General features: G+C 48.3%; 43 protein-coding genes, 1 tRNA gene and 1 other annotated feature (1 of these 45 running past the window's edge). Of the genes, 6 read left to right on the top strand and 38 right to left on the bottom strand.

What is annotated here, in order from left to right; all coding sequences use genetic code 11:
* From recJ to ABD014_RS05460, 5 genes are all read right to left on the bottom strand, one after another.
* Nucleotides 1–2,134 carry the 5' portion of a single-stranded-DNA-specific exonuclease RecJ gene (recJ, locus tag ABD014_RS05480; RefSeq protein ID WP_343858483.1) on the bottom strand. The gene continues 272 nt to the left of window position 1, outside the view, so only the first 2,134 of its 2,406 coding nucleotides appear in the window; it begins with the start codon at nt 2,132–2,134; its stop codon lies off the left edge, out of view.
* A gap of 77 nt (nt 2,135–2,211) precedes the next feature.
* Nucleotides 2,212–3,180: a cation diffusion facilitator family transporter gene (locus ABD014_RS05475; RefSeq protein ID WP_343858480.1), complete on the bottom strand. Its 969-nt coding sequence runs from the start codon at nt 3,178–3,180 to the stop codon at nt 2,212–2,214.
* Nucleotides 3,181–3,284: 104 nt separating this feature from the next.
* The gene (secF, locus tag ABD014_RS05470; protein ID WP_343858477.1) at nt 3,285–4,196 is read right to left on the bottom strand and encodes a protein translocase subunit SecF; all 912 of its coding nucleotides are present in this window, start codon (nt 4,194–4,196) and stop codon (nt 3,285–3,287) included.
* Nucleotides 4,177–5,430, bottom strand: a complete 1,254-nt coding sequence (gene secD / locus ABD014_RS05465; RefSeq protein WP_343858474.1) for a protein translocase subunit SecD — start codon at nt 5,428–5,430, stop codon at nt 4,177–4,179. Before secD ends, secF begins: the two co-directional genes overlap by 20 nt.
* Nucleotides 5,431–5,587: 157 nt before the next feature.
* The gene (locus tag ABD014_RS05460; RefSeq protein ID WP_343858471.1) at nt 5,588–5,845 is read right to left on the bottom strand and encodes a post-transcriptional regulator; all 258 of its coding nucleotides are present in this window, start codon (nt 5,843–5,845) and stop codon (nt 5,588–5,590) included.
* 252 nt (nt 5,846–6,097) lie between these two features.
* Here ABD014_RS05460 and spoVB point away from each other — a divergent pair, with 252 nt between their 5' ends.
* Together spoVB and ABD014_RS05450 are read left to right on the top strand one after the other, a co-directional pair.
* Nucleotides 6,098–7,675, top strand: a complete 1,578-nt coding sequence (spoVB, locus tag ABD014_RS05455) for a stage V sporulation protein B (RefSeq protein WP_343858468.1) — start codon at nt 6,098–6,100, stop codon at nt 7,673–7,675.
* A 300-nt stretch (nt 7,676–7,975) separates the two neighbouring features.
* Complete coding sequence (locus ABD014_RS05450; RefSeq protein ID WP_343858465.1) at nt 7,976–8,368, top strand: TIGR04086 family membrane protein; 393 nt, start codon at nt 7,976–7,978, stop codon at nt 8,366–8,368.
* A gap of 60 nt (nt 8,369–8,428) precedes the next feature.
* On the opposite strand, the gene yajC is transcribed toward ABD014_RS05450, so the two are convergent.
* The 10 genes from yajC to ABD014_RS05400 all read right to left on the bottom strand — a co-directional run bounded on the left by yajC (nt 8,429) and on the right by ABD014_RS05400 (nt 18,804).
* Complete coding sequence (gene yajC, locus ABD014_RS05445; RefSeq protein WP_343858462.1) at nt 8,429–8,734, bottom strand: preprotein translocase subunit YajC; 306 nt, start codon at nt 8,732–8,734, stop codon at nt 8,429–8,431.
* A 35-nt stretch (nt 8,735–8,769) separates the two neighbouring features.
* Nucleotides 8,770–9,909, bottom strand: a complete 1,140-nt coding sequence (gene tgt / locus ABD014_RS05440; RefSeq protein WP_127002098.1) for a tRNA guanosine(34) transglycosylase Tgt — start codon at nt 9,907–9,909, stop codon at nt 8,770–8,772.
* A 22-nt stretch (nt 9,910–9,931) separates the two neighbouring features.
* Entirely contained in the window at nt 9,932–10,960 is a 1,029-nt protein-coding gene (gene queA / locus ABD014_RS05435) for a tRNA preQ1(34) S-adenosylmethionine ribosyltransferase-isomerase QueA (protein ID WP_343858456.1), read from the bottom strand.
* A gap of 7 nt (nt 10,961–10,967) precedes the next feature.
* Nucleotides 10,968–13,073: a SpoIID/LytB domain-containing protein gene (locus ABD014_RS05430; RefSeq protein WP_343858454.1), complete on the bottom strand. Its 2,106-nt coding sequence runs from the start codon at nt 13,071–13,073 to the stop codon at nt 10,968–10,970.
* A 281-nt stretch (nt 13,074–13,354) separates the two neighbouring features.
* Nucleotides 13,355–14,362, bottom strand: coding sequence for a Holliday junction branch migration DNA helicase RuvB (ruvB, locus tag ABD014_RS05425; RefSeq protein ID WP_343858451.1), 1,008 nt, complete (start codon nt 14,360–14,362; stop codon nt 13,355–13,357).
* Between the two features lie 33 nt (nt 14,363–14,395).
* Complete coding sequence (gene ruvA, locus ABD014_RS05420) at nt 14,396–15,019, bottom strand: Holliday junction branch migration protein RuvA (RefSeq protein ID WP_127002104.1); 624 nt, start codon at nt 15,017–15,019, stop codon at nt 14,396–14,398.
* Entirely contained in the window at nt 15,016–15,519 is a 504-nt protein-coding gene (gene ruvC / locus ABD014_RS05415; RefSeq protein ID WP_127004907.1) for a crossover junction endodeoxyribonuclease RuvC, read from the bottom strand. Before ruvC ends, ruvA begins: the two co-directional genes overlap by 4 nt.
* 548 nt (nt 15,520–16,067) lie before the next feature.
* Nucleotides 16,068–16,760 (bottom strand): BofC C-terminal domain-containing protein, encoded by a 693-nt coding sequence (locus ABD014_RS05410; RefSeq protein WP_343858443.1) that lies wholly within the window; start codon nt 16,758–16,760, stop codon nt 16,068–16,070.
* Between the two features lie 137 nt (nt 16,761–16,897).
* Nucleotides 16,898–16,971: transfer RNA gene (locus tag ABD014_RS05405), tRNA-Pro, on the bottom strand.
* A gap of 93 nt (nt 16,972–17,064) precedes the next feature.
* Nucleotides 17,065–18,804, bottom strand: a complete 1,740-nt coding sequence (locus ABD014_RS05400; protein ID WP_343858441.1) for an ABC transporter ATP-binding protein — start codon at nt 18,802–18,804, stop codon at nt 17,065–17,067.
* A gap of 210 nt (nt 18,805–19,014) precedes the next feature.
* Here ABD014_RS05400 and ABD014_RS05395 point away from each other — a divergent pair, with 210 nt between their 5' ends.
* From ABD014_RS05395 to ABD014_RS05385, 3 genes are all read left to right on the top strand, one after another.
* On the top strand, nt 19,015–20,391 hold the full coding sequence (locus tag ABD014_RS05395; protein ID WP_343859683.1) for an ABC transporter permease: 1,377 nt from the start codon (nt 19,015–19,017) through the stop codon (nt 20,389–20,391).
* Nucleotides 20,392–20,404: 13 nt separating this feature from the next.
* Entirely contained in the window at nt 20,405–21,889 is a 1,485-nt protein-coding gene (locus ABD014_RS05390) for an ABC transporter permease (protein WP_343858437.1), read from the top strand.
* 136 nt (nt 21,890–22,025) lie between these two features.
* Nucleotides 22,026–23,849, top strand: coding sequence for an ABC transporter substrate-binding protein (locus tag ABD014_RS05385; RefSeq protein ID WP_343858434.1), 1,824 nt, complete (start codon nt 22,026–22,028; stop codon nt 23,847–23,849).
* Nucleotides 23,850–23,933: 84 nt separating this feature from the next.
* Here ABD014_RS05385 and ABD014_RS05380 read toward each other — a convergent pair whose 3' ends face one another.
* The 20 genes from ABD014_RS05380 to ABD014_RS05285 form a co-directional block, all read right to left on the bottom strand.
* A complete protein-coding gene (locus ABD014_RS05380) occupies nt 23,934–24,731 on the bottom strand; it encodes a Nif3-like dinuclear metal center hexameric protein (protein WP_343858431.1) in 798 nt (265 codons plus the stop codon).
* Nucleotides 24,732–25,054: 323 nt separating this feature from the next.
* Nucleotides 25,055–25,717 (bottom strand): beta-phosphoglucomutase, encoded by a 663-nt coding sequence (pgmB, locus tag ABD014_RS05375; protein WP_343858428.1) that lies wholly within the window; start codon nt 25,715–25,717, stop codon nt 25,055–25,057.
* A 44-nt stretch (nt 25,718–25,761) separates the two neighbouring features.
* On the bottom strand, nt 25,762–27,972 hold the full coding sequence (locus ABD014_RS05370) for an alpha-L-rhamnosidase-related protein (protein ID WP_343858425.1): 2,211 nt from the start codon (nt 27,970–27,972) through the stop codon (nt 25,762–25,764).
* 268 nt (nt 27,973–28,240) lie between these two features.
* Entirely contained in the window at nt 28,241–29,089 is an 849-nt protein-coding gene (locus ABD014_RS05365; protein WP_343858422.1) for a carbohydrate ABC transporter permease, read from the bottom strand.
* 20 nt (nt 29,090–29,109) lie between these two features.
* A complete protein-coding gene (locus tag ABD014_RS05360; protein ID WP_343858420.1) occupies nt 29,110–30,003 on the bottom strand; it encodes a carbohydrate ABC transporter permease in 894 nt (297 codons plus the stop codon).
* Between the two features lie 59 nt (nt 30,004–30,062).
* Entirely contained in the window at nt 30,063–31,373 is a 1,311-nt protein-coding gene (locus ABD014_RS05355) for an ABC transporter substrate-binding protein (RefSeq protein WP_343858417.1), read from the bottom strand.
* Between the two features lie 32 nt (nt 31,374–31,405).
* On the bottom strand, nt 31,406–33,733 hold the full coding sequence (locus ABD014_RS05350) for a glycoside hydrolase family 65 protein (protein WP_343858414.1): 2,328 nt from the start codon (nt 33,731–33,733) through the stop codon (nt 31,406–31,408).
* A gap of 181 nt (nt 33,734–33,914) precedes the next feature.
* On the bottom strand, nt 33,915–34,925 hold the full coding sequence (locus tag ABD014_RS05345) for a LacI family DNA-binding transcriptional regulator (protein ID WP_343858412.1): 1,011 nt from the start codon (nt 34,923–34,925) through the stop codon (nt 33,915–33,917).
* Nucleotides 34,926–35,049: 124 nt separating this feature from the next.
* Complete coding sequence (locus tag ABD014_RS05340; RefSeq protein WP_343858410.1) at nt 35,050–36,006, bottom strand: alpha/beta fold hydrolase; 957 nt, start codon at nt 36,004–36,006, stop codon at nt 35,050–35,052.
* 207 nt (nt 36,007–36,213) lie between these two features.
* The gene (locus tag ABD014_RS05335; protein WP_343858408.1) at nt 36,214–40,203 is read right to left on the bottom strand and encodes an OmpL47-type beta-barrel domain-containing protein; all 3,990 of its coding nucleotides are present in this window, start codon (nt 40,201–40,203) and stop codon (nt 36,214–36,216) included.
* Between the two features lie 34 nt (nt 40,204–40,237).
* A complete protein-coding gene (locus ABD014_RS05330) occupies nt 40,238–41,086 on the bottom strand; it encodes a carbohydrate ABC transporter permease (protein WP_343858405.1) in 849 nt (282 codons plus the stop codon).
* Between the two features lie 18 nt (nt 41,087–41,104).
* Nucleotides 41,105–41,974 (bottom strand): carbohydrate ABC transporter permease, encoded by an 870-nt coding sequence (locus ABD014_RS05325; RefSeq protein ID WP_343859681.1) that lies wholly within the window; start codon nt 41,972–41,974, stop codon nt 41,105–41,107.
* A 107-nt stretch (nt 41,975–42,081) separates the two neighbouring features.
* Entirely contained in the window at nt 42,082–43,419 is a 1,338-nt protein-coding gene (locus ABD014_RS05320) for an ABC transporter substrate-binding protein (protein WP_343858402.1), read from the bottom strand.
* 104 nt (nt 43,420–43,523) lie between these two features.
* Entirely contained in the window at nt 43,524–44,960 is a 1,437-nt protein-coding gene (locus ABD014_RS05315) for a response regulator (RefSeq protein ID WP_343858399.1), read from the bottom strand.
* Entirely contained in the window at nt 44,932–46,731 is a 1,800-nt protein-coding gene (locus tag ABD014_RS05310) for a sensor histidine kinase (RefSeq protein WP_343858396.1), read from the bottom strand. The genes ABD014_RS05315 and ABD014_RS05310 overlap by 29 nt, the downstream gene beginning before the upstream one ends.
* A 263-nt stretch (nt 46,732–46,994) precedes the next feature.
* Nucleotides 46,995–47,672 carry a CPBP family intramembrane glutamic endopeptidase gene (locus tag ABD014_RS05305; protein ID WP_343858393.1) on the bottom strand — a complete coding sequence of 226 codons (678 nt, stop codon included), beginning with the start codon at nt 47,670–47,672 and terminating at the stop codon, nt 46,995–46,997.
* Between the two features lie 135 nt (nt 47,673–47,807).
* Nucleotides 47,808–48,128, bottom strand: a complete 321-nt coding sequence (locus ABD014_RS05300; RefSeq protein WP_343858390.1) for a thioredoxin family protein — start codon at nt 48,126–48,128, stop codon at nt 47,808–47,810.
* Nucleotides 48,125–48,502, bottom strand: a complete 378-nt coding sequence (locus tag ABD014_RS05295) for a MerR family DNA-binding transcriptional regulator (protein ID WP_343858387.1) — start codon at nt 48,500–48,502, stop codon at nt 48,125–48,127. Before ABD014_RS05295 ends, ABD014_RS05300 begins: the two co-directional genes overlap by 4 nt.
* A gap of 107 nt (nt 48,503–48,609) precedes the next feature.
* A complete protein-coding gene (gene erm / locus ABD014_RS05290; protein WP_343858384.1) occupies nt 48,610–49,482 on the bottom strand; it encodes a 23S ribosomal RNA methyltransferase Erm in 873 nt (290 codons plus the stop codon).
* Between the two features lie 300 nt (nt 49,483–49,782).
* The gene (locus ABD014_RS05285; protein WP_343858382.1) at nt 49,783–52,032 is read right to left on the bottom strand and encodes an FAD-dependent oxidoreductase; all 2,250 of its coding nucleotides are present in this window, start codon (nt 52,030–52,032) and stop codon (nt 49,783–49,785) included.
* Between the two features lie 126 nt (nt 52,033–52,158).
* On the opposite strand from ABD014_RS05285, the gene ABD014_RS05280 reads away from it, so the two are divergent.
* Entirely contained in the window at nt 52,159–52,950 is a 792-nt protein-coding gene (locus tag ABD014_RS05280; protein WP_343858380.1) for a helix-turn-helix domain-containing protein, read from the top strand.
* Between the two features lie 85 nt (nt 52,951–53,035).
* Here the strand turns inward: ABD014_RS05280 and asd are convergent, their stop codons facing one another.
* From asd to ABD014_RS05265, 3 genes are all read right to left on the bottom strand, one after another.
* Nucleotides 53,036–54,121 (bottom strand): aspartate-semialdehyde dehydrogenase, encoded by a 1,086-nt coding sequence (gene asd / locus ABD014_RS05275; RefSeq protein ID WP_343858377.1) that lies wholly within the window; start codon nt 54,119–54,121, stop codon nt 53,036–53,038.
* 202 nt (nt 54,122–54,323) lie between these two features.
* Nucleotides 54,324–54,583 (bottom strand) — a binding site (T-box leader).
* 203 nt (nt 54,584–54,786) lie between these two features.
* Nucleotides 54,787–55,935: a response regulator gene (locus ABD014_RS05270; protein WP_343858375.1), complete on the bottom strand. Its 1,149-nt coding sequence runs from the start codon at nt 55,933–55,935 to the stop codon at nt 54,787–54,789.
* A gap of 121 nt (nt 55,936–56,056) precedes the next feature.
* A partial coding sequence (locus ABD014_RS05265) for an S-layer homology domain-containing protein (RefSeq protein WP_343858372.1) occupies nt 56,057–57,671 on the bottom strand: 1,615 nt, incomplete at its 5' end.

The raw sequence follows: 57,671 nt of genomic DNA, 5'->3' as shown, positions 1-57,671 counted from the left end.
GACATTCATCCTGACCAGCATATTTCCTGAGAAATACATAGACCTGTTTGAAACGCTCCCGCGAAGGGGCCTCGATCGTATCTACCGATAAGCGTGGATGAAGCAGAAATACCCGTTCCAGATTAATGAAACTAGTTAACATTTTATTCCAAATATCCGGCGACTCCGGCAATTCTATTACAAATAATGTTTTTACTGTAACCGCATCTCCATGATCCGATTCAGAACTGCCAGGGCTAATCCCCTGTTCCTGGTCATAGACCCAGACCGAAATTCCCTCCAAATGGCCAACAGCGAGCAAATCAGCTCTACGACTGGAGACCGCAGCCATCGATCCTGCGCTACAATATGAAGTCTTCAAGATACCCTGCTGTAATTCCTCGATTTTAATGCCAGGGTCCAGCGGATCGCGATAATCAAACACCTGCAGATGCGGAATCGAAATATCCTGAATGAACAGCTGCGGTTTACGCTGACCGTTCCATTCATTGATCCCGGCTTCTACAACTAGATCAACTCTCGCTTCCGGTGTTAAAAGATTGAATATTTCCCCTTTTCCAAAAGCAACGGCCTCTATCATACTTCCATCCTGACGGATCGTCAACTTCAAATGCTTGCCATCCTTGCCCATCTGTCTATAATCTACAAGTTCGGCGCCATGAACGAGCAAGCGCGGGGATGGATTCCCCATTCCGAACGGCGCCAATTGGGCCAATTGTTCAATCACTGGCAGCGTGATCTCCCGCAATCTGCATTCGAGATCTGCCTGCAGGGAAGGAATGAAATGCTCTGGCTTAAGTATTTTCCGAGCAAACTCATTCAGCCTCTGTTCGAACTCTTCCAGACGATCCCTATGCAATGACATACCTGCTGCGGAAGGATGGCCACCATAATGGTCAAGCAGCGCATCGCAATACGTTAAGGCTTCATAGACATCAAAGCCCGGGATGGAACGCGCCGATCCCTTGCACTCCCCGGTGGCAGCATTAATGCCCAGCACCAGAGTCGGGCGGTAGTATCGTTCCAGTATTTTAGAAGCTACAATGCCGACTACTCCGACATTCCAGCCCTCTCCGGCAACAACGAGCACATCCGGTAGCGTCCCAGCAGCTTTTTCTGCCTCAATTCGTTCGAACGCTTCACCTGCGATATCATCAACAAGCTGCTGTCGCTCTCTATTGAGCAAATCCAGCTTCTCTGCCGAGTCCTCTGCCGCTTCCATGCTCGTTGCGGTTAGTACATCGAGCGCGCTGAATGCATGGCTCATTCGCCCTGCCGCATTGATACGTGGTGCTAGACCGAAGGCAACATTCGTAGAGGTCACTTCTCCCTGATTCCACCCGGCAGTATGAAGTAAGGCTGAGATGCCTGGGAAGGAAGAAGCTGACATCTGCTCCAGCCCCATGCGAACAAGCACTCTGTTCTCATCCGTCAACGGCATCAGGTCCGCTATGGTTCCTAAGGCTACCAACTCAAGCCATGCAGCGGGAGTGTCCTTCCCTAGCAGAGCATAGGCTAGCTTGTATGCAACACCAACGCCAGCCAATCCTTTGAACGGATATGGACAATAGGAAAGCTTCGGATTGATCAGCGTATAAGCTTCTGGCAGCTTTGCCGGTGGCTCATGATGGTCGGTAACAATCACATCAATGCCTAGTTCAGCAGCATAAGCGATTTGTTCCACTGCACTTATTCCGGTATCTACCGTAACGATCAGGCTGACTCCATTGTCATGAGCCTGTTTGAGAACATGATTATGTAATCCATACCCTTCCTTCGAGCGATGCGGAATATAGAATTCAAAATTCGCCTGCAGCGTTCGCATTAGCTCAATCATAAGAGCGGTTGACGATACCCCGTCTGCATCATAATCCCCGTATATTAATATCCGCTCCCCGGCTTCCACCGCCCTGCGGATTCTTGGAACCGCTTCCTCGATTCCACTCATCTGATATGGATCATGCAGCTCCATTAAGGAGTGATCCAGAAATTTCGAAGCATCCTCGGAACTGGAAATTCCCCGCGTCACTAATAGTGATGCCAGCAGAGCCGGAATCTCTAACTGCTGTTGCAGTTGACGAGAGACCTCCAAGTCACAAGAAGATATATTCCAATGGTATTTCGATTGAAGCAATGACTTTACACCCTCTTTCTCCAGTCGATCCCCCCGATATTGATTGCGAAGTGAAACAGGAAGTATAATTGGTACTATTATTGCAGCAGGTTCGGCATATCGTCATTCGCCCCGAGCTGATTGCTCTTATAGGGATAGCCTGCATCATAAGGTAGAACAAGAATACTGACATCATTCACATGAGAGAAGCGATGCATGAGCAGTACCTTGGCTCTATTGGCGATATCATTTGCCTCTGTAACCGTAATCTGCGGATTTACGCTAATCTTAGCGATAACTCTCACATAATGCCCCTGCTCTTGTGCGCGTAAATCTTCGACGGTAATAATTCCATGGACGCGCTGAACGGTCTCTATGAATCGCTCTGTATCCTCTTGGAACAACGTTGTAGCCAGCGCACTGTTAATCACCCTACGAACCATAATATAAGCTCTGTAGGCTACGAGAATAGCCACGATGATAGCCATTGTTGGATCGAAATAGAGCATCATCGGTATATCCAGAGCATGACCCGCCATCGCGCCGAATACACCCAGCATGACGATTATTGAGCAGTACAACGAATAACGGTGGTTCTCGACATAAGCTTCGCGCTCTTTCTCAGCCCAAGCGGATGATGACCGATACTGTATCTGAAAAACGAGTTCCTTCACGACGAGAGAGACAACCACAACCACACCAGCTACATAACCTGGCGCAAGGATATTTCCTTCGAAAATCGCCATTGCCGTTGTGATTATCGTCTGCATTGCACCTAGCAAAATCAAGACAGCTATGAATACAGCAATAGGCAGAAACGATTTCGCCTTCTGCGCCGGGTCCTGCCGGGAAAGCGGTGATTTGTGCTCATAGAATCGTCTCCATGCATCTGTTAACGAAGAACTGACTGTAGATAAAATTTCAGCTAATGAGAATAATGCATCTGCCAGCAGAGCATAGCTATTGAACAATATACCTACGATTCCTTTTAATGTTGTTAGGGCAAAATTGCTTGCCATACTTACTGCAGCAATGGAATCAACAGCAACAGTTTGTTCGCGTCTCATGATATCCCCCCTGAAACCCGAGAACTAATAAAGAATGATAGAGCCGCGTCGTAATCGACGCGGCTCTTCATGCCCAGCAACAATACTTCTCCCTATATAATCGCTTAAGCCGCCTTAGCCGGTTTTTTCTTTTCTCTTACTTTAAGCACAAACCACAGCGGGCTGGCGATAAAGATGGTCGAATAAGCCCCGAGCACAAGACCGATCGTCATAGCAAGTGAGAACATCTTAATTGATTCCCCGCCGAGCAAGAACAGGAAGAATGCTGCGATGAATACGGTCAAGACCGTATATATCGAACGCATAATCGTCTGAGCGATACTGTGATCGACGAGTTCCTTGAGATCATCTCTAGTCTTCAGCTTGGCGAACCGCATATTTTCGCGAATCCGGTCAAAGATAACGATCGTATCGTTGATAGAATAGCCGATAATCGTAAGTACGGCAACGATAAACGTAAGATCGACCTTGAGCTTGAAAATGGAGAAGATCGCTATAACCAGAATGGCATCATGCAACAAGGAAATAACAGCTGCTATCGCAAAACGCCATTCAAAACGGATACTTACATATACAATAATCCCTAGGCACGCAATAAGAACCGCTTTAATCGCATTTTGCGCCAACTCCTTGGCCATTTCCGTATCTACGGTATTAACCTCAAAAGCTGCGTTCTCATCAAGCTTGCTTATTTCTTTCTTCAACGCTACGTCCTGATCTTCATTGAGCACCTTAGTGAAGCGGATGCTTATCCGCTCCTCCCCAACATTGATGGTTGTCCCTTCTGCAATGTTGAGATCCTTGACAATAGATTCAATCTCGCCCTTTGAAACCGACTTTGAGACCGTCACGTCTACGTTGGAGCCAGATTGAAAGTCTACACTATAATTCAATCCAAAAAAGGATAGAGACGCTACGCCAAGTACGATTAAAGCAATCGATATGGCGAAGAAATATTTACTTAGATGGACATAATCCAGTCTTTTAATGCTCTTATCAAAGTGCACGAATCTCACTCTCCTTAACCCCGAAGTATTTCGGTTTCATCAGCTTACCAGCCTTGAGCAGCAAGTTAAGGAGGAACCGGACGAAGTAAACATTCGTTGCGATACTAAGCACGATTTCCACGATGAGCACAAGGGCAAACCCTTTAACTGATCCAGTTCCGTAAATATACATCACGACAGCTACAATAATCGTCGTAATGTTGGAGTCCAAAACCGTACGGAGTGAATGCTTGCCTCCTGCTTTTACGGACGACATCACGCTCTTGCCGCTCCTTAGCTCTTCTCTTATCCGTTCGTTGGTAATGATATTGGCATCGACGGCCATCCCGATCCCGAGAATGATCGCAGCAATCCCCGGCAGAGTCAACGTGAAGTTGGCCCACGCGAACACCGCAATCAAGAGCCAAGTGTGTAAAATCAATGCAAAGCTAGCAATAAGTCCAGGTGCCCGGTACATTCCGACCATGAACACTAAAATAAACACGGAGCCAATCAAACCTGCTTCAATCGTAGACTTCAGCGATTGCTGACCAAGGGTTGCTCCAAGGCTCTGCGAGTATTTCTCATGAAGCTTCAAAGGCAAGGCGCCGAGGTTGATAACATCGCGAAGCTCTTTTGCTTCATCCATACTGCCCCCAACGCTGATTGACGCTGTTCCATCGGTAAGAACGGCTTGTACAACTGGCGCGGAGATCAATTCATCATTCATATAAATAGCAAGTGGTTGACCGAGCAAACGTTTCGTTATTTCAGCAAATTTATCTTTACTTTTCACCTTGATGCTTACCTGCGGCTTATTCATATTATCGAATTGAAGCGCAGCGCCGTTCTCAGCAAAGTCAGTACCGATCATTTCGATCTTGTTGTACTCATCCGGGTTCTTCTCGGTTCCGTCTTTACTACGGAAAGTCAGTTCCGCCGGTTCTTTCATCATTTTGCGTACTTCTGCTTCGTCGGTCACACCGGCCAATTTCACACGAATCCGGTTCGTGCCTTCTGTAGTAACTTCCGGCTCACTCGTACCGAGCTTGTTTGCACGCTTTTCCAAGCTTTGCGCTGTTTTGACGAGCGATTCTTTCGTTACTTTAGCCCCAGCCTCCAAAGGCGAAGCCTCGTACAAAATCTCGAATCCGCCCTTCAAGTCCAGGCCGAGACGCATGCTTTTCAGTAAACCAGGGGTTGTCCAACCCATCAGGGCTGTTAAGACAACCACGACGGTTATGAATGCCACTATTCTTTTCATCCCGTACTTCGATCCCCTTTCAATTCTCAATATTCCTATTATAGCTAGGCAGGAATCGACCGTCAATTTAACGAAAGTTGTCATTTTTATTACGACCGACTCTTATACCTGTGTTCAAAAAGATCATTTTATAGTGATAGAGCACAAAAAAGACCCCTTAATCTAGATGGGATCCACGAAAAGCTGAAATCGTCAAATAGTTCATAAAATGGGTTATCTTCAAAGAAAGGATATCATTTACCAATTGATGCAATGGCGGAAAGCCATCCTTCTGATACTTCTGGCTGACACAGCTCCATATTTCCTCTTCAGTCACATGCTCATAACCGATCATTCGGAATTCTTCCACTTTGCTGCGGCACAAATTCTCGATCGTCTCAAACAGTTCCTTCCTCGTGTAATCCTCTTCAGCCATCCTGGTGCCTCCTTCCTCATCCCCATCTAAATAACATTCTACTTCATTTTTCCGATTCCTGCTTGATAGAATTATCGATTTAGGCTGAATTCAAGATTCGATGTCGAATAAGCTCTCAGTGTTACTTCGTGATCAAAAGCGGACTTTTTGAACTTCCTCTTAAAGACGAGTCATGAATTGGGACAGGACCAGCATATGGTTAATTAACATTGATATTCGTAGAGGCTCATTTAGGGGAGAGAGGGAATCACATTGAATAAACAAACCTTTATCCAGGGCACGATGATCCTGCTCTTGGCAAGTGTTGTTAATCGTATTCTCGGCTTCATTCCGCGCATTATGCTTCCCAGGATCATCGGTACAGAAGGCGTTGGCTTGTATCAACTCGGCTATCCCTTTTTCTTGGTAATTGTTACACTCATAGCGGGCGGCATTCCGCTGGCCATTGCCAAGCTGGTAGCCGAGGCAGAGTCAGCGGGGAATTCACAGCGCTCTGCTACTATTTTACGGACAAGCCTGGTCTACGCGACGGCAGTCGGATTTCTATTTACGTTCATCTGCCTCTTCGGGGCCCCTTGGGCCAGCCGCTATATTCTCACGGATCCACGGGTCTATCACACCTTTATCGCGATGAGCCCAATGATCGTCATTGTCGCTGTGTCTTCCGTCTATCGCGGGTATTTCCAAGGGAAGCAGAACATGGTCCCCTCCGCCGTCTCATCGGTCACAGAGACCATGGCAAGAATTGTCTGTGTCCTCTTATTCTCCTACCTGTTCCTTCCTTGGGGAATCGAGTATGCTGCAGCTGGAGCGATGCTTGGGGTCGTATTTGGGGAGATTGTCGGCCTCGTAGTCTTGCTATGGCAATACAGCCGTATACGCCGGAAGAAACCATCCAATGCTACAACGGTCCCTGTCGTCATAGAGCAACAGGACAAGGACTCCTTCTTCTCACAGATCTGGCAGATCCTCAAAGTGGCTATTCCAGTAACTGGTGGTCGCTTAGTCGGTTCGATGTCCTACCTCCTAGAGTCCATTATAACAGCACGAAGCCTCGCCATAGCCGGAGTCGCCACAGCCATCGCTACCTCTCAATATGGCGCATTACAGGGGATGATCATCCCGCTCCTGCTGCTGCCGGGCGCATTAACCTCTTCGCTTGCCGTATCACTTGTTCCTTCTCTGGCGGAAGCGCAAGCCAAAGGGGATATGCGAACGATTCATCTAAGACTTCATCAATCGATCAGGCTGGCGCTAGTGACCGGCGCACCCTTTGCAGCGATCATGTATGTCTTGGCCGAACCGCTCTGCCAGCTTCTATACGACAACGGGAGCATCGCAGGAATGCTGAAAGTTATGGCTCCGATCGCCCTATTCTCCTATGTGCAAGCCCCGCTGCAAGCCACACTACAAGCGCTAGACAAACCTGGGCGGGCATTGATCAATACTTTAATCGGGGCTACCGTCAAGCTAGTTCTGATCTATTATCTCGCCTCGAACCCTAGCATGGGCATTTACGGAGCTATTTTCGCGATCATTATCAACATTGTTGTCGTTACTATATTGCATGGCTTCAGTATCTCACGCGCCCTTCGCTTCCGATTTCCCTTGCTTGATATTTTAAAAGTCGCTTGTCTGATGATTATCATGAGCGGGGCCGCAGCCTATCTCTATAACGAATTACTTACTATCTCAAGTACGGGGCTTCGCTTCATTATTACCTCGCTGATCGCCGTAGTGATCTACTTAGTCCTGTCCGCAGGCTTGAAACTGATAGATTGGCATGATATTAGCCGAATTCCGATTTTACGGAGATGGATCAAGAACTGAACAACTGACAACTTCGGACTTGTCATAACCTCCCCTACTTGACCATAAAATAATATCATTAGAGGTTGTTCAAAAAGTCCGCGGTTCGATAAAAAATCCAATCGAGGGTATTCAAGGATGAGCGACCGCAATTCAAAGGTAGGTTTTCTTGTGATATAGAATTTCATCAGTCCCCGCTGATAACAAAAAATTCTATATCAAGCACGAAGTGAATCGAGAGGTATCCCGACGTCGAATCTTGAATTCAGCCGGGACTAAGTAGATGAACATGCATTATTAATAGGAATGGAGGACCGCGTCATGAATTTCATCCGCCGCATCGTTTCAATCCGCATTTCCCATCCGACCATATCCGGGTTGTGGTACGCTTTTCTCTGGATGATGATCGGCGCTCTCGTACTCTCGTTGCTTCTACAGTCCAATATGCTAGAGGAGCAGGAGCTTAGCTTGTATACTTACATCGTTCATTCCATAGCTATCCTATTCGGAGGACTAGTCTCCGGCAAGCGCGCTCAGATGAAAGGGATGTACCAAGGCTGCATCACAGGTCTCATCTATGGAATTCTCGTCTTTGTAATCAGTTTCCTAGCCCTCGACAGCTCGGTTCAATTTGCTACATGGCTCTTACTGCTGCCAGCACTGATTATCGGCGCGATCGGAGGTGTATTTGGAGTCAATTTGAATAAACGTTAGCGGATACAACAAAAAGAGCCTGAATTCAGGCTCTTTTTGTTATTCACTCAAGGATTAACCTTACGAGTCTTTAACTTGGTGACTAATCGCACTACGCTCGAATGTAAGCTTGGTTACATCATTGACGCGAAGTACAACGGTGTCGTCTGTCAACTCCAAGATCGTACCATGCAAACCGCCGATTGTTACAATCTTATCGCCCTTTTGCAAAGCATTCAGCATGTTATTGCGTGTATTTTGTTTTTTCTTTTGCGGACGAATAAGCAAGAAATAAAATACCGCAAACATAATAATCAAAGGCACAATAAAGGATAGCAATTGGCCAGATGTCGATGGCGCTGCTGCACCTTCTGCAATTTGAAACATGTTCTTATCCTCCTTCCATTTATCTCCTGATTAATTTAAAATCCTTTGTCATTGCCAAACAGACCATACTGTTCGAAGAACTCATCCCTGAAATCCAGCAGTCTATCGTCCATAATCGCCTGCCGCACTTTCTTCATCAGATTAAGCAGAAAATGCAGATTGTGATATGTAGTTAACCGCAATCCAAATGTCTCATCACTCTTAATTAAGTGACGTAGATATGCCCTGGAATAGTTCCGGCATGTATAGCAGTCACACTCAGGATCCAATGGTCCAAAATCTCTGGCATACTGGGCATTGCGAACAACCAGTCTTCCCTGGCTCGTCATTGTTGTTCCGTTGCGGGCAATCCGAGTCGGCAGTACACAGTCGAACATATCGACACCACGTATTGCTCCCTCGATCAATGCATCCGGAGACCCAACACCCATCAGGTACCGAGGCTTGTCTGCTGGCAAGAGTGGAACCGTGTAATCCAGAACCTCATACATGAGATGCTTAGGCTCGCCTACACTCAGTCCACCAATAGCATACCCCGGGAAATCGAGCGAAGTCAAATCCCGCGCGCTCTGCTTGCGCAGGTCTTCATACATGCCCCCCTGTACGATCGCGAACAGCCCTTGATCGTGTGGCCGAGCATGGCTCTTCAGGCAACGCTCTGCCCATCTCGTCGTCCGTTCCATCGACTTCTTCACATAGTCATAATCTGCAGGATAAGGGGCGCATTCATCAAATGCCATCATAATATCCGAGCCAAGGGCGTTCTGAATTTCCATAGCAACTTCAGGCGATAAGAACAGCTTGTCACCATTCAGATGGGAGCGGAAATGAACGCCCTCCTCAGAAATCTTCCGCATCTCGCTTAGAGAGAATACTTGAAATCCGCCGCTATCGGTTAGAATCGCCCGATCCCAGTTCATGAATTTATGAAGTCCGCCAGCTTCGCGGACAATCTCATGACCCGGACGCAGGAACAAATGGTAGGTGTTGCTGAGAATAATCTTCGCTTCCATCTCCTTCAGTTCTTCCGGACTCATTGTCTTGACCGTAGCCAAGGTGCCTACCGGCATGAAGATCGGAGTCTCGAAGCTTCCGTGCGGAGTATGCACGATCCCGAGCCTTGCTCCGGATTGTTTACAAGTTTTGATATGTTCATAAGTAATTGCAGCTGTCACGTTCTTCCCTCATTCCGTAGACCTAATAAATAAACATCGCATCGCCAAAGCTGAAGAAACGGTATTTCTGCTCAATCGCTTCCTGATAAGCATTTAATATATTCTCTCGCCCAGCTAATGCACTAACTAACATCACCAGCGTAGATTTCGGTAAATGGAAGTTAGTAATCAAAGCATCGACCAGCTTGTACTTATACCCGGGATAAATGAAAATCCCCGTCCAGCCACTACTCTTCACGATTGGACCATCGCCGCACTCCTGTGCTACAGTCTCCAACGTCCGAGCTGATGTCGTACCTACAGCGACAACTCTTCCGCCCCGCTGCTTTGTAGCATTCAGCAAATCAGCCGTCTCCTGTGGCAGGACATAATATTCCTCATGCATCACGTGATCCTCTATGCGGTCAACGGATACCGGACGAAAAGTGCCGAGCCCGACATGCAGCGTAACAAAAGCGATGTCTACCCCTTTATTGCGTATCTGCTCCAGCAGTTCCTCCGTGAAATGCAATCCCGCCGTTGGCGCCGCCGCAGACCCTTCGTGCTTGGAATAGACCGTCTGATAACGCTCTTGATCGTCTAATCTTTCCTTGATATAAGGAGGCAGCGGCATCTGTCCCAACCGGTCGAGAATTTCATTGAATATTCCTTGGTAAGAGAAGCGCAGCACTCTGCCACCCATCTCTCCTTCCGATTCAATAACCGCCTTGAGCTCATCACTGAAGACGATGACCGATCCAGTCTTCAGCTTCTTGCCAGGTTTCACTAATGCTTCCCAGCTGTCATTTCCCAAATTCTTGAGCAGCAGTACTTCCGCCTTAGCTCCTGTATCTTCTTTGACACCGAAGAGACGAGCCGGAAGCACTCTTGTATCATTCAGTACAAGAGTATCCCCGGGCTGTAAATACTGGATAATCTCCGAGAAATGATGATGCCTGACGCTTCCACTGCGCTTATCCAGCGTTAGCAAGCGCGAAGCGCTCCGATCCGCCAAAGGGGTCTGAGCGATCAGCTCTTCCGGAAGCTCAAAGTCGTACATATTTATATCCATATCTTGTTCATTCCTTAACGATAGTTACATTTTGGTAGTAGTGTTGCAAAATCTCTTGGTATTCATACCCGGCATCCGCCATTCCCTTAGCTCCCCACTGGGATAGTCCAAGGCCATGCCCGTTGCCGCGTCCTACAAAGAGGAACTGATTGGATTGGTCAACCACACGAGCAACCCCGTCTCCATCCATAACGACCATATTGCCGCCGCTCCAGGTTTTCTGACCGGAAGCCGTTAGAACAGGTGTGCCGGAAGCTGCTGTACCGCTAGTAGTCGCTCCTGAAGCACCCAGTACAGTATACCTTCCCGTTGCCTTAATATCAAACAGGGTGCTTGGCAAGCCACCTAATGCGGAACGGAAGGCATCCGGGTACTTCACATCGAGAATCTGCCCGTTCGCTTTGATCTGCGTGACCCGACCCGAAGGTCCTCTCTGTGTAACCTCCATATTATAGATCGACGACGGAGCCGGCGTAGAGGTCTTGCCGCTTAGAGACTTCACTAATTGATCCGATGTAAATGGACCGCGAATCCATGCATAGGTGCTAGATTCATCGACTTTATCGAGCACGATAGCTTCATCGCCAAGGTTCAGCTTAGCCACAGGATCAACGTCGGATTGAATCTGTGGTAGAGGCCGGACCGCTACGGAGCTAGTCGTTACACTCAGCTTCTTCAAGCCAGCGTCTGTAGTCCCGCCAGTCAATTTTGTATTATCCTCACGTACGTATCCCGTCTTACCGTTAGGCAGCAGAACATAGTACCACGACTTCAGCGCAGCCTGTGCCGCCTTGTCCCATTCGCTGTTCACGCTTGAGAACGTCGGATTCACACTGCTCCACACCTCGGAAGAATCAGCCGACACACCGCCGCTGTTGGATGAGAATATGGCCTCGACAATTTTACCATTAGACTTGATAACTTCACCCGCGGTGCTATCAACTGCTTCGATGATGCTGTCTTTCTCGTTATCCACACCGTTATATACTTGACTCAGAGTCGTATCGATGAGCCCGGCGACCTTGAACCGATTCGTCGAGGCTGAATAGAGGGCATAGCTGCGCGCAGCAACGGCTTGTGCCTTCAAGGATTCCTGTGGCCAGGATGCCGGAACTTCCCCGGAAACTACCGAATACAAATATTTCTCGAGCGGAAGTTCATTGACAAGGGCGAGTTGACCGTTAAGCTGGCTAATCTCAAAACTCCCTCGATAATTGCGCCCCGATCTTTCGACGACCTGGGTTGCAATCATATCATCTCCATTAACAATCAGCTTGCTATCCGTCCCTCTCAGCTCGTAATGATCCACCGGGGACGGCGAATTGAGATTAAGCGTTACGTCCTGTTGCACGATCACTCCTGGCTCGGAATCGTCAACCTGTGACCAGGAAGCCTGCGGCAATGAACCTCGCACCGCTGATAGTTCAGACTCGCTTGCTGCTCCACCAGCCCATACTGTATATTGCTGCTGTCCAATCAAGACGAGATAGGCATCCACACCGGCAGCAGACACAGATTTTCTTAGAGCTTCTGCTTCTGACTTGCTGCCAAGGACCCCTGCTGAATAATAATAGCCCCCTTTGACAGAAGGGGCTTGTCCGCTAATAACCCCAGACAGACTGCCGGATACTCGGCTTACCGCTTTCTTAGCTTCTGCCGCACTCGCATAAGGCCCAGTATAAATTTGATAGACTGTGCCCCCCGACTGTTCTACAGCATAAGCCACAGGACGGTCTGCCGTACCCTGTAGCTTTTTAACAGCTGCGGCAATCGATTTCCAATCGGAGCTCTCCGCCGCTTTAATTCTATTGCTTCCTGCGCTGAAACGTACAGTTTGGCCGGAATCCAGTGTAAGCAATGAGTTATTGCCGCCAAAGGAAGTCTGAAGCACCAAATCCATCGCGGATCCTGGTTTCAAGGTCACTGCCGGCACTGTTAATTTATAGGTACTGCCAAGATCAAGGAACATCGCAACGCGTACGCGATCCCCCGACCAATCATCAGCAGATACGGGCGCAGATACAGGAAGCTGTAGAGCCCCTGCCAGCAAAACTCCTGCTAATATCCCCTTTCCCCACTTTAGCAGCTTGAACGTTGTCTTCTTCTCCTTCACTTGTTCGCTCCTCCTTCATGTTGTCTTTTTATTGTAATGTCAATAATTGCTTCATACGCAAAGTTGCAAATATACACTTATATCCTAAAAGCCTGCATGAAATGAAGAAATAGCTGCACAGGTGCAACTATTTCCTGACTAAAGCCTCGATCGTCAGAAAATCGATCCAAATAGTTGTATAAAATGCAGTTATCTTCCCTGTTTAGGGTACAAAGGCTACTTTTAGGTGCAAATAAGCACTTATTATTTGTATTCGGCCCTCAAGGGAGGGGAGCCGGGCTTTAGCCCCTATCTTCTGGATAAGGGATTCCCAAGTGATTGTAAGCAGCAGCCGTTACAATTCTGCCGCGCGGTGTCCGCTGTAAATAACCGATTTGCAGCAGATAAGGCTCATAGACATCCTCGATCGTCTGGCTCTCTTCGCCGATTGTTGCTGCGATCGTATCCAGTCCAACGGGGCCGCCCCGGAAGCCGGTGATCATCGCATTGAGCATTTTATGGTCGATCATATCCAGCCCCTTCGGATCCACCTGCAGCATCTGCAGCGCTTCTCCGGCAACTGCCTCCGTAATCATTCCATCACCGCGAACCTGGGCATAGTCGCGCACTCGCTTCAGCAGGCGATTGGCAATTCTTGGCGTCCCGCGCGAACGTAGAGCAATTTCATCAGCCGCATCGCCAACAATCTGTATACCGAAAATATCCGCACCACGGGATACGATATAGCTCAGTTCTTCCATCGTATAGAACTCGAGTCGACTGACGATGCCGAACCGATCCCTGAGCGGAGCAGACAACAGTCCAGCCCGGGTTGTAGCCCCTACTAATGTAAAAGGTGGCAAGTCGAGTCGTACAGAACGTGCGCTTGGTCCCTTACCGATCATAATATCCAGCGCCGAGTCCTCCATCGCCGGATATAGGACCTCTTCGACAGTCCGATGCAGACGATGAATCTCGTCAATGAACAGGACATCGCCCTCTTGTAGATTGGTCAGCAAAGCCGCCAAATCTCCAGGCCGCTCAATCGCAGGCCCTGAGGTCGTACGCAGATTTACGCCAAGCTCATTGGCAACAATGTTAGCTAGTGTCGTCTTCCCGAGTCCTGGCGGGCCATACAGCAGCACATGATCCAACGCCTCTTTGCGCATTTTCGCCGCTTCAATATAAATCTTCAGGTTCTCCTTGATCTGATTCTGTCCAATATATTCAGACAAGTAGCGGGGCCGAAGGCTCAGCTCCTCCACTTGATCCTCCATCATTAAATTCGCGGAAATGATTCGATCCTCCATCGCTCTCCCACTCTCCTTCTATCCTGTCGCCTGTTAACCTGCGTACAGCAGCTTGAGGGCTTTCTTCATTAACGAATCAACCTCTTCATCCGGCTTCAATTGATCTTTCAATTTCGCCCAGACCCGGTCAAGCTCCGCATCTGTATAGCCCAGCGCCTTCAGAGCTTCTCTAGCCTCCGGCCAGCCTGGTGTGACATTGACATCATCCAGCTCAGACACATCCGCCGAGATTGGATTGAACAGAGTCGCCCCTCCCAGACCTTCAAGCTTATCCTTGAGATCCAGAATCATCCGCTGTGCCGTCTTCTTACCGATTCCCGGTAGCTTGGTCAAGAAAGCGATGTTCTCGTTATGAATCGCAGCAATCACTCCATCCGGATTGCCGCCGCTAAGAATACCAAGCGCTACGCGCGGACCGATTCCCGATACCTCGATCAGCTTGCGGAACAGCCGCTGCTCCTCCCGAGTCGGAAATCCGAACAGCAGCTGGGCATCCTCCCTGACATGATGGTGAATGTACACCGTAATCGCATCCTGCCCTTTGGCTGGGAATACGTACGGGTTCGGACAGAACACACGGTATCCCACGCCCTGTACGTCAAGCACAATATATTCCGTCTCTACATAAGCAACCTGGCCTCGCAAAAAATCGATCATGACCTCAATACCTCATTTAACTTGGAATTTAAAGTGTATGAATGCGCGTGGCAAATAGCAATCGCCAATGCGTCGGCCACATCATCAGGCTTCGGAATCGCCTTCAGTTTCAGGAACATCCGGGTCATCTCCTGCACCTGGCGCTTCTCCGCCTTCCCGTATCCGACGATGGCCTGCTTGACCTGCATCGGCGTATATTCGGCAACTGGCAGTCCCTTCTGGACCGCAGCAAGCACAAGTACGCCCCTCGCCTGTGCGACCGTCATCGCCGTCGTTACGTTGCGGTTGAAGAACAGCTTCTCAAGTGCAACCGCATCAGGTTTATATTTCTCGATTAACTGAACCATGCCTTCATATACATAGAGCAGCCTATCTTCCTCCGGCGTATGGGCCTTAGTCTCAATGCACCCATACTGAACCGGTGTACATTTGCTGCCCTCCTTATCGATAAATCCGAACCCGACAATCGCAATTCCCGGGTCTATCCCCAATATTCGCAAATACAATCTCTCCCTAATATCCACTTTTGATAAGAAAACCTCTAACGAGGCCATTCAATGATGAGCGACCGCGTCACAAAGGTTGGTTTTCTTACGATATAGAAATTTCATCAGCTACGCTGATAACTTATAAATTCTATATCTAACACGAAGTAACTCAAGGAAGTGAATTCGACATCGAATCTTGAATTCAGCGGGCCTAAGCAAATGCTTACGAAGTCATGTTCCCTACGGAAACATCTAAGGTCACGTACAAACTACGTACGCTCCGCTCCTCTGGCCCTAGCTTCATCCAACCTTCTTCGTGCTGAAAACTGGACCTTTGAACTCGAATTTTCAAGCCTTTATATCAAGAATTCTTCCAGTAACCTTCCAAATTCCGCTTCCCCAAGCCGGGAAGAACGCATGTCCGATAAGCGAACATATGTATTCACTTCATTATAACAAAAGATTTCTACCCTTGCGGAAAAAGTTTGAGGGAATAACAAAAGGAGCTATCCCAAGTAGATATCACTACTTATGGAATAGCTCCCGGTCTGGCCTTGTTCTTATTTATGCTGTTTCAGTGCTTCCTGCGATACTTCCACCGCAAAATCACTGAAGGTTGATAGCACACTGTTATATTCATCGACATCCTGCACGCGGATTCCTTGCTGCAATTGTCTCACTACATCTTCAGGCAGCACACTCTCCATCGTCTCTACATCCAATTGAAAAAAAGTACGCAGTACCTTCTCTTCCTTGGGCGGTCCTTCAAATAAGCTCAAATTTCCATCTTTATCGATGCCCATATACCCTGATCGCTGACATTCCTCGGATAGTCCCACGATATGCTCCTCCAGCCAGACTTCGCCGAGCGAATCTACCCGTCCTGTCCATTCCGGATGCTCCTTGGCCAACACTTCGATTTCCTTCGCATCCATAATGCCGAGTACAGAGCGTTCCTCGCCACAGGTATATATTTTATTTAAATGGACGATACGAGCTCGCTTCCGATCCTGAAGTCCCTTCACCCAATCAGCGGATGGCGGTCCAGCATGATCCTCGGCATAGCTGCGCAGCTTGCCTAGCGTCTCAAGCGCAAGCGGCTCACCGGTCATCAGCTTCTCAAGCTGACCGGACAACTGCAATCCCATCCATGCCATTGCCGTAACCACGGCGCAAGCACTAAAGGTCCAAATCGCACGTCTCCATCTTTTCCAACGTCTTCTCCATTGCTTTTTTGTACGGAATATATTCACGATGATCCCCTTCTATCGACCTTTTTGAACATGCACTAATATTGTGACCGATAGAATCAGGAAATATACGGCGTTACCACTCTGTACACTCTTCTGTGAACACAAAAAAACAGCCATTCGCAAATGACTGTTCATGATCGGGACGACACGATTTGAACATGCGACCCCCTGGTCCCAAACCAGGTGCTCTACCAAGCTGAGCTACGTCCCGAAGTAAAAAACCTGACAAAGAAGATAATAGCACATCTAGCTTGGTATATCAAGAATAAATAGATTTAAATAGAGAAAGGGGAATAATCACTCATTATGCCCCTGTCATAGCCACCCAATGTCCTTGAGAGACCTCTACTAATCTGGAATGCTCGAGTTGATACTTGTCCGCCTCAGAATAATCATGGAGGGCCGATCTCGTCTTCTTCGCTTCTATCTTCGGATCAGGCACCGGTATCGCTTTGAATAACGACTTGGTATATTCATGCTGGGGATTGGCATAGAGTTCCTCGCTCTCGGCGAGTTCCACGATCTTGCCCATATACATTACAGCTACTCGATCACTGATATGCTTCACCATAGAGAGATCATGCGCAATGAACAGATAGGTTAGTCCAAGCTGCTGCTGCAGCTCTTCCAACAGCTTGACGACCTGTGACTGGATCGATACATCAAGCGCAGAGAGCGGCTCATCGCAGACGATGAACTTCGGTTCAACCGCAAGCGCGCGAGCTATTCCAATCCTCTGTCTCTGACCCCCCGAGAACTCGTGAGGATACCGCATGGCGAAGGATGGATCCAGTCCTACCATATCAAGCAGTTCCTCAACTCGCTTCTTCCGTTCCTCCTTGCTGTCGACAAGACGATGGACATCGAGCGCTTCTCCGATAATATCAAGCACCTTGAAGCGAGGATTCAGGGAGGCATATGGGTCCTGGAAGATCATCTGCATGTAGCGACGCATCGTCTTCATCTCTGCTGAAGTTAGACGGTTCACCGCCATTCCCTGATATAATACCTCTCCCCCTGTCGGCTGATGAAGGCGAAGAATTGCCCGGCCGGTCGTCGATTTGCCGCTGCCTGACTCACCGACAAGTCCCAGCGTCTCTCCTTCACGGATATGGAAGCTGATATCATCGACGGCCTTCAATATATTGCCTTTACCCAAATCAAAATGCTGTCTCAGCGATCTAACCTCAAGCAGCGGACTTGCACTATCCGAGTTCGTCATGATAAGAGGCGATGGCTTCGCCTTCTTCTTCTCGTCCAGTCTTGGCAACGCATTTAACAGCTTCAATGTATACGGGTGAGATGGCTTCTCGAAGATTTCCTCGGTCGTGCCGCTCTCTACAATTGATCCTTCCTTCATAACGACGACACGATCGCACATCCCGGCGACTACCCCAAGGTCATGTGTAATTAAAATGATCGAGGTACCGAATTTCTCTTGAATATTCTTCATAAGACTCAAAATTTGGGCCTGAATCGTCACATCAAGTGCCGTTGTCGGTTCATCGGCAATCAGCAGAGCAGGACGGCATGCCAGGGCAATGGCGATCATAACCCGCTGACGCATCCCGCCGGAGAATTCATGCGGATATTGATTATACCTGACTTCACTATTGCGGATCCCTACCAGCTTAAGCATCTCTAGAGCCTGCTGCTTCGCTTCCTTCTTCGATAGTTGCTGATGCTTAATCAGACTCTCTGAGATCTGTTTTCCGATTTTGATGGTCGGATTTAAGGAAGTCATTGGGTCTTGGAAGATCATGCCGATATCACGGCCGCGAATGCTCTCCATCTCTTTCTCCGAATAATCGGCCAGATTTTTGCCCAGAAAAGTAATCTCTCCTGCTTTCATATATGAAGGCGGCGAAGGCAGTAAACGCATAATCGAACGAGCCGTTACGCTCTTCCCGCTGCCGGATTCCCCTACAATCCCCAGGGTCTCTCCCTTTCTAACCTCGAAGCTTACCCCGCGGACCGCTTCAACTTCTTGTTCACGTGTCTGAAAGGAAACCGTTAAACCCTTCACTTGTAATATAGTTTCCACATTAATCACACCTGTCTAGTATGTATTTCGTTAAATCTATCATTTCGAGTGTTGACATAAAAAACAACCTACCATAATATATACTATATCCATCGGAATAATGCAAATTGATACATCAGGAGGGGAACTGTTGTGGAAGTTTCTAGAGTGACCAAAGAACGAACTAGAGAATCGCATTTTACCCATTACATAAGTAACACCTATGCCAAAATGCTGCGGAATCCTTCCTATAAATATTTTTTACTGATCCTGGGAGCGCCTGTAAATCTCACTGTTCTACTATTTCACTTATCATGCCGAAAGAATGACGTCTATCACACCCTACTTGAAGAGACGCATCACGAATTACTTGAATCCGGTTATATGGAGCAACTAATAGAAGAGACGCGAGATCAGCTGCTAAGTAAACAACAATTCTTCAAACAGAACATAAGCACAGAGCAGACGGAACGCGAGGCCCATAAAATAGCCAAGGCCAGATTTCAGGAGGAGCTGACCGAGAGCACGAATCGCAAGCTGCTGCTTAACGGACAACAGAGATTAAGCTATGCCGAGACTTTTGCCTCGTGTATTCAGAACCGTGCCTTTCTGCTCCTCTCATTCATTCCTGGGATTCTTATGTATCTGCTGATCTTTCTCTATAGCAGCCCTTATGTGAAATATGTGTTTGAGAGATTGCTTATGAGTCTGCTCGTCATTATGGGCGTATCGGTGCTCGTCTTTACGATTCTGCATTTGTCACCGATGAATCCGGCAGCGAATATTCTCGGAGAGACGGCTACGGAGGATCAGATCGCTAACTTTAATAGAATCTATGGACTTGACCAGTCCTATCTATCCCAGCTATGGAACAACATCAAGGGGATCGCCACCTTCGATCTGGGGAAATCGTTCGCCGGCAATGAGCAGGTGACCGCGACAATCGCCAGGAAGTTTCCAATTACCTTTACGCTGACGATGATCTCCCTGCTAATGTCCATGATCATCGCCATTCCCGTGGGGATTATATCCGCGATGAAGCGCAATTCCTTCTGGGATTATACGTTTATGTTTATTGCCCTGATCGGCTTGTCCATTCCAAGCTTTTGGCAGGGACTCATCTTCATATTGAATTTCTCGATCAAGCTGCACTGGCTGCCGGCCACGTATAATCCGCAGAACTGGCTGTCGATCATCATGCCGACGATCGTGCTGGGAACCGGGCTTACTGCCTCCGTTGCCAGAATGACCCGTTCTTCCACCCTGGAGGTCATCAATGAAGATTACATTATTACAGCCAAGGCCAAAGGGCTGAGCAAGCGTCAAGTGCTCTGGAGACATGCGGTCCGCAATGCGATGATCCCGATTATTACCGTCATCGGCTTGCAATTTGGCGGGATGCTGGGCGGATCGGCAGTCACCGAGAAGGTATTTAATATTAGCGGGATCGGCAGTTATATCGTAGATAAGCAATTTATCCCTGATATCCCGAGCATTATGGGCGGGGTTGTCTATACCGCAATTACGATATCACTGATCAACGTTATTATCGATATTCTGTATGCCTTTTTCGATCCAAGAATCCGAACCAGAATGAAACAATATTAAAGCAGGTGTAAATATGATCAAGACGAACTTGAAAACTTCCGAGGAATACAGCAAAGCAATCTTCGCTCTGGTGGGCTCCCTTGCCTTATCCGTACTGCTGCTATTGAACAGCTACAATTTCTCAGCACAGACCGTTAAGCCATATGTCTTTGCCGCTTTTGTTGCGTATGGGCTGTTCACTATCATACAGACGGTCATTACCCTGCTGATCAGGAGAGATATTCTCCTATACGGAGAGATTAGAAGCTTCACGCGTACACTCGGCTATGTACAAATGGCTAGTATTGTAACAGGGAATCTATTCACGGTCACTTCAGCTTTTTATCTCGTGAAGAAGCAGAGGACCCCGGAATATGCCCTGGCTGTGTATACATTACTTACAGGTATCTTTGTCATTGCGGTATCGGCGCTCAATCTGTTCAAGCCATATGTATCAGATACATTCCTGCCAGCGATGTTCATTCTAGTGATCGTGAGTATATTTCATCTCATCGCATTGCTGCTTGTGGCGAAATATATACGTGGTCACCAACCCATTGCCTCGCGGATGTCAGGCGTTGCTTATCTGCTAATCCTGACCACCGCTACCGGCAATCTATTTGCTCTACTGCTCGGCATCAATCTGCTGCTAAAGATCCGCAGCCAAGGTAATCCCGCCTCCGCAAAGTGGGAGGATATCTGGGAGAAAATTACGAGAAATACGGCGGCGATGATCGGCTTCTTCTTTATCATTTTCCTGTTCTCGATATCGATCTGTAGCCTATTCACCTTCGATTACGCGATGGCAACCGAGAATAACTACAGCGCTATATTGCAGCATCCGAGTCTTGCTTATCCGCTTGGTACGGACAATTTCGGCAGATGTCTATTCTCGCGTATCATATTCGGCGCACGTACTTCCCTCATTGTTGGACTGATCTCTACAGCGATTCCTCTCGTTATCGGCGGTATCCTTGGAGCGGTATCCGGCTATTATGGGCGGCGCACCGACAATATCATCATGCGACTGCTTGATATTCTATATGCGATTCCCGGGGTTCTTCTAGCGATTGCGATTATAGCCGCCTTCGGCGCCAACACCATTAACCTGATCCTGGCGCTAAGCATTGGCTCCATTCCTACTTACGCCAGGACGATGCGGGCCAACGTACTGTTGGTCTCTACCTTCGAATATGTAGATGCTGCCCGAGCTTTCGGATCCAAAGATGCCGCAATCATCTTCAAGCATATCGTTCCGAACTCGCTCGCACCCATGATTGTTAAGGCGACCTTAACGATCGGCGCAGCGGTGATCTCTACAAGCAGTCTTAGCTTCCTTGGCCTCGGCGTAGAGCCGCATATCCCGGAATGGGGAAATATTCTGAAGCTGGGCAGCACTTACTTGGAGACAAATTCTTACTTGGCTATTTATCCCGGGCTGGCCATCATCGCTCTCGTTCTCTCTTTTAACTTTCTTGGAGACGGGCTTCGCGATGCACTGGATCCTAAATTAGGCTAGCTTCATATCTTTACCTAACATGTAGTTTTTAATTTGCGATTGCCTTCATTTTCATCAGCTATGCGGAGACTCGCCTCTCATTTGCCGTATGAGAATGAATCAATATATATAACAACAATTCAGGAGGGAACTATTCATGAAAAAATCTTCTTTGCTTGCACTACTGCTTACGTTTGTGCTTGTGGCGAGCGGTTGCTCCGTAAAAACCAAGACGGATGTAGCAAGTAATCCAGATAACTCTGGAACAACACCTGTCCAGAACAATACCCCGGTGGATATTGAAGTGCTTAGTATGAGTTCAAATGAATCAGATATTAATATTATTCGCGACCAATTAACGAAGAATGGCTTCAATGTGAAGCTGAACATTCAACCAGACTACGGCAGCTTCAAGGCACAGGAGGATGCGGGTAACTTCGATATCGCCCTGTCCAGCTGGACAACCGTTACCGGGAATCCCGATTATGCAGTTAGATCGCTGTTCAAGACCGGCGGCGACTACAGCATTATCTCTGATCCTGAACTGGACAAGCTGATCGATGAAGCAGCTGCCCAGACGCCGGATCAATACACAGAGACCTACAAGCAATTGGAACAGCATCTCGTATTTGACAAAGCTTATATTGCTCCGCTCTATATTTCCCTGAAGAGCCAGGCAGTGAACAAGGATGTGCTGAACCCGGATACTGTCCGACTCTCCAAATCCCGTTCCCTGGCTTGGGAAACCATTGATTTCAACGATACATCCAAACGGGACAAGGAGCCGCTTATTCTGACGCAATCTGCTTCAGTCCTGACATCCCTGGACCCGATCAAAGGCAATGACGGATCGATTAACCAGCTTAACACAAATATGTATGTACGCCTGATCAATCTGACGGATGATGACAAAATTACGTCTGACGGCTCTCTATCCTATAATCACAGCATTGCAGAAGGCAATACGGAATATTACTTCATCCTTAGAGACGATATTAACTTTGCCAAGATCGATAACAAAAAGGCTGTCGACACTGGTGAGCGCGTAGGTGCGGATGACGTCATCTTCTCCCTCGACCGGGCCAAGGATAAAAATTCGGTACCAGATCACCGGACATACAGCCTGCATGAGCATATTAAAACCGTTGAGACCGTTACTGACCTGGCCGCTCTGGACAATGTGAAGCAATCTTCGGGCAGCGGTACAATTAAGGAAGCGCTGGAAGCTGGACTCGATACGAAGATTAAAGAACTTGTAGCTGACAAGAACCAAGCAGACAACAAAGCAGGTAAATATCAAGTTGTGAAGCTGACAACGACTGAGCCTTTCCCGCAAGTGCTGAATTACTTGGCCCACCAGTCTGCCGGGATCGTCTCCAAGAAGCAAGTAGAGAGCATCAATACTTATGATGTTGCCAAGTTCGATGTTAATAAGGATATTCCTTACGGGGATCAGAACACCGTTACAGAAGGAAGCAAATACAACAATACTTTGTATGCCAGCGGACCCTATATTTTGTCTTACAAAAATGACTATGAAGGCATCTTCTACAAGAACCCTGGCTATCGGAAAGGTACAGAATCCGAACCTAAAATCTCAACTGTAAAAGTCCGCTTTATCGCTGATACCGATAGCGCCTTGTCCGCGCTGCGCAGCGGTGAGATCCAACTCTTCTACGGTATACCGGAGACGAAATATGATACGATTGAGAGCGATAGCAAGCTGAAGCTGCAAAGCATTGAGAGCAACGGCGTATCCTATCTGCTGTTCAATACGAGCAATCGTGATGTAGCCAAGAGCGATGATCTTAGAAAAGCCGTGCTCTACTCGATCAATCAGGATGAGTTCCTGCAATTCTATAACAACAAGAAGATCAAAGCGGTCTCGACCGTAAGTCCGATCGTCAAGACCGGCAATGAACTGACGGCTGATCCGGCTAAGGTGAAGGAATACCTTGATAAATACAATGCGGCAAAATAAGCATTAAATATTTCATCATTCACATCAAAAGAACCCTCGAATCCGCCATGCCATCATGGTAGATTTAAGGGTTCCTTATTTTAATTATAAAATTTCAAATAACGGTTCCTCGGGAATAAAATGAACAGGTATATCAGGTAGCTTCGTCTGGAGCGATTCAGCTAAATATTTCATCCCCGGCGACTCACTCGCCGCATGTCCTAGGATCACGAGTGCCCTTGGTTTGTTCTGAGAGAGAGAATCCTTAACATATTCCGGTGTTTCCCATTCTGGCCCCTCGCCATATAGGATTAAATCGAGATTTTCCTGCTCAAATAGAGGAATCGCTGGATTCCCCCCGCCTCTATAGCCGACCAGAACTCCAATTCTCTCGCACGACATCGTGCGATCTCCGACGACACGCACTTGTCCCAAGCCGAGCTTGCTCTTAACATGAGCAGCTATTTCAGCAACCGTCATCCCCGGCAATCTGATAATTGCGGCAAATGAACTATATCCCTCCAGTTCATCTAACCAGCCCAATTCTCGTACCAAGCCGTAGGTTATTCCATCGGGCTGGGAGCGATGTATTCCATCATGATTGCGATAGATTGCAACTCCGCTCTGCCCGATCATTCTTTTCTTCTCACGTACTACGTCTGTTCCTGCGATCTGTTCCCCCGGTTGAAAATGACTATAATATAAACCTTCATGGGTGATCAGCAAATTGACTCCGAGGGACTTCGCCTTTTCAATAACATGCTGGCTGGCAATAAAAGCTGTGGCAATTCCCTTCACCGCTGCATCCGGGTTCCCATACTCGAGACCGTCGACACCATTCTCCGGCGAGCTTCCGCCAGAGTCTGTCAACAGCTCCAATATCTCTCGTATGCTTATACTCAATGGAATCGATACCCCCTGCTTCGTCTTATCTGTATATGTTGAACCTTATCATTGTATCGTTCTCTACAACCTATCATGCTCGGAGACAAATCACCATAGCCACTTCTATCGGAAGTTTATCCAAATCAAGCCCTGCCCAGCTATCCGTTTAGTTAACATCTAACACCGCCTTAAGAACATCAAAAGGCCGAGGATAACGAAGCAGCAGGACAGCTCAGTTGTACTTAACACTGAGCTGTCTGATGCTCTAGGCCTCCTCAGCCACTGTAATCAGGCTGACTTCACAGCTTGATGGTTATTCAGATTCATTCTGTCTTCTGCTTTTACAATAAAGAGTTTAACAGGTCCACATTCAATCCTGATGTGTTCGGAAGCACGATATCGGCGCCAGCTGCCTTCAATGCTTCTACTTCACCGATACCGACCGCCTTCATTCCTGCTGCTTTGATGGCTTCAACTCCGGCTGTTGCGTCCTCGATACCAACGCAATATTCCGGGTTTGCTCCAACCTCTTCGGCGCCGCGGAGGAACAGATCTGGCGCTGGTTTGCCGCGCTTCACGGAATCCGGATGAACGACATAGCGGAACAAGTTGTCGATCTCCAGCGAACGCAATATTTGCGGAGCATTCTTGCTAGCCGAAGCGATGACAGCCGGAATGCCTTGGGCATTCAGCTCAGTCAGCAATGATACGATACCTGGATAAGTGTCCGCTGGAGTCAGATTAACCAGCAATGAGACATAATGTTCATTCTTCTGCCTGGCCAGCTCCGCCTTCTCTTCCTCCGTATAATCGTTCTCCTTGCCGCCTAGTCGCAAGATTCGCTCCAGCGATTCGCCGCGGCTAATCCCCTTCAGCGTCTCGTTAAAGTCACGATCGAACGGAATTCCGATCGATTCGCCCAGCTGCTTCCAAGCTACATAATGGTATTCCGCAGTGTCGGTAATGACACCGTCAAGATCGAAAATAACTGCTTCCAGCTTCATACTCTCACTCCAACCCCTCTTGTTTATTTATAACCTTAAGGTATTTACATATTAAGTTCAATGAGTTTCTCTGTACTCGAGATCGTCTGTCCATTCCATTCTACAGTGACAGTCCAACCGGCATCATTGCGGATTTGTCCAGTTAGGACCCCATCTTGTTCTGTCAGAGACAGGTCAAATTCAGCATCGACGATAATCAGGCGCTCCAGGGTGCATGCTTTACCACTCCAAGCTGAAGGCATCTGTGGCCGCAATTTCAATTCCTGACGGGCAGCGAACGGTTCTACGCCGAAGAAATGCCGTATAAACGGTACGGCCAGTGCATAGATTGTCCAAGCCTGCACAACACAGCCATAATCCGGCGACATCTCAGAGAAGGAACCTGGAAGGACGCGTGAGAAGCTGCGGCGCATCCGGTTCAAGAGATCAAGCGCGGCATCGGCATTTCCGTTAGCTGCCTCAGCTACCGCATGTACACCGGTAGAGATCGTCATTGTACCTTGCTGGAATGTTCCGGACAAATACGTACCGTATTTACCGATAAATGTATCGTTACGCATATTATCCAGCGCTCTATGCGCCTTATCAGGCTCTGCAATTCCCGCTTCCATCGGGGTTACAATCACCCAGTTCTTATTCAGCAGCCAGCCGTGATCCGCCGAATCAGCAGTTCCTCTATTGGTAGCTTTAGCTAGTAGACCTTCTATATACTCGCGATAGCCGGTCACACCCTGCCCTTCGGCAAGCGAGACAAGGTAATCAATCTTCGGTGCTACATCGCTAACCGGTGCGACTGCATCGGCATACAAGCCTTCATCCTCTTGCCAGAATGAGCGATTGATCGAATCTATGCAGCGCGTTGCTAGCTCACTGTACTTGCTCTCCGCCGCAGCGTCCTGCAAATATGCGCTCATTTCAGCCATAGATTGCAGAGCTTTTGCCGTATAGACAGCGCTGTCGATGAGCTCCATATTCAGGCCAGCGATTTCAATAATGCCGTAACCGGAAGGGAATAGATCATGATCCGGGTCCATCTCCTCCAGCAGCCAATCGATGCCTTTCACACAATAAGCATAATGACGGCGCAGCAGTTCTTCATCCCCAGTCCAGCGGAATAAATCCCAGACAAAGGCGATATAGTGCGCTGTCTCCTGCGTATTGCCCGGGTTGGATACAGCCCCAAGTGTCGTCACTTCATGGATGAAGCGCCCATTGCCGTTAACCTCTTCGGATTTCTGCAGCAGCAAATTCAGTGTGTCTTTGGCAAGCTGCGGATCGCCAATCGCTAGCACACCTTGCAAGGAATAGGTATTGTCACAGCCGAACCACCAAGGATATGTCGGTCCGCCAGCAGTCAGAGCACGCCCGGTCCCATCTACCTTCTGGATCAGCCATTGGTTATTCCATTTTGCCCAGGTGAAGACATCGTTCCAGTCCGCTTCCCCCTCGATCGTAAGCTTGGCCCGATCCGCCACGGCATTGTATACCGCTTGCTTCTCAACGAGCAGCTCTTGATGATTCGCAGCAAGCTGACGGTATGAATCCGCACATTCTTCTGCGGACACATACGAACCAGCAACGAACAGATTGAAGCGGCGGCTCTCGCCAGCCGGGATCGTCAGCTCGGTTCGGAAGGCAATCCCGCAGCCCGCTCCGGCAGTGAATTCCGGACCATACAGCTCGGTTCCAACCTCCAATTGATCCCCCGGCAAATCCGTGCCAACTTGCACGAACCAGTCATTCTCAGGGTCGCGAACAAGCACTTCACGCGGATTCAACACGGTAGCTTGATCTCCAGCCCCCTTACGGACACCGACCTCATCTGAGTACCAAACCGCCCGCAGATCAGTGCGCGTGAACAGTTCTACCTTCAGATGAAGTTCCCCTTCTCCATAATGATGAAGCTCATATCCCGCCGTCATACCTTTAACTTGTTCAGGCGCAAACTGTGTACGCTCCATGGCTATAGGAATATAACTAAGGCCATGATCGTATTGGAACCGACTGCCCCACGGCTCGCTTGTAAATCCATCAGCCCGGGACCAGACGGAAATATTCCGTTTGGTATCGGTGAGCTTCAGCCAGAAGCCGTCGAGTAGTTTAATCGGATGCAGCCAGATCCCGCCCATTTCATTAGCCACATGATGGCCGAAATCCGGAAAGTACCCGTCTTGTGTGCCACAGATTTTGACGTATTCTCCGCCGTTATAATATAAATTGAATGGATGTTTGGTGTTAATGCCAGCTACCTTCACTTTCATCTCCTCCATCTAATAAGAGGTAATTCAAAAAGTCCTCTTTTGATCACGAAGCAACCTAGAAGTGTTCTCGGCATCGAATCTTGAATTCACCCGGGTCTTCCGGTGCTCACTTACCAACTACGTACGCTCCGCTCCTCTGACCCTAGCTTCATCCAACCTTCTCGGTACTGAAAACTGAACTTTTTGAACCTTACTTTTTGAGGTAATTCAAAAAGTCCTCTTTTGAACTCTCATTATAGGAACATGAACGCATTCAGCCGCATCAGCCTTTTACAGCCGAAGAAATCGAAATGCCTTCAATGAAATATTTTTGCGCAATAAAGAACAGAATCAATGCCGGCAGCATAATGAGAATCGTCGCAGCCATCAGCATGTTCCACTCGACATTATACATCCCTTTGAACATGGACAAGCCGAGTGCCAGCGTATACTTTTCATTGGAGTTCAAATAAATCAATGGCCCTTGGAAGTCGTTCCATACCCCCATAAAGGTGAAGATGGATACCGCAATCAGCGGAGCCTTCGAGAGTGGAGCCATAATCCGAATGAAAATTTGCCAACGGTTCGCTCCGTCTACAAATGCCGACTCATCCAGCTCGCGTGGAATACCGCGCATGAACTGACGAATCAGGAAGATGTTAAATGCTCCTCCACCAAGTCCGCCAAAAAATGCTGGCAGAATCAAAGGCAAAAAGGAATTCGTTAAGCCTACTTGTTTAAAGAGCAAGAAGGTTGGAATCAATGTTACTTGGCTTGGCAGCATCATTGTAGCCAGCAAGATCAGGAACAGGGTCTGCTTACCGCGGAAATTGAAGCGTGCAAATCCATAAGCACAAAGAGCACCTGTAAATACGGTCCCAATCATAACAGGAACGAGAATAATCAACGTATTGCGAAGGAACAAAAAGAACGGAATTGCACGAACTGCATCCGAATAGTTAGACCAGATCCATTTCTGTGGAAAGAAAGAATCGCCGAACACTTCAGCCGGTGTCTTTAATGATGTTGATACTGTCCACAGCAGCGGTACCAGTACAATGGCCGAGCCCGCGATCAGAATAAGAAGAGCGAGCCACTGGGATAGATTGAATTTTCTTAGTGAAGTTTGCATAGTAGGCCTCTCCCTTCCTTTTAGTCTCGATCATCGCCCTGGTAATATACCCAGAAGGACGAGCTGCGGATAACCAGAAGCGTGAATAATAGAATGATAATGAACAATATCCAGGAGAGTGCGGACGCGTAGCCCATATCGAATTCGATAAAGGCTTTGTTATACAAATACAGATTGTAGAACAAGGTTGAATTGAGCGGACCGCCATTTGTCATGACGAACGCCTGGGTAAAGTATTGGAATCCACCGATAATCCCCATAATCAGGTTGAAGAATATAGTCGGAGTAATCATTGGCAGAGTAATGCTGAAGAAACGACGGAATATACCGGCACCATCAAGCTCTCCGGCCTCATACAAGTCCTCAGGCACCCCTTGAAGACCAGATAGATAAATAATGATCGTGTTGCCGATTCCCCACAGACCCATAACAATCAGCGCGCCGAGCGCATAGTTCGGATCTTGGAGCCAAGCCGGACCTTGAATGCCGAACCAGCCTAACGCCTCGTTCAGAATTCCGTATTCCGGGTTGAAGATCATGACCCACATCATCGAAGTGGCAACAGCTGGAATTACAGACGGCATAAAGTAAATAAGACGGAAGAATTTCATTCCGCGTGAACGCATATTGAGCAGTACGGCGATCAGAATCGAAGCGACCTGGAACAGCGGTACAGATACCAATGCAAAAATAAAGGTAACTTTTAGAGATTGATAAAACAGTGGATCATGGAAAATGGCTTTAAAATTGTCCAGTCCTACATATTGAATAGATTCAACGCCGGTGATAACATCCCACTTGCTGAAGGATAGAATCAGCGAAAAGATCATCGGCCCAAGCGTGAAAATGACAAGTCCCAATAGCCACGGAAGAATAAACAAGTACCCCGCCCGATCCGATTTGGTATTATTCATGACATCCTCCTTGATGGAAGCGGGCGAGGCGCCTTATCGACACCTCACCCGCAGCGATTTTACTTAATTTTAGAATCCGCAGTTTTAGCCGCTTCATCAAGCGCGCTCTTCACATCCATCTTACCAACCAGAATTTTCTCAAGGGCTTGAGTAAATGCATCTTTGAAGATCGGACCGTTAGCAGAACGCATTGTTACCGGCTTGCGAGCATAGCTCATCATTTCAATGACTGGCTTATCTTTCTCTTCAGTTGCCTTAACTTCTTCAAGTTCAGCTGTAGTAGCTGGCAATACTAGACCGTCTTTGGAACGAAGCTTCTGAGCATCGGTACCAGACAACCATTTCATCAGTTCGAAAGCCTCTTCTTTATGCTTCGTCTTGGAGTTCATTGCCCAGCCTGCAGCAGCGATAATGCTTGCGCGGTCGCCGTCCGGACCTTTTGGAATCAGAGCGGAACCGTATTCAACATTCGATTTATCCAAGTCGGACTTGATCCAACGTCCTGTAACCATCATAGCCAGCTTGTCGGTCATGAACATGGAGGAGTCTCCACCCATTGTTTCCGTATCTTGTGGTGTTGGGGAAACTCTGTTCGGCCCCGTCGACAGGTCTACGTATTTCTGTATCGCACTTACTGTCTTTTCACTGTTCATGAAGCCCTCAGCTTTAGTACCTTCTTCGTTGGCAATGTCAGTTCCATATGCCCACAGATAAGTGTAGATTGGGTATTCCCAAGTTCCAGCGTTAAAGCCGAATTGCGTGTACTTGCCTTTCTCTTGCTTGGTCAGCTTCTGTGCTGTCGCGATCAAATCGTCCCAGGTCCATTCATCGCTAGGATAAGCAATGCCAGCTTCATCAAAGATACGCTTGTTATACCACAGAGCCAATGGATTGAAGTCCTTAGGCAAGTAGTACAGCTTGTCGTTGATGCGTTCCATATCGATCAGGTCCTGCTGATACATTTTCAGATCGAAGGAGGTATCCTTAGCGACATAATCGTCAAGCGGCTCAACTACGCCTTTATCTACATAAGAATAGAAATCGCCTTCGCCAATCAGGAATACGTCAGGAGCAGTACCACTAGCAAGCGAAGTAGTCAGCTTCGTTGCATAACCGTCGCCAGGCACTGGCTCAAATTTAACTTCGATATTAGGGTGAGAAGCATTAAATTCATCTGCCAGCTTCTGCTCGCTAGAGCTGCTGTTTACATCTCCCCAAGTGCTAAATGTAAGATGTACTTTCTCTTTACTGCCGCTATTACCAGCAGAGCTGTTGCCCGAATTTGCTGTGTTACCGCTTGTAGAACAAGCGGATAGGAGCAGAACTGAACTTAGCACTGCTGCAAGGGTAATCGACAATTTCTTTTTCATTTCAATGACCTCCCCAAATATTTACTTTATGATTAAAAAATAGCGTTACCTTGGACTACCTGCAGTTCGCCGTTAACGAACAATTGTACTGGCTCGCTTGCAGTGTTTGTGATCGAAATCTGCTGAGGTGTGATGCTGATTTCAAGCAGTTTGCCTTGCCAATGCAATGGGAAGCTTAACTTCTCCCAGTGATCTGGAAGCTTAGGCGCCAAATGAAGCTGACCATCCAGCATTCTTACTCCAGCAAACCCCATTACAACACATTCCCAGATTCCGCCGAGCGATGCGGCATGGATACCGGCATCCGATGAGTGAGCCTTCGGTCCCAGATCGATCTCAGCCGCTCTCTTGAAGAGATGATAAGCGAGTTCTTTGTCGCCGAAGTCGCTGGCCAGAATCGAATGAGTCGAGAGCGACAGTGATGAATCATGCAGCGTCTTCTCTTCGTAGTATTCGTAGTTCGCCAGCTTCACTTCAGGAGCGAATTTATTTTCTAGCAAGAAGAACAGCATCATGATGTCCGCTTGCTTCGAAATCTGCATGTTACCAACCTGATCCAGGTTGTAGTCGTTGAATATACTGCCCACTTTTTCCTGGTCCTTGTAAGGAGTCAGATCAATAATTTCCTTCTGCAAATAAGTATCATCCTGTGGAATAATCAGATTTTCATTCGGTTGTGGAAGGTAGATCAAATCCAGCTTGCTCTCCCATACCTTCCAAGCTTCCTGCAAGTTCAGCAATTCATCATACTGCTTGAATAGTTCAGGACGCTCTGTCTCCAGCTTGCTGTAATATTGCATTGCCAGTTCGATATTGAAATGAGCCATATAATTTGTGAAGGCGTTGTTATCTACATGCTCTTTGTATTCATCTGGACCAACAACTTCGTTAATCTCATAACGTCCTTCCGCCTCGTCCCATTCCAGTCGGCTTGCCCAGAATATTGCCGTATCGAAGATCATCTCGTAGCCATAGCGCTCCATGAAATCTTCATCTCCGGTGACCCGGTAGTAATGCCATACGGCATAGACGATATCGGATGTAATATGCTGCTCGATAAATCCGGACCAGATCTTCGTCTGCTCTCCGGTCACAATATCAACTGCGCCCCATACCGGCGTCACTTCACCATCGGATGGCCAAGCGGCTTCCCAAGGATACATCGCTCCGGCATAACCGTTCTCCTTCGCTTTGCGGCGTGCGCCTTCAAGGCCCAGATAACGGTATTCCAACAGTGAACGCGCTGTCTTCGGATTGCTGTAAATAAAGAACGGCAGGATGAAAATTTCCGTATCCCAGAAGGAATGACCTTTGTAGCCTTCACCACTAAGACCTTTTGCTCCAATTCCCATTCTCCGATCATGCGCCGGAGTCATAACTACGAGGTGATACAGAGCAAAACGCAATGCCAGAAGGTCAAAGGAATTCTTCGATTCGATTATGATTCCGTATTCATTCCATACCTTCGCCCAAGCGGCGGCATGATCTTGGAACAGTGCATCGTAACCTGCGGCGTACACGCTCTTCAAGTCGCCGAGAGCATTCTCTCTCATAGCCGGCAAACTGTAATCTTGCGCATAAGCTAGGTCGCGGCTTGTATGAACCGTTGCCACCTTTTCGAAGCTGAAGCTTTGCCCTTCCTGAAGATCCACGCTGTAAGCGACAGCCACCTTACGGCGGTCGATCTCCATTGCCGGACTAATCTCACTCTCTTGGCCATCCAATTTTAACCGATGTGCAGCTCCGATGACAAAATCAACCTTGGATTCCGTCGTCGTCTGGATCAGCTCCAGATATTTCTTATCATAAATCCGTTTCTCGCCTTCATGGAAATGCTGGCTTCCGCTATTGCTCAATTGAGCATCGATACCTGATGCAATCGACACTTTGACCGAGCCGCTCAATGATTTGATACCCAGCTTCATTCCGATCAGATGCAATCGATCCAATGATACGAATCTGCGGAATGTAAATTCCAGCTTCTTGCCTTCCGCATTGGTCCAGATGAAGGATCGAACCAGTTCTGCATCACGCAGATTCAAACTGCGGCTGTATCCCGTTACTTCTCCTTGTTCCAATGTGAATCTCTTGCCGTCAACTCGGATATCTAGACCCGTAACATCGGCCGCATTCGGCAGTTCACTTACTTCAAATTCATCAAAACGGTTAAAGGTACCGTTCACGAACAAATTACGTTTCTCCCCAACATAGGATTCTTCAGTAGCGGAACGAAGTCCCATATAGCCGTTGCCTAAAGCCATTACAGCTTCGCACTTTCCGAGCGCAAGAGTCTGGAAGTTCTCCTCCGTTACTACCCAATCCGATGCTCCGTCCGGCAGTTTCTTGTTGTAATTTAGCATGGCTTAAATTTCCTTTCTACTCCTAAATTCAATATCTTTAAAATTTTTGCAAAAACCAACAGTGTTCTGCAAGCGTTACCGAAATCGTTTTCGATCTTGAAAAAAATTCGAACGCGATTTCGAAAATTTTTACCTCTGTAAAAACTTTTTGCAAAGGTTTTCGAAAACGTTTTCGAACATATTATAAAGTCTTTATAGATTCCCTGTCAACTATTTTGAAGGGAAGAATTTTGTGATAGCCTGGCAAATTATTCTCTAGCATCTTTACTACCTGCTCCAGTGCGGCAAAGCCGATCCCGGCAAAGTCCTGACTAATCGTCGATAGCTTGGGAGTCGTATAGCTGGACAGCACAATATCATCAAAACCCATAATCGAAATATCCTCTGGAATGCGCAGGCCAATCTCCTTGCAACGGTTGATCATCCCGATCGCCATCAGATCACTGGCTACGAATATCGCTGTTAACTGCGGATTATTGTTAATATATTCTTCCGTCAGCGTGTAGGCCTTCTCTTCACTAAAGTCAGCCTCGATCACACGCGAATCTATAAACGGGATACCTGCACTTTCCAATGCTTCACGGTATCCCTGCTCCCGCTGTATACTAACCGTCGCATATTTATGCCCGTTCACCATACCAATCTCGCGATGCCCTTTGCTGATCAGGTATTGAACAGCCCGTCTTGCTGCCAATAGATTGTCCGTAATAACAGAACCTGTATGTGGCCCTACTGTATGAGCATCGACGACGGTACAGGGAATATCGCTCTTGACCAGTTCTTCGAAATACGGGTCCGTCGTCCGCAGGCCTGAAATTACGACCCCGGCTATTTTGTGATCCTTGCAGAATTGCCAGTAGGAACGGTCCTGCTGTTCAGATAGACTGCGAGTATAGATAACGACCTCATACCCGTATCGGGTGGCGGCGGCATACACTCCGCTCATAATCTGGAACATAACACCGTCCTTACCGCTCGTCTGCTCGAAATTGGATATGATTAGTGCGATCGTCTTCGTTACTTTATGCTTGAGATTCTTTGCCAGCATGTTGGGAGAATAGTTCAGCTCCTGCGCTGCTTTTAGAATCCTCTGCCTGGTTGTTTCGCTCACATCGCTGTACCCGTTCAAGGTCTTAGAGACCGCTGAGATGGAAACATTAGCATGCTTGGCTACATCTTTAATAGATACCATGTTTTCTGCAATCCCATCCTTATACAATTTTCATTACTTTCTATTTCATTTTCATTATAGCATATAGGTCAAAAGCAGGAAAAAGCTTGCAAAGCTGAGAATTCAGCTTTACAAGCTTCATGGCTTACTCTAGAAAAAATTGCATCGTTCGATCCGACGACTCCGGCAAATACTCATGCCTGAAGTCAGGATAAATGACAAGTCTCTTCTTCGTGTTCATCTTATTGTAGGCTGCAAATTGAGTGGATGGCGGACAGATGGTGTCCATCAACCCCACGCTCATCAATACCTCACCTTTTATGCGTTCAGCCAGGAATTGAGTATCTATATAGCCGAGCTTCTCAAATACTTCGTACTCACGCTCATGCAGTGTATCATAATAGCGGAAATACGTACGCAGTTCACCGTAAGCTTCCTGATCCAGATCCATGTCCCAGGTCCGCTTATAATCACTAAGAAAAGGGTAGATCGGCGCCAGCTTCTTCACCCTTGGCTCCAAAGCAGCACATGCTATCGTAAGTCCGCCCCCCTGAGATCCGCCCGCTGCGTAAACCCGATCCGGGTCGACCTCAGGCAGCTTCATCGCTATTCCAGCAAGCTGTGCCGTGTCCAAAAATATATGGCGGAATAGTAGCTCATCCGGATGATCCTCCAAACCGCGAATAATATGTCCATGATGCGTATTCCCCTTCACCCCGCCAACGTCCTCAGAGCTTCCCCCTTGACCGCGGCAATCCATGGCAAGTACAGAGAAACCTATCGAAGCATAAGCCAGCTTATCACTCCAATCTCCGGCATGACCAGAATAGCCATGAAACATGACTACTGCAGGATGAGGCTCTTTTGCCTGTTTAGGCCGCACATACTTCGCGTGAATTCTCGCTCCCTTCACACCGGTAAAATACAGGTCGAAGCATTCCGCAGTCGGTACTTGAAAACGGCTAGGCACAAGCTCAACCTGCGCATCCACCGCATGCATTTCAGCCAGCGCCCGTTCCCAGTACTCATCAAAATCTGCTGGGCGTGGATTGGTTCCTTCATAGGTTTTCAATTGTTCTAATGGCATATCAATAATTGGCATACTTCTCCTCCTCTTCCCTATTTGGGTTTACTAATATGATAGGAGGTATAGTCAAAGCTGCGCAGGCCTTGCCTATTTCCATATTAATCATCCAGGATCATCAATTTGTACTGATTGTCAGTGGTTGCCGGTGTGATCCTGTGTTATTTCTTGCAACCCCTGAAAGTAGCAACATACCGGAATCCCTGAGTCCGGATCCCGGTATGCTCATTCAAGCATTCTTGCTACTTCAACACCATTAAGTATTTGAGCATCTCGAAGTAAATAGTCTGCAGCCTGGGTTGTCAGATGTTTACCGGTTAGTGCCTTCACTTCGTTTACAAATCCAGTCAGATTAGGCACATCCAATTTGCGCTGCAAGCTATTCGCAATACCTGCATTATCAATCCAACCGTCATTCGTAAAGCGGGCAATTAACGACTTCAAGACTTCAATACTCGTCGTGGTTTCGAATACGATCGTTTGGCTGTCTGCGTTCCCTGCCAGATCTATAGCCTTTACGATGTACGTATGCGTACCTAGCGGAAGAGTATAGAGGGGAATCGTCGATCCCGGTTGTACCCCATACGTATCCAACGTTACTGTAAATTTCGTGCTGTCCACACCGGACAATCGATCGCTAAGTGTAACGATTGGGACAATATCCCCAGAGTCGGGATAAGAACCGTACTCCAAACCGGTTACAGTGATGGTCGGTGCCTTCGAATCCCGTTTGAAGCTGACGGATTTAATCGCTTCCACATTCCCGGCCTTGTCTGCCGAACGATAGTTAACGGTATATAAGCCGTCCTCATTGAAGGTTACTGGTGCTGTATAAGGTGTCCAAGTTGCTCCATTATCTAAGCTATATTCTGTCTTCGCTACACCCGACAGATCGTCCGAAGCGCTGAGGCTTACCGTTACATCCGACGTATACCATCCGTTACTGTCGGTTGGCTCTTCTGGGCTGATCCGTGCAACGGTGGCAGGTGCGGTCTCATCCAGGGCGTTCAACTCACTGGTGAGTTGCACGGGGAAGTGAGCGCTGGTGTCCTTTGACTTCCCTATGCCGGACGACCACTCCAGAAAGCCCTTACGGCCGGCGCCATCGTCGTCGTTCACGAGGAACGAGAAAGCGAATGTGCCCGTAGGTGCAGCGGTGAGCCCAAAGCTCTGCCACGGAATAACGGCGTCGTAGGTCGTCACGGTGCCAGACCGAGTAACCGAGAGGCTATCCGTCGGGGTGGATCCCGTCACGGCAAGTCCAGACGCTGCGAAGGTGTAGGCAGCGGGGCCACTCGGCGTGAGTGCAAGACCAATCTCGGTGCGCTCTTGCGAGGCGCCCGGCGTAGTCGGCGAGAACGACATCTGGATTGAGTCGCCGTTATACATGTTGCCCGCAGGGTTCGTCTGATAGAATACGTCATCTTGAACCTCTGCCTGGAAGTGAATCCCGTTTGAGGTCTCGGTGATCTTGATGGTTCCACTGAGATCGGACACACCGCCCCAGTCCTCGGTGTACTTCTGCCACGTAACATCAGTTGCGAGATCGATCGGCACCACGGTGGTGTTGCTGTCCGGCTCGATTGGACCTATACCCACGGACCGGTGCAGAGTCACCGGATCCTTGTCTTGGACGCCGACGCTCAGATCGAGATATCCCTGCTTCCACAGCTGAAGACTCGACAAGGGGAGAATGTGCTGTACGCTCTTGCCGGCCTCGATGATCGAGGTTTCGTCGATCATGCCTGATTGGTCGCCGATCTTCCACGTGATGTCGTTCAGGGTGACCGGCGTGACGCGCGACTTGTTTGCGACGGTGATGACCGCCTGCTCTGCGTACCCGTCGATATGACGAACAAGCTGCAGGTCGACGGTCGCCGTGACGGCCTCAGTGATCGAGAGGGTGGAAGTCGCAAGGCTCGCGAACTCACCGCCGTTCGTGGACGCTTTGCCAGTCACCCAGCTGGCGGTCTGCGACGCAGTGGTCGGCACTTCGAAGACGGCCTCGCCGGTGATGCATCCGTCCACCTGGACATCCTTCTGCCGACCTTCGATATTGAAGGTGACGGTCGACGGTACGGACTGGCAATTGGCACCGGTGCGATCGACCACGGCTCGCACCTCGATGCTTTCGCCCTGTGCGACCGTCGAAGATGTCTGAAGCGTGACACCGGGAGTTGTGCTGAGCTCGACAGCGGTGGGTGCGCCGGTGACGTAGACCGGGTGCTCGGTCAACGCGACGTTCACTGCTCCCGCATAAGGGGTCAGTGTGATCTGCGCGCCGTACTCATCGGTGAGCGTCAGCGGTTGGTCCGTGGTGAGTGTGACCGTCTTTCCACCACTCGGAGCCCACATGACGCGGGTCGCGTTGCTTCCCGATCCGAAGACGTATGAGTAAGTCGACGAGTCGAGCGAGTCGCGACTGGTTAGCGTTTTGCCTGCCAGCTCTGCAGCCATGACCGCCTGGGCCACCGCGGAGACCTTGGGTTCGGCCGCGTTCACCGCGGTGGCACGGCGCACTTCGAACAAGCCGAAGTTATGCTCCTGGTTGTTGGGGTCGGTGCCGTCATCTCGGGCGTCGTACCAATACAGCCTCGCCACGCCTCCAGCCAACGAAAGAACGCTCGAGCGGACAAGATAGTCGGCCTGCATGGAGTCGGTGATGCCGTTGACTGGGGTGTTTGTCGGCCAGCCGTATTCAGTCAACCACAGCGGGATGTCCTTGCCCGCGGTGTCCTTGATGGTCTTCACCATTGATGACATCTGGTTCTCCATACCTTCGGGCGCCTGCGGGTGCCGGTAAGGGTGGATCGAAACAGCGCTCAAGATGTCGGAGCCGCCGCCCTGGAGCACCTGTTTGACGAAGTCTTCCGACGCTCCAGAGATCGCCGGCCCGACGAGCTTACCGTCAGGGTTCTTCGCGCTCACTGCCACCTCGGCTGCCTTCAACAACTGCACGTAACAGGCCGGAGTGCGACCGCACTTACCATTGTTGAAGTTGATGTTGAACTCGTTGTATACCTCAGTGGCCTGTGAGTAGTTCTTAAACTGGTCGTTGAGCGCAGCGGTGTAGTTGCCGTAGGCGGCCAGACCCTCAGGTGAGCTCGGGGTCAGGTTATCGTCGTAGAGGGTGTTACGATAGTCGGAGATCAGCAGCGGCTCGATCCCGGCATTCTGCAGCGCAGCAAGGCCGTCGGTCAGGGTACTCGGAAACGTGTAGACACCCGGCGACTTTTCAACGGACGACCACGAGGCGTCGGTCCGCGCGTGCGTAATGCCGATGCGCGACAGACCCGAGATCACGGTATTGTCGAAACCGTGAATTCCAACGCCGAACGGCGAATCGGAGGACTTCGCGGCCGCGGCCAGGGGCGGCACGATACCGAAAGATGTCAACAAGTTGATGGGTCCGTTGTCGGCGGTCGACGTCGCCTCGATGGTGTAGAAGCCATTGCCGAGGCCGGAGAGGTCCACGGTGGCTTTTCCGCTAATGTAGGTCACCGATCCGTTCGTGACGGGCAAGCCTCGGACATCATGAACCGTCCAGCTGGCCGAGGTGGGGTTGGGCGCATCGGTGATGAAGTTGATCGCCGCCGTTCCCGGATCGAACAGCAGCATGCTGTTAGAGACTCCGAAGTAGTAGGAGTGCTGTTCGAAGCCGCCGTTACTCAGCAGGTTCTGAGTGGTGCCGTTCTCGACCATCGTCATGTCGTCGATTTGCACCCCGGAAGTCACGTCCTGCGTGAGGAGGCGGAGCGTCATGCTCGTCTGGCTTGACGTCGTCGTGTAGTTCCAGGTCACCTGCTGCCACGCATAGGTTCCACTGGGGAAGCTGTACCGTGTTCCCCAGTCGTCGCTGAGGATGGCCTGCAGCGCGTTGGATGGTAGTCCATCCGACGCGACCCATGCACTAAAGCGGTAGAGCGTAGAGGGCTTGACCGTGACCGTCTGATAAATCTGGGCGAAGGTGTTCGGGGCCTTGGGTGTCTGATTGACGATACTGAGAGCGGCCCCCGTGTGGCCATTGAGGGTTGCGGTGAAGGCAGCTATGACCGATCCGCTGCGACCGACACTCCAGTTATCGAACGTGCTCGAGTAGGGTAAGGGATCGGTGGCGGCAGATGCATTGACTACACCCAAATTCAACCACGGGAATTGGACGGTAGATAGCATAATTACGGCAGAAAATAACCATATACATATTTTTTTTACCATAATCTATACCTCCTGATATTGCCCACCATCTCCATTAACCTTTGACGGCAGAGCTTGCAAAACCTTGAATAATATACTTTTGACCGAGGAAGAAGACGATTAATAGAGGCACTACCCCCGCTGTAGCGGCGGCCATCATCAGATTGTAATCCACACCGGCTTCCAGCATGAAGTTTTGCATGCCAAGCGGAACCGTGTAAAGCTTCTTATCCAGCAGAAAGATCAGCGCGTTCTCATAATCATTCCAGGTCCAAGTGAAATCAATAATTGCGAAGGTCGCCAGCACCGGCTTGGAGAGCGGCAGGAATAATTGAAAGAAAATCCGGAAATGGCCGGCCCCATCAATAAAAGCCGCTTCAGAAATCTCATGCGGAATGCTCATGAAAAATTGCCGGATCATAAAGACGCCGAACACGGTGAACAAACCGGGAAGAATGAGCGCCCAATGGGTGTTATAAATTCCCATCCAATCAAACATGATAAATTTCGGTACAAAAAGGACTTGCGGCGGTATCATCATCAAACATAAATAGAGCAAAAAGATGCTGTCTCTCCCCTTAAACGGAATACGGCTAAAGCCATATGCTGCAAAAGCAGCCAGCAAAGGAGCCCCAATTAGCAATATCAAAGAAATCTTCAGGGAATTGAAATAAAAAAGGGCAAATCCGTCTCCGGTCATCCATACCTTAAAGTGGTTGGTCCATACAGGATCGAGCGGGATCCACTGAATTGGATAAGTGAAGACATCCTTTGGCTTTTTGAATGAAGTGCTGATCATCCAGATCATGGGCGACAGCAACAGCAAGCTAGCCAATGCCATAATGATCGTATTGAAGCTCTTAAGCAACCGTTCTCTGATCATTCTCTTACTTCTCGTATTCATAGCGCGTCTTCTCCTCTGTTAATAATGGACCCATTTTTTCTGGCCAACCCACTGAATCAGCGTAATACTAAGGATGATCAGGAACATGGTCCACGAGACTGCCGACGCATAGCCCATCTCATAAAAGTTGAAGGCTTTTTTATAGGCGAAAATAGAGAACACCGTCGTACTATTGCCCGGTCCTCCTTGGGTAATCGCATAGATCATCCCAAAACTTTTGATAGAGCCGATAAAACCGGTGATCATCAAGAAAAAGGTCGTCGGACTTACCAATGGAAATATAATTAAGCGCAGCAGTTGCCCAAATGTTGCTCCGTCCATCTTGGCAGCCTCCAACTGCTCAGATGATAATTCCTGCAGTGCAGCCAAATAAATGATCATATTGTAGCCAATGCCGCCCGCAGTCATCATGATCAGTACCGCGTACATCGCCGTATCCGGTGAAGCGAACCATAATGGAGGCTCAGATATGCCAACGGATCGCAGGAAGGCGTTAATCGGGCCATTCGTAGGCTGGAACAGCACCATCCAGACGAAAGCAATGGCGATACCACTGGTAAAATACGGAGCAAAAAAGAAGGCCCGCAATGTCTTCTGCAAATAGGTGCGATTATTGAGCATGACTGCAATCAGAAATCCAAGCATAATAGAAATCGGTACAGGGATTAACACCAGCAAGGTGTTCTTGACCGAGACAACAAACAAGTCATCTCTCACCATCATTCTGAAATTATCCAATCCAATAAAGCGCGGGGGTTGCCCGCTAGCGAATACCCAATCCGTAAACATTAAATAAAAGGAGAACAGGGCCGGAACGAGCATAAATACGGTCATTCCGATTAAATTAGGTGCGATAAACACATAGCCTACTAGCCTCTGCCGCTTCATCCAGCTCACGATCGGTCACCGCCTTTCTCTCTAGTAATGTAGCTTGCAGCTTGCGGCCACAGAGAGGTGCGGCATCCAATTTACCACACCTCTCCAGCCTTGTTGCGCTATTTAGACAGCGCTTTCAAATTCTCGTTATGCACCCGTGCTAATTCCTTCGCACCTTCCTCTGGCGACAACTTCTGGGTGAATACTTTATCATAGATTGCCTGCTGCTCAGTTCCCGTCTTCCGGTCAAGACGGCTCAGACCAAGCGGTAAATCACCGAACATGACCCGCTTGATCGAATCCAGGTCATAAGTGTCCTCCACACCCTTGAACATCAGGGCAACAGCCTCGTCGACAGGGAAGTCCTTGGAGGACGGCACTCTTCCGCCTGCCGCCATCGGCAGCATGCCCTCATCCGCATACCACTTCATAAATTTCCAGGCAGCTTCCTGATGCTTGGTGCTAGGATTAATCGAAATCACATCGCCTAAGCCGCCAGCGTTAATGTAGTCCGTCTGATCCTTGTTTACTTTAGGAGCCGGGGCGGCCGCTACCTTGAATGTCCGCGGAAATTCCTGAATATTATTCGTCGTCCGGAAGATTTGGTTTGTAGAGAACAGCATTGCCGCTTCTCCCTTCACAAACATTTGGTCCAAAGCCGGCTTTGATGTGATCTGCTCTGTATGAGGCATCAGGCTTTTATCGGTGAACATCATATCCGAATAAACCTGAAGCGTCTTGACCGTCAGCGGATTATCAAAAGCGGAAGTGCCATCGGCATTTGTCAGCTGCAAGCTCTGCTTCTGCAAGGAACCGTTGATAGGTACATTGAAGTAATAATCGCTTTGCGCCAATCCCCAGACATGGTCAGATTTGAGCTTGGCAGCATAATCTCTGAACTCATCCAGTCCCCACTCCGTCGGAATCGGTAACCCTTTGGCATCAAGCATATCCTTGTTCAGCCAGACAAAAGACAAGCCCTTCTGGGTAGGCAGACCGTAATACTTGTCGTCCACCTTCCATAGCGCAGCGCCTTCTCCCATTTTGGCGTCCACGTCGTAGTCGGAAAACTTGCTCAGATCAAGCGCGTTGCCCGCTTTAATCCGCTTTTCGTAAAGGCTGTAATCATAGGTAACATACATGTCCACCGGCTGGCTGGAAATGAGCGCCGTATCCAGCTTCAAGTTACCCGCATCGTCATTGACGAATCGCACATACTCAACCTGAATGTCCGGATTTTGTTTATTCCAGTTGTCTACAACCTCCTGAGGACCATTCTCGGATGGTACCGCTCCCCATAAAGTAAGCTTAATCGGGTCACTATCTGCCGTACTTGACCCAGGGGATGTCGTCCCCTCCATTTGATTGCTGTCCCCACTTCCACCACAGCCAGCAAGTGCCAGTGGCAATGCTATAAGCAGCGCTAGCCCAGCAATCATCCATCTTCTGTTTCTCATCTTGCCTGCAACCTCCCTTAAATCGGATGTTTGATTCACCCCAACTATACCAAGCCGCCCATGATCTCATAAGGGTTGAAACTTGCAGATGAATAGTACAAAACTTAGATGTTATTCTCCCGCCTGAAGGAGCTGGGGGTTTGCCCAACCACACGCTTGAATACCTTAATGAAATAGGCATTATCCGAAAATCCCGTTTGATAGGCGATCTCCTCCACATTTAGCTTGGAATGCAACAGCAATCGCTTCGCCTGCTCAATTCGGATGTTTTGCAGATAGGCGATCGGCGTCAGTCCCGTCTTTTTGCCAAACACCGTGCTTAAATAATCCACGTTAATCGATACCAGCCTGGCTAAATCGGCGACCTTGATATTCTCTCTGAAATGCTCCAGCATATATTGAATCACCCGATTTACCTCTGGATGATCTGTATAACTAATATTTTCCTCCTTCATCTGACGGATCTGCTTGTGTATGGTCTGTTGTACATAGTCAAGCAGCGACTCATGGCTGATGGCCAAGTTGATTTCCCCTCTGTCCTCCGATTTCCGTCCTGCCAGCATGGCAAGCATATGAAGGAGTTGAGAAGCCAGCATTTTTACTTCGATATGAGAAAAAGCCGAGATTTCCATACTGCCCCATATCAGAGCTATCATCTCGGCGCATTTGTGTTCATCGCGTTCTTCAAAGCAGCGGATCAGTTCAGCCTCCAGCTCTGCAATAGCTGGCAGCTCGTGTCGCTCCTTCACCGTATTTGCTTGGCGCCCGTACCAATCTGCATTTAATTGATTTAATGCTGAACGCCAATCCTGGGACAGCCCGGTTAAACTGCTGCCAGTCACCATTCCAATGGAGCAATTCTGCTCCTCTCTGCTTACATGCTCTGTCTTCTTCGGAGAGCGCCAGCAGAAGAAAGTCGTCTGTCCCCCCTCATAGAAGGTTTGAACCAGAAGATACTGCTCCATTTGGATACTGGCCAGATCCTCATTAGCTGGAGCTGCTCCACTCAACACAGTAACAATATCCAGACTTAAACTGCGGAATTTCTCCGCTGCCGCAATCGCCCCGACTTGATCATTATCGTCAGATGCGGCCGTTCCACAAATGCCTGACCAGATGCGGTGATAATAAGGATACAGCGCCTCTCCAGCGATCGTAAATTCTTCAAGCAATTCTCCCTTGATCCGCGCCAGATTCTCCAGCAGAACATCATCATTTAAGGACAACTTCAGCAGATAGTTGAAGGCCCCATATTGAAGGGCATCCCGGGCATAATCAAATTGGCTTAAGGCCGTCAGCATAATAAATCGGCTGCGAATTCCCGCCTTCCGCGTTGCCTTCAACAATTCAATCCCGTCCATCCCCGGCATGGCAATATCAGCAATCACAACATCAGGCTTAAGCTTGTGAATAGCCGCCAGGGCTTCCTTGCCATTCCCTGCCTCTCCTACAACGCTAAATCCATGGCGTGCCCAGTCCACCATATCGCGAATCGCCTCGCGGACAAACACCTCATCTTCCACCAGTAAAATCGTCCACATGATCATCGTCTCCTTCCTGTGAATAAGGCGTCGCAATCAGCAAAGGCAGCCGGAGTCGAACCAGGGTCCCTTCCGCTCCAGTTATAAATTCCATAGAATTCTCCTGCTTAAATAGCAATTGCAGCCTTTCTTTCAAATTGCTCAGTCCGATGCCGTGGCCGCTTCGTCTTCCCGGCTTAAGCGCAGCCGCTTCCATGCCGATGCCATTATCCTCTACCTCGAGAATCAGAACACTTCCCTCTGCTCTAACCCTTACCCAGATCGTACCGCATTCGTCAGCCCCATCAAAGCCATGGGCGATGGAGTTCTCCACTAGAGGCTGAAGGCTGAGCTTAGGAACCAAAGCATGCTGAACCGACTCATCTATTTCATAAAGAATGATAAAATGGTCCCGAAAGCGAAATGCTTGAATAGATTCATAGGAACGCAGCAGCTTTATTTCCGCATTAAGAGGGATCAGCTCTATTTCCGAGTTGAGACTTGCTTCCAGGATTAACCCCAAGGACGTACAGATGCCTGCGATGGCTTCCTGCTGTTCCCTTCTGGCAATCCATTTGACGGTATTCAAGGTGTTCAACAGAAAATGCGGGTTCATCTGCGAGAGCAGCATTTGGAAGCGAACAGCCTGCTTCTGCCGCTCCTCCAGCTTAAGCTTATTAATAAGCACCAAGACATCGTCAATCATTCGGTTGAAGCTTTCGCCGAGGAAGCGCACCTCATCTGTTGCATCCCTGCCGATGGAAATTTTAACATTCAGCTTCTTGTCCGACGCTTCCTCCATACTCCGTTTCAGCACGTTCAGCGGCTCTGTCATGCGGGCGGACAAAATGATGGTCACCAACACGAAAACGATAACCAATATGGTCAAGAATACAAACACAATAAATCTCAATTGCCGAATCTCCTGCTGAAGCTCGCTTAGCGGCATTTGGCTGACCACATACCAATCCAGATCCTCCAGATAGCTGTAATTGACCAAGGACAAGGAAGGTTTATCCTCAAAGTGTCCCTCCTGTGCCTGCAAAGACATAATTCTATGCATCATATCCGTACTGAAGGCTGTTTTCTTGCTATGCAGAATGGTCTCTCCTTGTCCGGTAAAAATGGTCAAATCCTGATTCACCGGACTATCCTTCAAGGTGCTGCGGAACCATTCCTGTATATTAATGCTGATTCGGGCCAGTCCGAAGTTCCCCCTTAATTGGTCATCCAGGATAGTGTACAAACTCAGTAGCTTACTCCCCTGACTGCCTCTTACATCGTTCAAATCATCCGCCACCCAGCGGTATGGATGAGCACTGCTTTGCAGTACACTCTGCCAATCCTGCAAATCCTCCAAATCATTGGTCAACTGACTATTGGGAGCATATGAGGTGTATACGTTGCCCTTAAGATCGATGAAGCGAAAATACAGCTCCGTCTGATGGAAGAAAAAGCTGTTGTTGATTCCGGACATTTTGCTCTCGATCACTTTCTTTCGTTCCAGGGGATCATACTTGTCCGGATCGTGCATGATCTGGATCAGGCTCTCATCCTGGCTCAGCATGATGTTCGCCTTATAAGCAAAGGCCATCATGTCATTCAGAGACATATGAACCTGCTGCATTCGCTCGGACATCCGATCCATCATATCCTTCTGGCGAATCGATTCAAAATGCTGGAACAAATAATAAATGGCGATACATAGAGGAATCATAAGAAGGGTGATATAAGTCATGATAAGCCTGTGTTTCAAGGTGTTTGGAAGCAAATTACGCCAGTTAAGCATCATGCAGGATCACTCCCCAAAACGTAGTTAAAGGTTCTTAAGGCACAAAAAAACAATGAAGGCAGGTATCCGTTCAATCTAGAAGAATTGCCGGGTTCTTTGAGTAGGCAAAAAAAACCTCTGTTCAAGAGGTTTCTTACCTAAAGCATAGCGGCTTTGTATTATAGTTCTTCCTTCATCCGATTATATCATGCGTAAAAACGAAGCTAATAGATATAAAACTTGTTGTTTCATATAACAATTCTTAGCGGAGACAGTTTGAAAAATCAGATGATTCCAAACAGTATAAATCCGATAGTGTTGATCGCAAGATTAGCAAACATATGGACCATCCAAGAGGCATAAATATTGCCATTACGCTCATTCAGCCAGTTAAACAATAAGCCCGCTATTACCAGGGATACAATTAACAAGAGGAACAGCCCGATCGAGAACCAGCTTGTCATTATCGCAATATGATATACAGCAAAAGCCCCCGCACTGAACAGATATGCAAACCTTCGTCCTACCAGCTTCTTCAGAGTGAAGAAGGCGAAGCCACGAAAGAAGAATTCCTCTAGCAGTGAATTCACGATCGATATGTACAGCGCTACAAGCACAAAATTGCCTGCATTCACACCCATATTCTCCTGCAAGGCACCCGTTACGTGGGTAAAGTCAAACAAAGGACCCATTAAAAAATATCCACTGAGTATGAAGATAAATACGCCAAATCCTAGTAAAAGAGACATCAGAAGACCTTTTTTCTGAAATGAGAACAATCTGCGGAACGGTACCCCGCCAGCTATCCTGGCGTAACTAATCGGCAGTGTCAGAAAGAGGAGGATTTTGATGACGGATTTGACTGCGTAATCCGGGCGGATCACGGCATCTACCAAACTCATGACAAGACAGCTTAAGATAATGATGGCAATAAGTGAAGCTGTTTTCCTGCTTGATTTCATGAAAGAATCTCCTTTAAGCAGCTTTTGCGATTCGATATATTAGATTTCTATACTCGCTTCTTAATGACCTCCATAAAAAAAGAAAACGCCCCTGTGTTATTACAACACCAGAAGCGATTTCTTTATTCATAGGCTTTATGACACATAACGGGCCAACACTGCCTGATACGCGCTCTTTGGTCGTAGTCCAATCAGTTTATCGGTCGGTTCTCCATTATGAAACATAATTACCGTCGGCATGGACATGATGCCGAATTGAGCGGCAAGCTCCGGGGATTCGTCACAATCTACCTGATAAACGTCCAGACGCCCCGCTTCCTCTTGACTCAGCTCTTCCAAAATGGGAAGCAGCGCCTTGCAGGGCGGACACCAGCTGGCACCAAATTCGACAAGCGTGACTCCATCCTGCTTGGTCGCATTTTGAAAGCTTGCTCCATCTATACGTTGTAAACTCATTTTCCTTCCTCCATTTCATCCCGTTGTCGTTCATCCAGAATCGATTGCATGCGCTCCTCCAGATTCATTTTGATATGGTTCAGCTGGTTTATTTGCGCATCAATCTCCGCAATTTTTTGGCGGAAAATTGGAAAAACCTCCGTGCAAAACGCCTCTTTGTTTTTCATGACGCAATGAAGGAAACCTGCAATCTGCTCGGTCGTCAATCCAAGATTCAGATATAACTGGATCGTGCGCACCTGTTCCTCTGCGAATATGGAATAATCCCGGTAGCCGCTCTCGTCTCGAACTGGCTTAAGCAACCCTTGCTGCTCATAATATCGTAGTGAACGGACGCTGACACCGGTACGGGCTGCAAGTTCTCCGATTTTCATGCTATCTGGCCTCCTAGATGAACGATTCGATTTCATTGTAAACCCTGACATTAGTGTCAAGGTCAAGGGGATTTTGACTATTTTAGTTTTCCATTGTAAGGAATCCATTAATGATTATCTTCTTTCCTCGATCTCCCCTTTGGACTTTTACCCCATTGGGGCCAGCAATGCCGCGGCACATGCTGGAGCATCGTATGGAACACCGTTCCCCACTGCTCTTCATTCAGTCTACCGATGGGATATTCCCGATTCACCCTCAACTCTCTAACCAGCTTCGCAATCTGGGGAGGCGTAAACACGTCCGATAGAGCGGCAAATAACGGTAGCCGTGGATCCCGCAGTCCATAAGCTGCTAATGATGTAAACTTCGGATGATCCTGGGTAAGAACGAGAGGATCCTCCCTCCGCTGGATGAAAAGAATCGCGGAATCCACTTGGGGAGGCGGTGCAAAATGATGGGGGGATACCGTCCGCACAAGCCGGATCTCATATTGCATCCTCCAGCTCAAGATGCGTGAATCTATAATAGGAACTGCTGTAAAACGTTTAGCTGCCCCCTTCTCCACAAGCAGTACGGCTCGCTGCAGCGGAACGCCGGGATGATCCAATAACTTCCCCATGATCGGAGTAGTTATTGAATACGGGATATTGGCAACGACGGTAAATGGGCTTCTTGGGAGAGAGACCTCCAAGAAATCAGATTGCTTGACGCGAATGTTGCTTCTATCTTTCATCTTGCTGAATAGTCTATCAACAAATGCCGAATCTGTCTCGATGGCGAGCACATGTGCCGCTTTCTCTGCAAGCGGATAGGTTAATGCCCCCGTCCCCGCCCCGATATCAAGCACGGTATCGGTAGGGCGAATCCGGGCCAATGTGATCATATCATGAATCAGTCGTTTGCTGATTAATAGATGTTGTGCGGAAAAGTTGGATTCTTTCTTCCACTTATTACGATAATTTTTATTATTTTTGGACACCAAAAAGCACCTCATTCATTCGTATAGTAATGAAAAAAGGTACAGACAAATAACCCTGCGCATTTCATAAGAAAATGCCTGGATTTAGATGTTCTGTACCTTCATTAACGAATACGTATGAATGCGATGCAATACATGTAAGGACAATCCTCCCTTATATGAAACGGATCCTATTACAAGCACAGTATAGCATAGCCCATCCGCCGATCTCATGGGGAATCTTCAATATAATGATTCTTTACCAGCAGAAAACTTGTGAAAAAACCTCTCAAAGAGGTTTTTTCACAAGCCTAATTGACTCTATTCGTACACACGTATCTCGATAATTTCTGCCCGTGGGCAACCATTAGTTGCATCCACCACCAAGCGGAGCCGTTCCGAGGAAAGCGATTGATCCAGTGTATGCACAACTCTGCGCTTCCGGTTATTTAAGACTTCGGCGATGGTGACCCATTCCCCATTTATATAGGTCTGCAATCGATAATCCTTGACCAATTCTGGAATCGCCTCAAACGGTGTGCGGTGATGATGCAGATTGATCAGATCCTCATTCACATCATCGTTAAAGGTAAGTTGTACCGTGCGAATGCTGACCGGTGCCGGCCAGCTTAACTCCAGCCACTCCGGCGAGCCTTCCCGCAGCGAGGTGGACGACCACAGATGCGGCCCCGCATACGGCCGATGATAACCATCGATCACCTTATCAGGCGCAAATGCATGCGTCGGCGAGAGCAGGCTGAAGCAGATGGACTTGCGCACAAACGGGCGCATATTCCACTGCACAACGGGCTGAGCTGGCTGTTGATTGCCAAATTCCGGGGAAACGATAGGCTGCGGACCTTTTTCAAATACAAGCACCCCGGATTGCGGCTCATCAGACAGATGCAAGGCAATCCGCTCATTTGCTTTAATGATAAGAAAAGCGTTCTGTGAAGCACCCGGCTTCCAATGTAAGTGCAGCTTAGCCCACTGCCCTACTCCTTTCGTGATCGGAGTCGACACGGCCGTCTGCATGGTATGCGGGACATAGTTTTCACCACGCCCAGTATCCCATAGCTCCAGCTCTAGCGTCGTGTCCTCTACCGCATCAACGAACAGATCAATTCCTGTCAGTTCCGGATCAACTGGCAAGAGCAAGCCGATATCGGTGTCCAGTTGATAGGATTCAACCGACTTCTGCACATTTAGCTGCGTCAATGTGCTGGAGGCTGCTAATCGGGCACTCCTTGCCAAATCGTCCGGATCCTCATTGCGGAAACCGATGATGGACGCCCCCTGGCGAAGCAGGGTTTGCTGAAGCTCCCGCATATGTGTCTGGTAGAGCTCACGCGGAAAGATCCCCTTATCCGCGCATAAAGCCGCCCCGGTGCCGGCAGCTTCACCAATCACGGCGCATGTCGCCATTACACGGGTCGTTCCAAACGCCACATGCGATGCGCTGATGTCACGTCCGGCCATCATCAAATTGTTCACATTGGCGGAGTACAGAGAACGGAATGGAATAGAATAGACCCCATCCGCATGCAGATGCTTCGAGCCGCTTTCCGTCGAATACATCCCTTGCGGAGGATGCAAATCAATTGACCATCCGCCGAAGGCAACTCCATCTTCGAACTGGCGCTGCTCCACAATATCGTTCTGGTTAAGCACATAATCGCCCAGGAAACGGCGGTACTCACGTTTGCCCGGAATCGAGCCCACCCACTCCAGCGTCATATTATTGGCATCGAATTTGCCGGAATTTTTAATATAGTCCCAGATGCCATAAATCACCGCCCACAACTCGTCGCGGATCCGCTCATTGTCGTGAACCGTATCCATTTCCCCGCCCCACTCGATCCACCAATAAGCGCATCCGTTATCGCCGCTGCGAATAACACGCTTCAATGGAATGGTCGTCTTCGTGATATCCTTGGCAAAGCTTGGCGGAATAAACTTTACCGGCTGTCCCGCATCCTTCGTATAGAAGAACATCGTACTTCCCAGCGTGATGTCATCTGCAACCTGCGGTGCCCAAGCCTCGTTATACTCTTCCTTCGCCTCACGGCCAATGCGATACTTGGCCCCGGCCAGAAAACCGATCAGCCCATCGCCCGTACAATCCAGGAACATACCGCTTTCAAAACGAATACGACGCTCAGAGCCCATCATCCAACCCGTTACAGAACGGATAATCCTGCTGTCCGCATCGCCCTCTGCCTCCACTTCATGGACATCAGTATTCAAATACAAGCGGATATTAGGCTCCGCGCGTACAATTTCCAGCAAAATCATGTCCCAAATATACGGGTTCCCGTCGATATTGCGGTATTGGTTCTCAACGAATAGCTCGCCCATGATGCCAGTCTCCCGTGCATAACGATTCGTTCCGTGAGCGGTAGCCCCGCACACCCAAACGCGTACTTCGCTGCTTGAATTTCCTCCTAGCACTGGACGATTTTGAATCAGCGATACAGTCCTGCCCAAACGGGCTGCAGCTACAGCTGCGCTCACTCCCGCCAAGCCGCCGCCAATCACTGTAATATCTGACTTGATAACTTCCTTCCTCATGATTGAACATCTCCTTAAGGTAGTATCCAATATCCTTGATTTCATCTTATACTGGACACTTCCTTAAATACATGCATCATGTTACGATGGACCATATACTTTATTTCACATATGAGTGGTGATGAAATGAGAAGTGACTTTGCGATCCACCTGGTAACGCATCTATATTGGATTAAAAAGGAAGCGTTTGCTCTCGAGCGGGATATTTACTCTTATTGGACAATATTTGCGGTGGAAGACGGCAGGTTTATTTACCGCATAGGAGATCAGCAGGGCGAAGCTGGACTTGGCAGCTTGGTGGTCTGCCCTCCGAACACCTGGTTTCATAGAAAAACCCTTGAACCTTTAAGCTTTCACTTTATTCATTTCACATGGAATGCGGAGCCCTCTCTGGAAGAAATACAGTCGTTGAGCGGGGCTCTGAAAATCACCGACATCGAGCGGCTGTGTTCCAACTATCTCTACCTGCGGATGCTTGCATTGGAACAGGATAAAACCGCTATGCAGCGAAAACAACATCTGGTAAGCGATATATGGCGTTTATACGAACTGGAGACGAATATGCCCCGGGAAATAGGGTTAAATGGAATGCTGGCAGATGTGGAGATGCGAACGGCTGCCCAATTTATCATCGACAATGCATTTGGTCCGATCGATTTGAAAAGTCTGGCGCTCTCGCTGCAGCTTACCCCGGTACAGTTGACCAGACGCTTTCGCGCAGCTTACGGAATGACTCCCTCTGAATATACAACCCGGCTCCGGCTGGACAGAGCCAGCAAATTGCTGTTAGAAACAGAGCTTAGCATCGACAAAATTGCCCAGCTCTGCGGATATGAGAACGGCTTCTACTTAAGCCGCATATTCCGGAGCAAACGGGGAATGCCTCCTTCACAATATCGCAGCATGCCTCGTGTCTAGCTGCTTCTCTACCATGATTCCTATAAAAAAGCTTGTAGAGTTGTTGGTTTAACTCTACAAGCTTCCGTACTTTATTGCCCCGGCCTTATTTAGGCTGGATATATCCCTCCGCTTTCAGCAACTCAGCGATTAGGACGGCACCGCCAGCGGCGCCACGCAGGGTGTTGTGCGACAAGCCGACGAATTTAAAATCGTATAATGAATCCTCGCGCAAACGGCCAACGGAAACACCCATACCGCGCTCGATATCACGATCCAGCTTCGTCTGCGGTCTGTTCTCTTCTTCAAAGTACGTAATGAACTGCTTCGGCGCACTTGGCAGACCAAGCTCCTGCGGACGTCCAGTAAATTGGCTCCAGCGCTGAATGATTTCTTCTTTCGAAGGTTTATTCTCAAACGAGACAAACACTGTAGCCAAGTGACCATCTGTTACAGGAACGCGAATGCATTGAGTTGTAATCAACGGCGAGCTGGCCTTAACGATTTCTCCGCCTGCAACATGACCCCAAATTCGCAACGGCTCCTGCTCGCTCTTCTCTTCTTCCCCACCGATATACGGAATCACGTTATCCAGCATATCCGGCCAGTCTGTGAAGTTCTTACCTGCTCCCGAGATAGCTTGATAAGTGGAGGCAACAACCTGGGTTGGCTTGAAATCAAGCAAGGCATTCAGCGCAGGGACATAGCTTTGGATCGAACAGTTCGGCTTCACGGCGATAAATCCGGTCTTCGTACCAAGGCGCTTTCTTTGGGCAGCGATGACCTCGATATGCTCTGGGTTAATTTCCGGAATCACCATCGGAACGTCTGGCGTCCAGCGATGAGCTGAGTTGTTGGAGATGACAGGCGTACCTGTCTTGGCATAAGCTTCTTCCAAGGCAAGAATCTCATCTTTTTTCATATCTACAGCACAAAATACAAAATCCACGTCAGCTGCAACTTCTTCTACCTTTGCAGCATCCTGTACGATAATATTTTTCACTTGTTCCGGAATGGGGCCAGCCATCTTCCATCGATTCTGGACCGACTCTTCGTAAGTTTTGCCCGCTGATCTGCCGCTAGCTGCAATACTTACCACCTCAAACCATGGATGACCGTCCAACAGCTGCACAAAACGCTGCCCGACCATGCCCGTTCCTCCGATAATCCCCACTTTAAGCCTTTCTGCCATGTTATCTCCATTCCTTTCCTCATTAGCTTAATATTTTGTTTACATCCGCCGGCCTGTTCCGAACGGTAAATCCCATCACTTCTAGAGGTTTTTGAAAGTCTGACTTTTTAAACATGTACTTTTAGTAGATACTTATGCGAATCCTTTGTAACAGGTACCACAGCTTTATTATACAAAAAAATCTCACCCCTAAGACTGCAGTCTCAGGGACGAGATTTGGATTCTCGCGGTACCACCCTAAATTTACTGATATGTCGCCATATCAGCCTCTTCAAGTACAGCAGAAGCGCATATACTTTAGCTCTGTAACAGGAGCTCCTGGCACACCATCTCCTGATGATCTCAGGTTTCGGAGTGCTGCTCAGAGTCTTTGTTCGGTAAACGTTTCTTTGCTCCTTTTCAGCATTCCGGAGCTCTCTGGAAAAGAACCAGTTTACCTACTCTTCTCTTCATCGCATTTGGTATTACTGTTTATAATATAAAAAAATTGAGCAAAGGTAAACCATTTATTCTCCTTTTATCCCATTTCAAACTGAAAAAACTCTAAGACCTGTATCAATCTATATTAAAGAAGCTTTTCGTCCGGTAAAAGTGTTGTACCGTGAAACCTCCTGCATTTCCGATAAATAAATTCGCCCCGATCACAATCCCTCTTCTTCCCGAACTTAACATTCGCTCATCTTCAATCGCCATTGATCATACCATTGCGTTATATTCGCTTTAACCGTCGACTCCAATTCCCGTTCGATCCTTGCTTTCAGGAGTGTAAACTGCTCCTCTACCCGAAGCTTGTCTCCGATCGCATCATACAGTTTCATCAAGGAAAAGTAGCTGTCCTCCTCGTCTAGCAGCAGCTGCTGGACATGGTGGTTCACTTGAACAGCTTTATTTAGCATCCCTTTTTGCTCATAAAAGTCACTTAATTTTCTCATATGATACAACCACATTAACCTTAACCTCTCCCGTTCATGTTCAGCCCAAATGTAGTCGTAATTTCCAAGATAATCCCCTTTGAATAGATCCATGACTTTCTCATATTCTTCTACGGTTTGCATATCAAGCGGCTTTAACTGCTTCATCGCGTATTCCCATTCCTCTACATCAATTCGCGCTTCGCCAATATCCAGTCTGTATCCTGTCTCCAAAACTCCACCATGGATTGTAATCATTTCCATCCCGCAATTTTTCAAAGTTTGTCGTATTTGGTAGATCGTTGAATAGAGCTGCCGTGCTGCCTTACCCTCCTCCAAATCCGGCCACAGAAAATCAAGCAGCGCGCTTCGTTGAATGGCTCGTTCCCGATTATACAGCAAATAAGCAAATAATTCCTGTGCCTTGCTTGTACGCCACTTGCCTGTCTGAACTTCACGGCCTGGTGCCTTGAACTGGATCTGATTGAAGCAGCAGATGTAAGGAGCCTCTGAGTCTTGTATCCGTCTGGTATCTTTTAGATTTAATTTCTCTCTTAAACGGAATATCGACTGCTGCAAACGATTGGTTTGAATTGGCTTCATAATATAATCAAGAGCATACAGATCAAAAGCCTGGACAGCATACTGATCATATGCGGTTACAAATACGATTTCGGTGTTGGGTACATTCGACTGGATTTGCCTGGCAAGATTTAAGCCATTTACTCCAGGCATATGGATGTCCAAAAACACAACATCCGGGCGATGTCTCAATACGCCGTCAATTACTTCATTCGGGTTGGAAAACATGGCGATAACCTCCACTCCATCCACATCGCGCTCAAGCATTTGCTTAAGCTGCCTTAAAGCCAGTCGTTCATCATCAACCAGTATAGCTCTCACAGAAGCCCCTCCTAGCTCTCTATAAAAATACTCGTCTATTATACCATTTTCTGCATCTTATCCACTTAAAAAAAGAACAACCACTGCCTTTCTTACAGGCAGCGGCTGTTCTAAGTAGGAACTATTTGTCAATCAAATCTGTGACTTTAAGCAGTCTTTCCATTAAGGCTACCGATTCCGCACGTGTCATATAATCCTGTGGTTTTAGCAGTTTGCCTTCTTTGCCTTCCACAATTCCTGCAGAGATCATCAGCGCGACAGATTCTTTCGCCCAAGCAGATACTTGGTTTACATCGCCATATCCTGCGAGCAGATGGTCTGCATCACTTTGATGGATCGTCGCTTCAGGACGAACCAGTTTGTACGCACGGGCAATCATCGCGATTCCTTCTTCTCTCGTAATCAGCTGATTACCACGGAATGTGTCGTCTCCATAACCTTTGACAATGCCAAATTCATTGGCGATCGAAATGGATGGATAGTACCATGCAGAAGTATTGACATCATTGAAAATGTTCTGCTGTAAATCCTGGCGCATGATGCCCATACCGTAAGATACGATGGCGGCGAATTGCGCACGATCGACATTGCGATCCGGAGACCAGGTATTGCTGCCTGTCCCTTCAAGATCTAGTCTTGCCGAAATGTTATTGACCTTCGATTGTGCCCAGTGGTTTCTCACATCATCGAAATCCTTCGGATTCCAGATCACCGAGTAAGTACCGCTGCTGCGCAAATCGTTAATTTGCGCAAAATAACGATCACCGATCTTGGTTACAACAGTTGGAACATGGAATACCGTTCCGTCTGGATTCACAACTACGCCTGTCGTAATCCGATTTGGATCGATGCCTTCCGGAAGTGCAATATACTTCGGAGCATACCCGTTCAGCAATCCGGAGCGGATCGTTTTACCGTCATGTTTGAACGTCAGGTCAAGATCTACTGGATCTACGAGCAGTTCGTAGCCCTTCGAGCTTGCTTGTTTGCGTGCCCGATCGATCACTCCATCCGGAGCAAGCTGGATGTCGATCTGAACGGCGATGTCGCTAAGAGCTGCATTATTCCAATTGTTCGCAATGGCATTCAGGTTCAATTGACCGCCTGGAACCGGATAAATCGCAAGCAGGTTGCTGATTTGCAAGCTTGAACCGGTGTTAGCCAGCTTTTGAACATCTGCTGCGGTCAAACCTGTTGCTTCAACATTGCCTTTGTTCGGAACATGAACCGACAGCTGCTGTCCCTTCCCTTGGGACAAGATATCCGACAGTTTGTTCTTATCAATGAGAATATTGGTTTTCGTCCCATTTTCCGCCTTCTGTTCCGTACCTGTTGCAAATGAATCCTGGCTACCATTCTTGGTCACATCAATAATTGGCTTCTCAGGAGTTGGTGTTGGCGTCGGTGCCGGCGCTGGTGTTGACGGATACCAAGTACTGCCGCCTCCGCTGTTGCCGTTATTACCGCCGGTATTACCACCATTGCCGCCGCTGGCATCTCGTTTTGTTAAGCCGTTGCGGGCGGAATTCAAATTAGCTAATGCTTTGGAAATGTCTTCTACTGTCGCTCCCTCATCTTCCAACACTCTTTGAGCTGCTTCCAACGCATCTTGCAACGTTTTCCAACTATCTGGTGTGTACTCGTCTTCTACCAGATTCTCATCGTTGATTTCTTTTACTCTCTTTTCAAGAGCCGTTTTATCAACTGAAGATGGAGCTTTTTCGAGGCCTTCACGA

The organism is Paenibacillus motobuensis, from assembly GCF_039521865.1.
GTDB classification, from domain to species: domain Bacteria; phylum Bacillota; class Bacilli; order Paenibacillales; family Paenibacillaceae; genus Fontibacillus; species Fontibacillus motobuensis.
Note: the sequence above shows the minus strand (reverse complement) of the source record. Positions and strands in the feature narration are given on the sequence as shown.

Bases quoted from the DNA above. Each gene is read 5' to 3' on its own strand.
- ABD014_RS05475 (WP_343858480.1), bottom strand. From the start codon at position 3,180: ATGAGACGCGAACAAACTGTTGCTGTTGATTCCATTGCTGCAGTAAGT.
- secD (WP_343858474.1), bottom strand. From the start codon at position 5,430: ATGAAAAGAATAGTGGCATTCATAACCGTCGTGGTTGTCTTAACAGCC.
- ABD014_RS05460 (WP_343858471.1), bottom strand. From the start codon at position 5,845: ATGGCTGAAGAGGATTACACGAGGAAGGAACTGTTTGAGACGATCGAG.
- ABD014_RS05450 (WP_343858465.1), top strand. From the start codon at position 7,976: ATGAATTTCATCCGCCGCATCGTTTCAATCCGCATTTCCCATCCGACC.
- yajC (WP_343858462.1), bottom strand. From the start codon at position 8,734: ATGTTTCAAATTGCAGAAGGTGCAGCAGCGCCATCGACATCTGGCCAA.
- queA (WP_343858456.1), bottom strand. From the start codon at position 10,960: ATGGATATAAATATGTACGACTTTGAGCTTCCGGAAGAGCTGATCGCT.
- ruvB (WP_343858451.1), bottom strand. From the start codon at position 14,362: ATGGAGGATCGAATCATTTCCGCGAATTTAATGATGGAGGATCAAGTG.
- ruvA (WP_127002104.1), bottom strand. From the start codon at position 15,019: ATGATCGATTTTTTGCGAGGCCAGGTTGCTTATGTAGAGACGGAATAT.
- ABD014_RS05395 (WP_343859683.1), top strand. From the start codon at position 19,015: ATGCTGCGGAATCCTTCCTATAAATATTTTTTACTGATCCTGGGAGCG.
- ABD014_RS05390 (WP_343858437.1), top strand. From the start codon at position 20,405: ATGATCAAGACGAACTTGAAAACTTCCGAGGAATACAGCAAAGCAATC.
- ABD014_RS05385 (WP_343858434.1), top strand. From the start codon at position 22,026: ATGAAAAAATCTTCTTTGCTTGCACTACTGCTTACGTTTGTGCTTGTG.
- pgmB (WP_343858428.1), bottom strand. From the start codon at position 25,717: ATGAAGCTGGAAGCAGTTATTTTCGATCTTGACGGTGTCATTACCGAC.
- ABD014_RS05365 (WP_343858422.1), bottom strand. From the start codon at position 29,089: ATGCAAACTTCACTAAGAAAATTCAATCTATCCCAGTGGCTCGCTCTT.
- ABD014_RS05360 (WP_343858420.1), bottom strand. From the start codon at position 30,003: ATGAATAATACCAAATCGGATCGGGCGGGGTACTTGTTTATTCTTCCG.
- ABD014_RS05355 (WP_343858417.1), bottom strand. From the start codon at position 31,373: ATGAAAAAGAAATTGTCGATTACCCTTGCAGCAGTGCTAAGTTCAGTT.
- ABD014_RS05350 (WP_343858414.1), bottom strand. From the start codon at position 33,733: ATGCTAAATTACAACAAGAAACTGCCGGACGGAGCATCGGATTGGGTA.
- ABD014_RS05345 (WP_343858412.1), bottom strand. From the start codon at position 34,925: ATGGTATCTATTAAAGATGTAGCCAAGCATGCTAATGTTTCCATCTCA.
- ABD014_RS05340 (WP_343858410.1), bottom strand. From the start codon at position 36,006: ATGCCAATTATTGATATGCCATTAGAACAATTGAAAACCTATGAAGGA.
- ABD014_RS05335 (WP_343858408.1), bottom strand. From the start codon at position 40,203: ATGGTAAAAAAAATATGTATATGGTTATTTTCTGCCGTAATTATGCTA.
- ABD014_RS05330 (WP_343858405.1), bottom strand. From the start codon at position 41,086: ATGAATACGAGAAGTAAGAGAATGATCAGAGAACGGTTGCTTAAGAGC.
- ABD014_RS05325 (WP_343859681.1), bottom strand. From the start codon at position 41,974: ATGAAGCGGCAGAGGCTAGTAGGCTATGTGTTTATCGCACCTAATTTA.
- ABD014_RS05320 (WP_343858402.1), bottom strand. From the start codon at position 43,419: ATGAGAAACAGAAGATGGATGATTGCTGGGCTAGCGCTGCTTATAGCA.
- ABD014_RS05315 (WP_343858399.1), bottom strand. From the start codon at position 44,960: ATGTGGACGATTTTACTGGTGGAAGATGAGGTGTTTGTCCGCGAGGCG.
- ABD014_RS05310 (WP_343858396.1), bottom strand. From the start codon at position 46,731: ATGATGCTTAACTGGCGTAATTTGCTTCCAAACACCTTGAAACACAGG.
- ABD014_RS05305 (WP_343858393.1), bottom strand. From the start codon at position 47,672: ATGAAATCAAGCAGGAAAACAGCTTCACTTATTGCCATCATTATCTTA.
- ABD014_RS05300 (WP_343858390.1), bottom strand. From the start codon at position 48,128: ATGAGTTTACAACGTATAGATGGAGCAAGCTTTCAAAATGCGACCAAG.
- ABD014_RS05295 (WP_343858387.1), bottom strand. From the start codon at position 48,502: ATGAAAATCGGAGAACTTGCAGCCCGTACCGGTGTCAGCGTCCGTTCA.
- ABD014_RS05285 (WP_343858382.1), bottom strand. From the start codon at position 52,032: ATGAGGAAGGAAGTTATCAAGTCAGATATTACAGTGATTGGCGGCGGC.
- ABD014_RS05280 (WP_343858380.1), top strand. From the start codon at position 52,159: ATGAGAAGTGACTTTGCGATCCACCTGGTAACGCATCTATATTGGATT.
- asd (WP_343858377.1), bottom strand. From the start codon at position 54,121: ATGGCAGAAAGGCTTAAAGTGGGGATTATCGGAGGAACGGGCATGGTC.